Origin of the sequence: Bradyrhizobium sp. WSM1417, assembly GCF_000515415.1 — a bacterium.
GTDB lineage: Bacteria > Pseudomonadota > Alphaproteobacteria > Rhizobiales > Xanthobacteraceae > Bradyrhizobium.
The window spans coordinates 1060216-1106291 of record NZ_KI911783.1; the positions used below are offsets into that span (position 1 = coordinate 1060216).

General features: G+C 64.5%; 44 protein-coding genes and 2 tRNA genes (1 of these 46 running past the window's edge). 29 read left to right on the top strand and 17 right to left on the bottom strand.

All coding sequences use genetic code 11. The annotated features are described in order from the left end of the window. Positions 1–860, bottom strand: partial view of an NAD(P)H-dependent glycerol-3-phosphate dehydrogenase gene (locus tag BRA1417_RS0105155; protein WP_027514901.1) — the 5' portion only. Its footprint begins 121 nt before the window's first position; only the first 860 of its 981 coding nucleotides appear in the window; it begins with the start codon at positions 858–860; its stop codon lies beyond the left edge, outside the window. Positions 861–862: 2 nt separating this feature from the next. Then, positions 863–1936 carry a tRNA (adenosine(37)-N6)-threonylcarbamoyltransferase complex transferase subunit TsaD gene (tsaD, locus tag BRA1417_RS0105160; protein ID WP_027514902.1) on the bottom strand — a complete coding sequence of 358 codons (1074 nt, stop codon included), beginning with the start codon at positions 1934–1936 and terminating at the stop codon, positions 863–865. A 163-nt stretch (positions 1937–2099) separates the two neighbouring features. Here tsaD and BRA1417_RS0105165 point away from each other — a divergent pair, with 163 nt between their 5' ends. From BRA1417_RS0105165 to BRA1417_RS0105190, 6 genes are all read left to right on the top strand, one after another. Next, on the top strand, positions 2100–2846 hold the full coding sequence (locus BRA1417_RS0105165; RefSeq protein ID WP_027514903.1) for a uroporphyrinogen-III synthase: 747 nt from the start codon (positions 2100–2102) through the stop codon (positions 2844–2846). 69 nt (positions 2847–2915) lie between these two features. Further along, on the top strand, positions 2916–4172 hold the full coding sequence (locus BRA1417_RS0105170; protein ID WP_027514904.1) for a COG4223 family protein: 1257 nt from the start codon (positions 2916–2918) through the stop codon (positions 4170–4172). 36 nt (positions 4173–4208) lie between these two features. Further along, a complete protein-coding gene (locus BRA1417_RS0105175; protein WP_027514905.1) occupies positions 4209–6008 on the top strand; it encodes a heme biosynthesis HemY N-terminal domain-containing protein in 1800 nt (599 codons plus the stop codon). Positions 6009–6108: 100 nt separating this feature from the next. Further along, positions 6109–6184: transfer RNA gene (locus tag BRA1417_RS0105180), tRNA-Thr, on the top strand. A gap of 244 nt (positions 6185–6428) precedes the next feature. Further along, entirely contained in the window at positions 6429–8810 is a 2382-nt protein-coding gene (locus BRA1417_RS0105185; RefSeq protein WP_027514906.1) for a hypothetical protein, read from the top strand. A gap of 102 nt (positions 8811–8912) precedes the next feature. Next, positions 8913–9302, top strand: a complete 390-nt coding sequence (locus BRA1417_RS0105190; protein WP_027514907.1) for a hypothetical protein — start codon at positions 8913–8915, stop codon at positions 9300–9302. Positions 9303–9376: 74 nt separating this feature from the next. Here the strand turns inward: BRA1417_RS0105190 and BRA1417_RS0105195 are convergent, their stop codons facing one another. Continuing rightward, positions 9377–10423 (bottom strand): polysaccharide deacetylase family protein, encoded by a 1047-nt coding sequence (locus BRA1417_RS0105195; RefSeq protein ID WP_027514908.1) that lies wholly within the window; start codon positions 10421–10423, stop codon positions 9377–9379. A gap of 253 nt (positions 10424–10676) precedes the next feature. Here BRA1417_RS0105195 and BRA1417_RS0105200 point away from each other — a divergent pair, with 253 nt between their 5' ends. Both BRA1417_RS0105200 and BRA1417_RS0105205 read left to right on the top strand, forming a co-directional pair. Further along, a complete protein-coding gene (locus BRA1417_RS0105200) occupies positions 10677–11003 on the top strand; it encodes a hypothetical protein (protein WP_027514909.1) in 327 nt (108 codons plus the stop codon). Positions 11004–11183: 180 nt separating this feature from the next. Continuing rightward, on the top strand, positions 11184–11396 hold the full coding sequence (locus tag BRA1417_RS0105205; RefSeq protein ID WP_027514910.1) for a hypothetical protein: 213 nt from the start codon (positions 11184–11186) through the stop codon (positions 11394–11396). Positions 11397–11420: 24 nt separating this feature from the next. On the opposite strand, the gene BRA1417_RS0105210 is transcribed toward BRA1417_RS0105205, so the two are convergent. Beyond that, on the bottom strand, positions 11421–13109 hold the full coding sequence (locus BRA1417_RS0105210; protein ID WP_027514911.1) for an MFS transporter: 1689 nt from the start codon (positions 13107–13109) through the stop codon (positions 11421–11423). Between the two features lie 160 nt (positions 13110–13269). Here BRA1417_RS0105210 and BRA1417_RS0105215 point away from each other — a divergent pair, with 160 nt between their 5' ends. The 7 genes from BRA1417_RS0105215 to BRA1417_RS0105245 all read left to right on the top strand — a co-directional run bounded on the left by BRA1417_RS0105215 (position 13270) and on the right by BRA1417_RS0105245 (position 21111). Further along, positions 13270–14637, top strand: a complete 1368-nt coding sequence (locus BRA1417_RS0105215; protein ID WP_027514912.1) for a hydrolase — start codon at positions 13270–13272, stop codon at positions 14635–14637. 34 nt (positions 14638–14671) lie between these two features. Then, a complete protein-coding gene (locus BRA1417_RS0105220) occupies positions 14672–16039 on the top strand; it encodes a cytochrome P450 (protein ID WP_027514913.1) in 1368 nt (455 codons plus the stop codon). A 50-nt stretch (positions 16040–16089) separates the two neighbouring features. After that, a complete protein-coding gene (locus tag BRA1417_RS0105225) occupies positions 16090–17499 on the top strand; it encodes an adenylate/guanylate cyclase domain-containing protein (RefSeq protein ID WP_027514914.1) in 1410 nt (469 codons plus the stop codon). Between the two features lie 283 nt (positions 17500–17782). Further along, on the top strand, positions 17783–18271 hold the full coding sequence (locus BRA1417_RS0105230; RefSeq protein ID WP_027514915.1) for a TerB family tellurite resistance protein: 489 nt from the start codon (positions 17783–17785) through the stop codon (positions 18269–18271). Between the two features lie 229 nt (positions 18272–18500). Continuing rightward, on the top strand, positions 18501–19280 hold the full coding sequence (locus BRA1417_RS0105235) for an SDR family oxidoreductase (RefSeq protein WP_027514916.1): 780 nt from the start codon (positions 18501–18503) through the stop codon (positions 19278–19280). Between the two features lie 125 nt (positions 19281–19405). Beyond that, positions 19406–20200: a glutamine amidotransferase gene (locus tag BRA1417_RS0105240; protein ID WP_027514917.1), complete on the top strand. Its 795-nt coding sequence runs from the start codon at positions 19406–19408 to the stop codon at positions 20198–20200. Between the two features lie 98 nt (positions 20201–20298). Next, positions 20299–21111: an enoyl-CoA hydratase gene (locus BRA1417_RS0105245; RefSeq protein ID WP_027514918.1), complete on the top strand. Its 813-nt coding sequence runs from the start codon at positions 20299–20301 to the stop codon at positions 21109–21111. Positions 21112–21223: 112 nt separating this feature from the next. On the opposite strand, the gene BRA1417_RS0105250 is transcribed toward BRA1417_RS0105245, so the two are convergent. Further along, positions 21224–21299, bottom strand: a tRNA-Ala gene (locus BRA1417_RS0105250). Positions 21300–21502: 203 nt separating this feature from the next. Between BRA1417_RS0105250 and BRA1417_RS0105255 the strand changes: the two genes are divergently transcribed. Genes BRA1417_RS0105255 through folD form a run of 3 tightly spaced genes read left to right on the top strand, consistent with a single transcriptional unit; the run spans position 21503 to position 23053 of the window. Further along, positions 21503–21793: a YggT family protein gene (locus BRA1417_RS0105255; RefSeq protein WP_007598721.1), complete on the top strand. Its 291-nt coding sequence runs from the start codon at positions 21503–21505 to the stop codon at positions 21791–21793. A gap of 20 nt (positions 21794–21813) precedes the next feature. After that, positions 21814–22158: a DUF167 domain-containing protein gene (locus tag BRA1417_RS0105260; protein ID WP_027514919.1), complete on the top strand. Its 345-nt coding sequence runs from the start codon at positions 21814–21816 to the stop codon at positions 22156–22158. Between the two features lie 10 nt (positions 22159–22168). Continuing rightward, positions 22169–23053, top strand: a complete 885-nt coding sequence (gene folD, locus BRA1417_RS0105265) for a bifunctional methylenetetrahydrofolate dehydrogenase/methenyltetrahydrofolate cyclohydrolase FolD (protein WP_027514920.1) — start codon at positions 22169–22171, stop codon at positions 23051–23053. Between the two features lie 170 nt (positions 23054–23223). Here folD and ppa read toward each other — a convergent pair whose 3' ends face one another. Together ppa and BRA1417_RS0105275 are read right to left on the bottom strand one after the other, a co-directional pair. Then, complete coding sequence (gene ppa / locus BRA1417_RS0105270) at positions 23224–23760, bottom strand: inorganic diphosphatase (RefSeq protein ID WP_027514921.1); 537 nt, start codon at positions 23758–23760, stop codon at positions 23224–23226. 177 nt (positions 23761–23937) lie between these two features. Then, positions 23938–24447 carry a GNAT family N-acetyltransferase gene (locus BRA1417_RS0105275; RefSeq protein WP_027514922.1) on the bottom strand — a complete coding sequence of 170 codons (510 nt, stop codon included), beginning with the start codon at positions 24445–24447 and terminating at the stop codon, positions 23938–23940. A 263-nt stretch (positions 24448–24710) separates the two neighbouring features. Here BRA1417_RS0105275 and BRA1417_RS0105280 point away from each other — a divergent pair, with 263 nt between their 5' ends. Continuing rightward, the gene (locus BRA1417_RS0105280; protein ID WP_027514923.1) at positions 24711–25601 is read left to right on the top strand and encodes a dienelactone hydrolase family protein; all 891 of its coding nucleotides are present in this window, start codon (positions 24711–24713) and stop codon (positions 25599–25601) included. A 43-nt stretch (positions 25602–25644) separates the two neighbouring features. Further along, positions 25645–26052 (top strand): thiol-disulfide oxidoreductase DCC family protein, encoded by a 408-nt coding sequence (locus tag BRA1417_RS0105285; RefSeq protein WP_027514924.1) that lies wholly within the window; start codon positions 25645–25647, stop codon positions 26050–26052. Positions 26053–26180: 128 nt separating this feature from the next. Here the strand turns inward: BRA1417_RS0105285 and BRA1417_RS0105290 are convergent, their stop codons facing one another. From BRA1417_RS0105290 to BRA1417_RS0105315, 6 genes are all read right to left on the bottom strand, one after another. Beyond that, positions 26181–27428, bottom strand: a complete 1248-nt coding sequence (locus tag BRA1417_RS0105290; protein ID WP_027514925.1) for an NAD(P)/FAD-dependent oxidoreductase — start codon at positions 27426–27428, stop codon at positions 26181–26183. Positions 27429–27602: 174 nt separating this feature from the next. Further along, on the bottom strand, positions 27603–29429 hold the full coding sequence (gene typA, locus BRA1417_RS0105295) for a translational GTPase TypA (protein WP_007598731.1): 1827 nt from the start codon (positions 29427–29429) through the stop codon (positions 27603–27605). Between the two features lie 256 nt (positions 29430–29685). Then, on the bottom strand, positions 29686–29955 hold the full coding sequence (locus BRA1417_RS0105300; RefSeq protein WP_027514926.1) for a hypothetical protein: 270 nt from the start codon (positions 29953–29955) through the stop codon (positions 29686–29688). Further along, positions 29952–31382 carry a radical SAM protein gene (locus tag BRA1417_RS0105305; RefSeq protein WP_027514927.1) on the bottom strand — a complete coding sequence of 477 codons (1431 nt, stop codon included), beginning with the start codon at positions 31380–31382 and terminating at the stop codon, positions 29952–29954. Before BRA1417_RS0105305 ends, BRA1417_RS0105300 begins: the two co-directional genes overlap by 4 nt. Beyond that, positions 31363–32079: a prolipoprotein diacylglyceryl transferase family protein gene (locus BRA1417_RS0105310; protein ID WP_027514928.1), complete on the bottom strand. Its 717-nt coding sequence runs from the start codon at positions 32077–32079 to the stop codon at positions 31363–31365. Before BRA1417_RS0105310 ends, BRA1417_RS0105305 begins: the two co-directional genes overlap by 20 nt. A gap of 80 nt (positions 32080–32159) precedes the next feature. Next, entirely contained in the window at positions 32160–32924 is a 765-nt protein-coding gene (locus BRA1417_RS0105315; RefSeq protein WP_027514929.1) for a Crp/Fnr family transcriptional regulator, read from the bottom strand. Positions 32925–33081: 157 nt separating this feature from the next. Between BRA1417_RS0105315 and BRA1417_RS0105320 the strand changes: the two genes are divergently transcribed. Next, positions 33082–33483, top strand: a complete 402-nt coding sequence (locus BRA1417_RS0105320) for a response regulator (protein ID WP_027514930.1) — start codon at positions 33082–33084, stop codon at positions 33481–33483. A 9-nt stretch (positions 33484–33492) separates the two neighbouring features. Here the strand turns inward: BRA1417_RS0105320 and BRA1417_RS0105325 are convergent, their stop codons facing one another. Together BRA1417_RS0105325 and BRA1417_RS0105330 are read right to left on the bottom strand one after the other, a co-directional pair. Then, entirely contained in the window at positions 33493–35034 is a 1542-nt protein-coding gene (locus BRA1417_RS0105325; RefSeq protein ID WP_027514931.1) for an alkaline phosphatase, read from the bottom strand. Between the two features lie 105 nt (positions 35035–35139). Beyond that, complete coding sequence (locus BRA1417_RS0105330) at positions 35140–36585, bottom strand: TAXI family TRAP transporter solute-binding subunit (protein WP_027514932.1); 1446 nt, start codon at positions 36583–36585, stop codon at positions 35140–35142. A gap of 152 nt (positions 36586–36737) precedes the next feature. Here BRA1417_RS0105330 and BRA1417_RS0105335 point away from each other — a divergent pair, with 152 nt between their 5' ends. Together BRA1417_RS0105335 and BRA1417_RS0105340 are read left to right on the top strand one after the other, a co-directional pair. Further along, complete coding sequence (locus tag BRA1417_RS0105335; protein WP_027514933.1) at positions 36738–37040, top strand: 4a-hydroxytetrahydrobiopterin dehydratase; 303 nt, start codon at positions 36738–36740, stop codon at positions 37038–37040. Between the two features lie 104 nt (positions 37041–37144). Next, entirely contained in the window at positions 37145–37534 is a 390-nt protein-coding gene (locus BRA1417_RS0105340) for a YkvA family protein (protein WP_027514934.1), read from the top strand. A gap of 169 nt (positions 37535–37703) precedes the next feature. Here the strand turns inward: BRA1417_RS0105340 and BRA1417_RS0105345 are convergent, their stop codons facing one another. Next, positions 37704–38678 (bottom strand): NADPH:quinone oxidoreductase family protein, encoded by a 975-nt coding sequence (locus BRA1417_RS0105345; protein ID WP_027514935.1) that lies wholly within the window; start codon positions 38676–38678, stop codon positions 37704–37706. A gap of 227 nt (positions 38679–38905) precedes the next feature. On the opposite strand from BRA1417_RS0105345, the gene BRA1417_RS0105350 reads away from it, so the two are divergent. From BRA1417_RS0105350 to argG, 6 genes are all read left to right on the top strand, one after another. Next, positions 38906–39745, top strand: a complete 840-nt coding sequence (locus BRA1417_RS0105350) for an SDR family oxidoreductase (RefSeq protein ID WP_027514936.1) — start codon at positions 38906–38908, stop codon at positions 39743–39745. Between the two features lie 117 nt (positions 39746–39862). Beyond that, entirely contained in the window at positions 39863–40516 is a 654-nt protein-coding gene (locus BRA1417_RS0105360) for an invasion associated locus B family protein (protein WP_027514937.1), read from the top strand. Between the two features lie 168 nt (positions 40517–40684). Continuing rightward, complete coding sequence (gene rlmN / locus BRA1417_RS0105365) at positions 40685–41887, top strand: 23S rRNA (adenine(2503)-C(2))-methyltransferase RlmN (RefSeq protein WP_035968358.1); 1203 nt, start codon at positions 40685–40687, stop codon at positions 41885–41887. Positions 41888–42021: 134 nt separating this feature from the next. Further along, positions 42022–42516: a hypothetical protein gene (locus BRA1417_RS0105370; protein ID WP_027514939.1), complete on the top strand. Its 495-nt coding sequence runs from the start codon at positions 42022–42024 to the stop codon at positions 42514–42516. Positions 42517–42572: 56 nt separating this feature from the next. Further along, on the top strand, positions 42573–43349 hold the full coding sequence (locus tag BRA1417_RS0105375; RefSeq protein ID WP_027514940.1) for a phosphatase PAP2 family protein: 777 nt from the start codon (positions 42573–42575) through the stop codon (positions 43347–43349). Positions 43350–43442: 93 nt separating this feature from the next. Continuing rightward, positions 43443–44780 (top strand): argininosuccinate synthase, encoded by a 1338-nt coding sequence (argG, locus tag BRA1417_RS0105380; protein ID WP_027514941.1) that lies wholly within the window; start codon positions 43443–43445, stop codon positions 44778–44780. A 163-nt stretch (positions 44781–44943) separates the two neighbouring features. On the opposite strand, the gene BRA1417_RS0105385 is transcribed toward argG, so the two are convergent. Beyond that, positions 44944–46076, bottom strand: a 1133-nt coding sequence (locus BRA1417_RS0105385; RefSeq protein WP_245286142.1) for an OmpA family protein, incomplete at its 5' end; no start/stop codon positions are given.

The window sequence follows — 46076 nt, forward strand, 5'->3', positions numbered from 1 at the left end:
GCGAGCTCGATCAGTACCGGCGCGGTGAATTCGCCTTCGGCAAGCTTGCCGGCGGGCGGCTGCTCGCTGCGGCCAAGCGCCAGGCCGAGCGCGAAATTGCGCGATTGTGGGCTCGAGCAGGTCAGGATCAGATCGCCGAGGCCAGACAACCCCGTGAGTGTTTCGCTGCGTGCGCCGAGCGCGCGGCCGAGGCGTGTCAGCTCGGCAAAGGCGCGGGTGGTGAGTGCGGCTTGGGCGGAAGCGCCGAGCTTGCGCCCGACCGCGATGCCGACCGCGATCGCGAGCACGTTTTTGGCGGCGCCGCCGATCTCGACGCCGCGGACATCGGTGGAGTGATAGGGCCGGAACGTCGGCGAGCCCAGCGCCTGTACCAGGCTGTTGGCCAGCGCTTCCTCCCTCGCAGCCAGCGTGACCGCGGTCGGCAGGCCACGCGCGACATCGTCGGCAAAGCTCGGGCCCGACAGGATCGCCGGCTGCGCGTGAGGCGCGGCCTCGACGATCACGTCGGTCATGAATTTATGGGTGCCGTGCTCCATGCCCTTGGCGCAGGCAATGATCGGCACCGGCTTTTCCAGGTGCGAGGCGAGCATGTTGACAGCACCGCGCAGATGCTGCGCGGGCACGGCGATCAGCAGCATGTCCGCCTGCGCGGCGAGCGCCAGTTCGCTCGTCACGACGATCTCCGGAGCAAGCCGCACGCCGGGCAGCCGCGGATTGTCGCGGCTGGATGCGATCCGCGTCGCGTGCTCGGGATTGCGCGCCCACAGCGTCACGTTCCGTCCGGCCCGCGCCGCCACCATCGCCAGCGCCGTGCCCCAGGCGCCCGCGCCGATCACCGCAACAGATCGGAACGCGGTCATCGCTAGTATCCCGCGCGCGTCTTGCCGTATCCGGCGGGTGCCGTCGCGTTCGCATCGAGCAGCCAGCGCGCGCGGGGCTGTGCTTCCATCGTGTCGGTCATGCCGAGTGCGAGACGTTCGGCGCCGGCCCAGGCGATCATCGCACCGTTGTCGGTGCAGAGCGCCGGCGGCGGCATGATCAATTGTGTACCGGCTTTGCTCGCAACGTCATGCAGCGCGTCGCGGATCGCCTGATTGGCAGCGACACCGCCGGCCGCCACCAGCGCACGCGGCGCGCCGAACTGCTCGCGGAAGAGTTTGAGGCCGACGCTCAACCGGTCGGCGGTGGAGTCGAGCACGGCAGCCTGAAAGCTCGCGCAGAGATCGCTGACGTCCTGCGGCGTGATCTCGGCCAACCGGCTCGCTTCGTTGCGCACCGCCGTCTTCAATCCCGAGAGCGAGAAGTTGGCGTCGGGGCGTCCCTGCAGCGGCCGCGGAAACGCAAATCGCGCCGGATCGCCGTTGGCTGCCGCGCGCTCGACCTGCGGCCCGCCCGGATAGGGCAGGCCCAGCATCTTCGCGACCTTGTCGAAGGCTTCGCCGATCGCATCGTCGACGGTGGTGCCGAGCCGCACATACTGGCCGACGCCGGTGACGGCAACGATCTGGGTATGGCCGCCCGAGGCGAGAAACAGGCAATAGGGAAATTCGAGTGCGTCGGTCAGGCGCGGTGTCAGCGCATGCGCTTCCAGATGGTTCACCGCGACCAGCGGCGTGTCGTGCACCATCGCGATCGCCTTCGCGGTGGTGAGCCCGACGATGACGCCGCCGATCAGTCCCGGGCCTGCGGCGGCCGCGACACCGTCGAGCTGGGCGAAGTCGATGCCGGCCTCAGTCATGGCGCGGTCGATGATGCCGTCGAGCAGGTCGACATGGGCGCGGGCCGCGATCTCCGGTACCACGCCCCCGAAACGGGCATGCTCCTCGACCTGCGACCACACGATATTGGACAGGATCTTGCCGCTGCCGTCAGGCGCACGCTCGATTACCGCCGCGGCGGTCTCGTCGCAGGTGGTTTCGATGCCCAGTACCAGCATTGGCGAATTGCTATCCAATTTGCGCCTTCTCACGCCCCTTGCGCTCATCCGCAAAGCAGAGTTCTGGTACGTCCGGTAGCATTCCGGGGTCGGCCAACGCAATCGTCACGCGCGGCCGTCCCTCGTGAAAGCGCCACCGCCACGTGGTTCGGGAACACAAGCGATGTCCATTCTTGTCACACGGCCCCATCCCGACAATGAGGCGACGTCGGAAAATCTGCGGGCACGGGGGCATGTGGTGCTGCTGGCGCCGGTGCTCAAGTTCGAGCCGGTCGCCTTCCATCCCGAGAGTGAAACAAGCTACAGCGCCGTCATTGTCACATCGGCCAATGCGATCCGTGCCGTCGCGCCGCAATTGCGGGACCTTGGTCTGCTGGAGCTGCCGCTGTTCGCGGTCGGCGAGCACACGGCCGTCGCCGCGCGCGATGCCGGCTTTGCCGAGGTTGCCGTCGCCGGCGGCGATGCCGCGGCCTTGCGCGACAAGGTGATGCAGAGCGCGCGCGACAAGCGGCTGAAGAAAAAGAGCACGTTGCTCTATCTCGCGGGCGCGGATCTGTCGCGCGATCTCGGCGGTGAGCTGGGCGCCGAAGGCTTCAACGTCGTCACGCACACGACCTATCGCATGGCGCCGGTCAAACTGTTGCCGCGCGATGTCTGTGAGGGCTTTGCCGCCCATGGGATCGAGGCGGTGCTGCATTACTCCCGGCGCAGTGCGCGGGCTTTCCTGGAGGCCGCGCGGGGCGAAGGCGTCGAAATCTCGGCTCTGGCGATCCCGCAATGCTGCCTGTCCGAGACGGTCGCCGGCGTGCTGCGCGAGGCCGGTGCCTCGCAGGTTCTGGTGGCGGCGACGCCGGACGAAAATGCCTTATTTGACACCTTGGAGCGTGCTTTGCGCACCCGTTTGGCGTAAGAGGTCGGGCCGAATCCGACGCAATCGGATCCGTTCGTTCAGGGCATGTAAGTGTGAGGAACCGTCACGATGGCCGACGACAAGCCTGAAGACGCAGGATTGGCTCCCGAGTCCGGCCGCGCCAAGCGCATCCCGCCCACCATCGACCTCCAGGCAACCGAGGTCTCGACCCAGCCGCAGGAGGTGGCGGGCGAGCCTGAGGCAGCGACCGAACAGGCCGCGCATGAGCAAGCCAAATCCGAAGGGGGCAACTCTCAGGAGGAAAAGTCTCAAGAGGCAAAGTCTGGAGAAGCTCATGCCGAGCCGCAGCCCGAACCTGCCGAGGAAGAGTCATCCGTTGCGTCCGCATCGGTATCGCCGTCAATTTCACCCTGGGTTATCGCTCCGTTCTCCGGCGCCGTGGCAGCCGCCATTGTGATCGCGGTCGGCTGGATGCTGGGCTGGCCTGCGGTGCAGGCGCCCCCGGCTGCTCCGCAAGTGACGGGCGCAGCCGTCGAGGCGCTGAGCGGGCGCGTGGCCGCAGTCGAAGCCAAGGCGGGCAAGCCTGCCACCGATCCGGCCGTGGTGGCGCGACTCGATGCGCTGGAGAAATCCGCAACGAGCCTGCGCAGCGACATCGCCAGTCTGCGCGCGCAGTCCGACAAGACCGCGGGCGCCCTCAACGACACGAAATCGGCGCCATCTGCTGCCGCGCCAGATATTGCCGCCCTCAATGATCGCCTCGCGCAGCTCGAGCGTGCCAGCAAGACCGAACGTGCCGAACTCGCGCAGCAAAGCGAGAAGATCGCCGACGCAAAGACGATGGACGACAAACCGTTGCGCCATGTGGTGGCAGCGGCTCTGCTCGACGTCGCCGTTCGCCACGGCGATGCTTACGTATCGCAGCTCGCCGCCGCGCGGTCGCTGGCAGCAAAGCCGGATATGCTGAAGCCGCTCGACACCTTTGCATCGTCAGGCATTCCGACGCCAGTCGCGCTCAGTCGCGAGCTCCTCAGCATCGTGCCGAAATTGTCGCCGCCGGCGGAAGCCCCGGCCAGCGGCACCGGCATCGTCGAGCGTCTTCAGGCGGGGGCCTCGAAACTCGTCCGCATCGAGCGTACCGACGGGGTCGGCAACGACCGCGGCGCCATCGTCGCGCGGGTGACGGCGGCTGCGCTGCGCAACGATTTCGTCGAGGCACGGCGCGAGTTGAAGACGCTGCCCGAGGCCGATCGTGCACCGGCACAAGCCTGGCTCGACAAGGCCGATGCCCGTGACGCCGCGCTCGCCGCCTCACGCAAATTCGCCGACGCCGCCATGGCGGATCTCGTCAAGCCTGGTCAATAAAGGTTCGCGCAACAATCAGCGCGTATAGGGATCGTCATGCTTCGCATCGTCCTCTTCCTCGTCCTGATCGCGCTGGCGGCGGCCGGCGCGGCCTGGGTTGCCGACCAGCCCGGCGATCTCGTCCTGACCGCAGGCAGTTTCCGCGCCACAACGACGCTTCCCCGATTCGTGTTCTTGCTTGGCCTCTTTGCCGCGGCAGTCGTGCTGGTATGGAGCCTGCTGACGATGGTCTGGCGCGCCCCGGGGCGTCTGCGCCGCCGTCGTCACGAAAAGCGTCATGCGCGCGGCCGCCACGCCATCACCCACGGCCTGCTTGCGATCGGCCATGGCGATACCGCGCTTGCTCGTCGTCACGCTGATACCGCGCGGCGGCTGGCCGCAAACGATCCGCTCGCGCTTCTCTTGCATGCGCAATCCGCGCAGCTCGACGGCAATCGCGACGAGGCCCAGCGCGTCTTCCGTGCCATGGCCGAGCGCGAGGACACGCGCCTGCTCGGTCTGCGCGGCCTGTTCATCGAGGCGCAGCGCGCCGACGATGCGGTCGGCGCGGTGATGATCGCCGAGGAAGCGATCAAGCTGTCGCCGTCCTCGACCTGGGCCTCGCATGCGGTGCTCGGCTTCCGCTGCGCGCGCGGCGACTGGAGCGGCGCGCTCGCGATCCTCGATTCGAATCTGTCCGCGGGCCTGATCGACAAGCAAGCCTATCGCCGCCAGCGCGGCGTGCTGCTCGCCGCCCGCGCGCTGGAATTGGAAACGATGGACCGCGACGTCGCGCGCGAGAGCGTGATGCAGGCGGTCAAGCTCGCGCCGACCTTGGTTCCGGCCGCAGTGCTCGCTGCAAAATTCGAGAGCGAGGCGCATCAGGTGCGCCGCGCCATGAAGCTGGTGGAAACCGCCTGGCTCGCCAATCCGCATCCTGATCTCGCGGATGCCTATGCGCATGTGAAGCTCGGCGATTCCGCGCGGCAGCGCTTGCAGCGGGTCGAGACGCTTGCGGCCAAGATTCCTGCCGAAAAGGCTGGTTATATCGAGGGCCAACTGGCGATCGCGCGCGCCGCGATCGATGCGTCCGAGTTCGCCCGTGCGCGCGAGGTGCTGGCGCCTTACGTCAACGATCCGACCCAGCGCGTGGCACTGCTGATGGCGGAGATCGAGCGTACCGAGCATGGTGACGGCGGTCGGGCCCGCGCCTGGACCTTACGCGCGGTGCGCGCCCGCCATGATCCAGCCTGGACCGCGGACGGTTATGTCAGCGATCGCTGGCGTCCGGTGTCCCCGGTCACTGGCCGCCTCGACGCGTTCCAGTGGCAGACGCCGGTCGCCAGTCTTCCTTCCGACAGGGGCGCGATGATCGAATCCTCAGCCTTCGAGGAAGCCATGCTGGCGGCTCCGCCACCGAAGCGGGTGACGGCGGCCCCGAGCGAAAGCCCGGCGGAACCGGCTGTCATGGCGCCGGATCCGGTGCCTGCCGCGCAGGACAATTCGCCACCCCTTGAGGACAAGGAAATCTCAAAGGAAATCGCCGGGGAAACTGTCAAGGAAACAGCCAAGGAAGAGCCGGTCGTCACGCCCGCCGAGCCGGTCAAACCGGCCCCTGAGGTCGCCGAATCATCGCCGGCGGCGGCAACGCCAGTGTTCCGGACCCGCGCCGAACTCGGCAAACCTGCACCAGCACCTATTCCCGCCGTCATCCCGATCGTCCGCGCCCCTGATGATCCCGGGATCGACGACGAGGGTCCGAGCGATGAATTTGCGGAACAAATCGGCACGCCCCGGGACCACGCAAAGGCCCAGGCCGGCGGCTGGCGCGGATTCTGGTCTCGCTGGGGCGGGTGAGCGGCATTTCGGAGCCGGCTCCACCTTGCCAATTCGGGCCATGCCCGATATCAGGAGCGCGCGTAACGGGACCGGCCTCGCGCGGGCCCCGGCATGGTTCGCCGCAATAGCTCAGTTGGTAGAGCACGTCATTCGTAATGACGGGGTCGGGGGTTCGAATCCCTCTTGCGGCACCAGCGCCTTGATTGTCCGGCCCGAAGACATGGGTAAACGTACCTAAGACATGGGTGACAGCCTCGTGCCGAACGGGTTGTCGAGAGGTTGCAGGGTTTTCTGCTCCAGGTCGAAATATCCCAGATCATAGTGCATGAAGCTGACAATGCTTCGCGGCCCGCGTGCCGCGCGCTTTGGTCATTTGCCTTGGATTGACAGCGCGTCCGGACGGCCGAAACTAAAGGCAATGCGGCGGCGCGAGGCAGCATGCACGATATCCTGGTGGTTGGGCTCGTCGCGCTGACGTGCGGCGCCATTGGTCTTCCGTTCTCCCTGCTTCTGCCGTCTGACCGGTTTGCTGTGCGCTGGGCGCTCGCGCCGCCGCTTGGCTTCGGCCTTCTCGCCGCAGGAACCGCGGTCCTGTATCTCTCCGGCGTCGCTCCATGGGTGACGCTGCTTGCGATGGCAATCGCCGGTCTTGTCATTGCCGCCGCAATGCGCTTACCGGCGCTGCGTCGGCGGCCCGAGCCATCGTTCGGACGCCGGCTTGCGATGGCGATAGCGGTCGCGGCGATTGCGATGGTGTGTCTTGCTCCCGGCTGGACCGGAGGCGCGCGCTTCCGCGTTTTCCAGGCCAACGTCTACGATCACATGCTGTACGTGGGCTCCTCGGTTTCGTATCGGGTGCTCGACCACGCAACCCTGGCAGTCCAGGGCGCCGACGAGACGAACTCCAATCCAATTTCAGTGATGGCGCTGAAGTTTGTCGACTATCGCGGCGCCGTGTCGATGATCCATGCGGCAATCGCCGCCATCAGTCGCGGCGATGTCGTCGATTGCGCCTATCCGTATATGGTCGGCATGCAGCTCAACATGCTGTTTGCGGCGCTGTTCGTCTTTGTCAACGCGCTCTCGATGCGGCGCTGGCTGGGGTTTGCGTGCGCCGCCGCGCTTACGATCGGATTCTTCGAGCAGTACGTCTTCGATATCAACGCCTGGTCGCAGCTTGCGACGCAGCCGATCTTCCTGCTCCTGCTCGCATTCGTGGCTTTCGCCTTCGACCACAATCGCTTTGGGCAGATGCCCGGCTCGATCATACGGTTGGGAGCGGTCTTTGCGGCCTTGATGACAGGCGCGTTCTTTCTCTACCCGGAATCGCTGACGATCTACGGTCCCGCCGCGGCGGTTGCGGCCGCGATGGGCTGCTGGCATCGCGCCTCGCGCAAGGCCTTGCCCGTGGCTGCGTCAGGCTTGGCGGCGGGTGTGGGAATATCGCTGCTCGCGTGCATCCCGCTCTGGTCCGGCACGGTTGCCTATGTCGTCCGCCAGCTGAGTCATGCAGCGATCAACCCGCCCGACTGGTGGAAGTACTATCAGCGTTACCTGTTCGGCAGCGACGCGAACTTTCTCGATGTCATCGCCAGTCCCGACAGTCGTATCGGAGAACTGGCGAACGCCTGGTTCTCATTGCCCGTTGAATCCGCGCTTGCGGGTCTCGGCCTCTATGCGGTGCTGCCGTCGGCGGGTTGGCCCGCCGCGGTGGCGGTCGCGTGCAAATTGCTGCTCTATGGCTTTCTGTTCGTGCTGTTGAGGGGGATTGCAAGAACAGCGTGGACGATCTGGCGCGCCGAGCCGGACGGAAGCGCCGCGCGACTCCTGGCAGGCAGCCTTGCCGGATGCCTCGTGCCCATTGCCATCCTCGCCGCCGGACATGGCTGGGCCGCAGGCAAGGGCCTGGCGATGGCAACGCCGATGCTCTTCACTCTTGTCATTGCTCCCTTGGCTCCCTTGGCGCCCTTGGCTGCGAAGCGGCGGAATCCAGACGCCGTTGCCGCCGTTGCCGTCGTGGCTGTTCACCTCGGCCTTGGCATATTACGGCCGCTGCTAGTGATGCAAGCGGTGGGCGCGGGTCTTCCGGGTCTTCCGACCGCCGCCGCGCAGGTCAACGCGCAAAAGGCGACGTCTCTCGACTGGGACTACAATCGCCTGTCGGCGGACATCAAGAGCTGCAACGGACTCGTCATCGATGTTGCGAATCCGATGATGCACAATTTGTTGCGCCGGCTCGCAGCGGAGCTTCGTGTGCCTTGGGCGGCGCCGAGAATCATGTCCTGGCCCGACAGGGCGGGGCGGCCGTATTTTCCCGAAGGCTTTGAAAAGTTCGACTGTCTGGTGGCGTCCGGACGGCTCACGGCCAATCCGGGGCAGCGGCTGATATCCGTGGCCACAGACCGGTCTTCGCGCGAATTCATGGATGGGCAACGCAATGTGCTTGAGGTCGGCACGGAAGCCCCGCCGGGGATCGCAACGCGCGGCCTTTTCGGCAAGGAAATGATCCCTGGCGGTGCGCTGCAATGGGCATCGCCGAACGCGCGCCTCGAGATTCCGAACAAGCCTGTGATGCCGGCGCGCACGTTGAAGCTCGAATTGTGGCCCATGCCGATCTCCGGCAACGAATTCCTGGTCAAGATCAATGGGCGTGAAATCTACAAAGGCGTCGTGCCCGCAAGCCCGTTGTCATTTCCGTTGGATCGATTCGCAAGCGACGAGACGCTCGTGGTCGAATTGGACACTAATGCCGTCACGCATTTCCCGGGCGATCCCCGCGACCTTGGTTTTGCGATCCGGGAGCTCAGCGTTCGGCGGTAGCCAATGAAGATGCGAGGGATGCCGCCGGCGTGATTCGCATCACATTACCCCGAGCGCGGCTCCCCTAGTGTCCAGCTCACGCCAAACACGGGGAGATTTCATATGCGCAAGATCATTCTGGTGGCCGCCATGGTGCTGGTCTCGGCCTCTGCCCAGGCCGGAGGCCCGCGCAGCCTGTCGCTGTCCGCGGTGAGCGAGCCGGCTTCGGTTCAGCAAACGGCGCCGGCGCTTGCTGCCGCGCCGACGCAGGTGAGCGAAGCAGCGCCAGCCGCCGAAGCTCCGAAATATCTCGATCGCCCGCCAGCGGTTTCGCTCACTCCGCCTGCGGCGGCCGCCACACCAACACCGACGACCACCACGGCCTCAGCGCCCGCGACGACGACCCAACCCGCCGCGAAGACGACGGCCAAGGCAGACAAGCCGAAGCACAAGCGCAGCTGGACCGAAGGCCGCATCATCGGTGAGCTGCATCGCCACGGCATCTACTGGTAAGGTGCCTGCTCTCAAAAAGCATATGGCCGGGACAAGCCCGGCCATGACGCAAGAGTTTTGGATTTGATCGGCGCTTACTGCGAAACCGTCTGCACCACGCTCCCGATCGGACGCGCGCTCGAGGTCGGCACCTTCAGGTCCTTCAGCAGCGCCTCGTCATATTCCGGCAGTGTCTGGAAGGTCGTCTTGGCCTTCATCTGCACGATCTTGTAGCCGCCGGCCTTCAATCGCGCGAGCAGCGCCGGCATGGCTTCGCCGGTGTGCTTCTGGAAGTCGTGCATCAGGATGATGCCCTTGCCGAGCTTGTCGAGCCTGGTCATCACGGTCTCGATGATCTTCTCCGGCGTCGCGCCCTTCCTGAAGTCGAAGGAGTCGATGTCGGTCGAGAACATCGCGACGTTGCGAGTGCCGAAATAGCTCACGATCGCCGGATTGTGCTGAAGCTGCGGGAAGCGGAAGAACGGCGCGGGATTGGTGCCGAGCGCAAATCTCACTGCGCTAAAGCCCTTCTCGACCTCGTCCTTGGCCATTTGCTCCGTCATCTTCTTGCCGTTCAGATTGACGTGCGACCAGGTGTGCGCGCCGACCGTGTGGCCCTGCGCCAGCACCTGGCGCAGGATTTCCGGATGGTAGGTCGCATGCTTGCCGACCGAGAAGAACAGGCCCTTGGTGCATTCATCCGCGAGCGCCTTCAGCACGGCCGGCGTGTTGACCGGCCAGGGGCCGTCGTCGAACGTCAGCACGACCTCCTTGTCGGTGAGGAAGTCGAACTGCTTGAAATGATCGAAACCGAAGCCCGGACCGCCGGTGGTGTCGATCTCGACCACGCGGGAGACGCCGAGCGCGTTGGGGTTGGCGCAGGTCGATTTCTGCTGAACCGGCATCGGCGCGGGTGCGGGCGCCGGGGCGGCTGCCGCCGGCTTGGCCGCGATCGCCGCCGTGGTCGCGACGTCGTCCTTGGCGGCGAGCTTCGCCTGTGCCGGCAATGGATCGGCGGCACGGGCGGCAATTGTCTTGGGAGCGGCCTGGTCGGCGCGCGAGGAATAATAAAACCAACCGCCGGCGGCAATCACGACCGCCGCAACTACACTGGCCAGCATCAGGCCCAACGCATTACGCATCGCTATTCTTTCCAATTACGCAACCAAACCGGCGGAATTTCCCGCTCGACGAGCCATTAATGCGAAGGAACAGTTAACGTGACACCAACACGACAGCGGATCCGAAGGAATTTCAGCGATGTGCGCCAAAGTGACCGAAGTCACAGAGATGCCCCCTCCCGTGACCGTCATCACAGTCGAAACTGTTTTGCTGGAGCATGGTCAATCCCATCAACAACGGGCCCGCTTCCAGCGGTGCCAATGGGAGCTTCAAATGACCAAGTCGCTGAACACCAAGTCTCTGAACACCAAGTCCTTGAGTAGCAAGATCCGCGACACCAGCCTGGCTCTGGGCTTTGCCGCCATCGTCTCGATCGCCTCGACCGGCTCGAGCTTCGCCTTCTCGTCCGAAGCGCAGCAGCAGTGCACCGGCGACGCCTTCCGTCTGTGCTCATCGGAAATCCCGAACATCCCGAAGATCACGGCGTGCATGATGAAGCATCGTTCGGATCTGAGCGCCGGCTGCCGTGCGGTGATGGACAAGGACCTCGCCAAGGGTGGCGCGTCACGCAAGGTCGCTGACGCCCAGGACAGTCAGTAAGAGACGGTCAGTAACAGCAACGATCGCTCGTTGCGTCGGTTAGCTCCCCTCGCGATGTGCCCCGGCGTGAATGCCGGAGCCACGCGGCGGCGCAGGCCCGCCTGTCAATAAAGCCGTTGCGGCTTCGGGATCGTCGCTCTAGCTTCCCCCGCACATCTTCCGGGTAAGAGGCATTACGCGATGACCAGATTTCTTTTCATCATTCCATTGATCCTGTTTGCATCGGCTGCGTCAGCGCAGCAGCCCGGACACGACGCCTGCGCACGCGACGTGACGCGCTTCTGCCGCCCGGTGATGAACAATGGCGATCAGGCTGTGCTCGCCTGCCTCAAGGAGAACCGTACGCGGCTCACCAAAGGCTGCGACAAGGTGCTGACAGATCACGGGCAATAAGGCGTCGCTACGGACTCGCCAAACCTACGTGCTGCTTCCCGCCGCGGTGGCGACCACGGGCAGCACCTCACTTGCGGCCTGGTCCGGCGTCTCCTCTTTCCAGCGCACCGAGCCGAACGGACGCTCGAGCATGCGGCGGATCCGCACCGGGTCGGGGCCGATGTGGAAATCGATCGCCTCCTGATGCAGCGCGCGTTCGGACTGGGTCGAGCGGTTGCGCTGGCGCAGATAATCGAGCCAGGTCGGGCAATGATAGCGTTCGGTCCACAATTCGGGATCGGCGATATCGCGCGCGATCGACCAGCCATAGGCACCGTTGCGCTGGCGGGAGAGCTGCACGTCCTGCATCACGTTGTGAAAGGCGCGGGCGTTCTCTTGGGCGACGCGGTATTCGATCTCGACCACCAGCGGCCCGCTGCGTGCCGTGAGCGACAGCTTGACTTCAGGATCGGCCAGCACATCGGCGTCTTCGTTGCGGGCGCCGACGCGCGGCATCGCGAGCCAGATCCCCAGCACCGGCGAGATCAGCATCAGCCCGGCGGCCGTCAGCAGCGCGACCTCGACGCCGGCATAGTCCGTGAGATGGCCCCAGCCCCAGGCGCCGATCGCGATGCCCCCGGAAATCGAGGCCTGGAACGCCGCGAGCGAGCGGCCCGCGACCCAGCGCGGCGCCGAAAGCTGCACGCCGATATTGAACAGCGCGATGGCGGCCATCCAGACCGCGCCGGCGAGCACCAGCGCAGCCGCGGTCAGGACCGGCTCGGTGCTCACGGCGAGCGCGGCCATCGCAAACGCCATCGAGATGGTGCAGGCGCGGATCGCAGCTTCGCCGCTCATGCGCTTGCGCAATTCGTGGATGTTGAGCGCACCGACCACGGCGCCCATCCCGAAAGCGCCGAGCATGATGCCGTAGGTCTGCGCGCCGCCATGCAGCAGATCGCGCGCGACCAGCGGCATCAGCGCCATGATGGCACCGCCGATCAGGCCCATGACTAGCGTGCGCAACAGCACGATCTTGATCGGCGGCGAATTGGTGATGTAGCGGAAGCCCGACACCATGGCGCGGTTGAGCTTCTCCCGCGGCAGGCGCGAGGGTTCGGTGTTGCGGCGCCAGAGCAGCAGCACCACCAGCAACGGCAAATAGAGGATCGCATTGCACGCAAACGCCGCCACCGCACCGAGCGCGGCGACGATGACACCGCCGACCGCGGGGCCGAAGCTGCGCGCGATGTTGTAGCTGATGCCGTTCAGCGCGACAGCCGACGGCAGGGCATCGGGCGGCACCTGCTCGCTGACCGAGGACTGCCAGGCCGGACCGAACAGCGCGTTGCCGCTGCCGACCACGAAGCAGAAAACGAGCAGCGTTTCCGGGGAAATGTAGTTGAGCCAGGCCAGGACCGTGAGCGCGGTCGCGCCAGTCAGCGCGATCATGAGCGCGATCAGGGTCACGATACGGCGGTCATACATGTCGGCGATGGCGCCAGCCGGCATCGAGATCAGCATGATCGGCAGCATCAAAGCGGTCTGCACCAGCGCCACCTTGTCCGCCGAGGCCGCCATCTGCGTCATCGCCCAGGCGGCGCCCACGCCCTGGATCAGCAGGCCGAGATTGGAGAGCAGGCTGGCGAGCCAGATGCGCCGGAACACGGTGTACCGCAGCGGCGCCATGATACCGTCGGCCGCAATTTTCTGGCGGTTCGTCTGCTCGGTCATATCCCCTTCCAAATGGGCTGGCAGAAGTGGTCTTGACGTTGTCTTGGAGTGGTCTTTGGGCGATTCCGGCAAGTTCAGTGATGCCCGCGAAAGTCCTTCGCTGTCCAGTGGTTAGGCCGGTATAAGCGGTGCACAGAGATGTTTTGCGGGGGAGGAACAGATGAAGCTGTCACGACGGATGATCTTGCAAGGGGCCGGCAGCTTGCCCTTCGCAGTTGCGAGCTTGCGGACGGGCGCGCTGGCCCAAACGGCATCCGCCCCGCCGAGCGAGGTGCCTCCGATCCTGTTCGTCCACGGCAATGGTGATTACGACGCGCTCTGGATGACCACCATGTGGCGGATGGAATCCAACGGCATCGCGCGCGACCGCATGGCGGCGATCAATTTCACCGATCCCAATGCACGAAGTGACGACCAGGTCGAACAGGCGGGCCGCTCCTCGACCGAGGACCAGCGCCGCGAGCTCGCCGCCGCCATAGCCGAACTGAAGCGCCGCACCGGCGCGGCCCGCGTGGCACTGGTCGGCAGCTCGCGCGGCGGCTATGCCATCCGCAACGTGATCAAAAACGGCGGTTCCGGCGATGTCAGCCATGCCGTGCTGTGCGGCACGCCCAATCACGGCGTGTTCGCGACCGACGACCAGCCCAACAGCGAGTTCAACGGCCGCGGCGCGTTCCTGCGCGGCCTCAATGAGGGCGAGAGCGAGGTGACACCAGGGGTTGCCTTCCTGACCTTGCGCAGCGACGGCATGGACAAATACGCGCAGGCCGATGGCCGCTTCATCGGCAAGCCCGGTACGCCAACGGGCGTCAGCGTCGAAGGTCCGGAGTTGAAGGGGGCCACCAACCTCGTGCTCGGCGCCCTCGATCATCGCGAGGTGGCGTTTCACCCTCGGGCCTTCCGCGAGATCTATAAGTTCATCGCCGGCCGCGAGCCCGCGCGCATCGCGATTGTGCCGGAGCAGGGCGTGAAGTTGAGCGGCCTGGTTACCGGCACGCCCGGCGGCGTGTCGACCAATCGCCCGGTGGCGGGTGCAACCGTCGAGATATTCCGCGTCGATCCTGATACCGGGGAGCGCAAGGGTAGCGCCGTGTACAGCGCGAAGACCGGCGCCGACGGCCGCTGGGGACCGGCGCAGGTCGAGCCTTCCTGGTCGCTCGAATTTGCCCTCGCATCGCCGGATGCGCCGACGACGCACATCTACCGCTCGCCCTTCCCGCGCTCGTCCGACGTCGTTCACCTGCGCGCCGCGCGTCCGCTCGGGCCCGCGGACAAGGACGCCGGGGCCGTCGTGATCATGTCGCGTCCGCGCGGTTATTTCGGCCTGCCGCGGGATGTGGTGCTGCTCGACGGCAAGGAGCCGGCGGACGTCAAATCGGGTGTGCCCACGGATTCGACAGCAACACTGCGCCTTCCGGCCGGCGAGGTCGGGCGTAACATCGTGGCCCAATTTGGCGAAGAACGAATTGTGGCACGCGCCTGGCCTGCCTCCGAGAACAGGATTGCGATTGCCGAGCTCACTTACTAGCTAATTGCCTGCGTTACCTCTGCGGGAGAGAGCCATGAACATCGCCAGTGTGCGTCGGCCCATCGTCCCTCCGACGCCGCCGCGTGCGCCCGACGACATGTCGTTCCTCGGCCGGCTTGCCGTGATCAAGCGGAACATGATCGCGACCTGGGGGCAGCGCGCCTACGAGGAAGACGTTATCGAGGGCCGCTTCTTCTTCCGCAACAGTTTCATCCTGAACCGGCCGGATGCGATCCGGCATGTCCTGCTCAGCAATTACGAAAATTATTCGCGCACTCCGGCGGGCATCCGCATGCTTCGTCCCGTGCTCGGCGACGGTCTTCTGATTGCGGAGGGTCATTCGTGGACGTTTCAGCGCCGCACCCTCGCGCCGGCGTTCACGCCGCGGGCGACGGCAAATCTCGTTCCGCACATGACGGCGGTGCTCGACGAGACTATCGCGAAGCTCGACTTGCAAACGAGCGAGCCGGTCGATCTGCGCGAGATCATGCAGCGGATGACGCTGGAGATCGCCGGACGCACCATGTTCTCGTTCGGCATGGACCGTCATGGTCCGACCTTGCGCAACTTTGTCATGGAGTATGGAGCCCGACTCGGACGGCCGTACTTACTCGATATGGTGCTGCCGCTGTCCTGGCCAAGCCCGATGGATTTTGCCCGCGCCCGTTTCCGCAAGCGCTGGACCGAATTCGTCGCGATGCTGATCGCCGAGCGGCGTGAGATGGGCAAGAAGGACGGCGCGCCGCCGCGCGATCTGTTCGATCTCATGGACGAGGCGCGCGACCCTGAAACCGGCAAAGGCTTTTCGGACGAGCAACTGGTCGACGAAGTCGCGACCATGATCCTCGCGGGTCACGAGACCACGGCGACCGCGCTGTTCTGGGCGCTCTATCTGCTCGCGCTCGATCCCGATACGCAGGAGGAGATCGCCTCCGAGACGCGTGGCGAACACCTCGACAGCATGGCCGACATCGATCGTCAGAAGTTCACCCGCGCCGCGATCGAGGAGACCATGCGGCTTTATCCGCCGGCCTTCCTGATCGCCCGGGCCGCGCGCGAGAAGGATAACGCGGCCGGCGTCGCCATCGGCAAGGGCGACATCATCATGATCGCGCCGTGGCTGCTGCACCGGCACGAGAAGCTGTGGGATCAGCCGAACGCGTTCATTCCAAAACGCTTCATGTCGACGGAAGCGCCCGATCGGTTTGCCTATCTGCCTTTTGGCGCGGGTCCGCGGGTCTGCGTCGGCGCCCCCTTCGCGCAAGCTGAATCCGTGCTGGCACTGGGCCGGCTGATCGGCGCGTTCCGTGTCGAGCTTGCCGATACCAGCCCTGTCATCCCGCTCGGCGTCGTCACGACCCAGCCGGACCGTTCGCCCCTGTTCCGGATCACGCGTCGGTGACAGGCGTTCGCCTGGCCGACGGCGTGATCCACATCAGATAGAGTTACGCCATGAGCGACGTCCAGGCCCAGTTTTCCGTTCTGAAGCAGACCGCCGATGCGAAAGTGGTCGATGCCATCACGCGCCTCATCGAGGATGGCGAGGATCACGAACTCAACCGCGTCAATGTCCTCGATTTCGCGAGGCAGCACGGTCTCGATGAAGAGCACGCGATCTCGGCATTCCTGCATTCGGCACGTCTTGGCTTGTTCGATCTGGGCTGGAATGTGCTGTGCCCGGGCTGCGGCGGCGTGTTGGGGGCGCACTCCACCCTGAAGGCGCTCAAACCCGACGATTATCATTGTGCGCTGTGCGCCTGCGGCTACAAGGCCTCCGTCGACGATCAGGTCGAGGTCTCCTTCACCGTCAATTCACGTGTCCGGCGCATTGCGGCGCATGATCCTGATACGCTTCCGGTCTGGGAGTACTTCAAGCAGGTGTTCTGGAGTTCCGGCGTCGACTTCAACAAGGAATCGTTTGCGACGCTCGCCAATGAGGTGACGCTGGATACGATGGAGCTGCCGGCGGGCGAGAAGGCGACCATGTCGCTGCAACTGCCGAACGATTTCATCATCATCTTCGAACCGGTGACGCACGCCGCCCATTTCATCGACGTGCAGGGCGAGCCGACCAAGGACCGTCAGCAGCTCGCCATCATGTACAACAGGGTGCAGGCGCCGACGGGAACCACGACCATGCGGCCGGGCCCGCTGCGGCTGTCGCTGGAAAACCAGGCCGGCGTGCGCGTGCTGCCGTCGGTGTTCATCGCGGCCGAGGCGCTCCATCACCTCATCGGCAAGCGCAAACCGTTCCTGACCGCCAAGCGGATGCTGTCGAACCAGACGTTTCGTGATGTGTTCAAGGCGGACAATCTCAGTCTCGACCAGCGGCTCCAGATCACCTCGCTGACCTTCCTGTTCACCGATCTGAAGGGCTCGACCGCGCTCTATGAGCGCGTCGGCGACCTCGCCGCCTTCGACCTCGTGCGCGCGCATTTCCACGCGCTGCTCGAGATCATCTCGTCGGAGAAGGGCGCGGTGGTGAAGACCATCGGCGATGCCGTGATGGCGACCTTCGTCCGTCCCGAGCATGCGATCGCAGCGGGTTTGCGGATGCGCGCGGCGATGGACGAGCTCAACAAAAAGCGCGGCACTGCCGATCTCATCGTCAAGATCGGCATCCACGAGGGTCCGTGTCTCGCGGTGATGCTGAACGAGCGGCAGGATTATTTCGGCCAGACCGTCAACATCGCCGCCCGCGTGCAGAGCCTCTCGACCGCGCAGGAGATCCACATCACCGGCCCGGTGCTGGATGCACCGGCGGTCGCCGAAGTCCTCAAGCAGCGCGAAATCAGGCCAATCCAGAAGCAGGCCGCACTGCGCGGCATCGCCGACAAGATGGTGGTGTACGAGATACCGTGAGGGACGACGGTCCCTACGGTCTCCGTCATTGCGAGGAGCACTTGCGACGAAGCAATCCAGACTGTCATCGCGGAAAGATTCTGGATTGCTTCGCTGCGCTCGCAATGACGTTGTGGAGGCAGGTTCGCGCCAAACCTTCGCCGTCAGCCCGGCAACGGCGAAGAGATTGCCGAAACGTAATGCAGCGCGCGGAACTGACGCACGTTGCGCCGGTTGAGTTTCCTGCTCATATAATGCTGGTAGCGGCCGCGCTCCGCGGCTTCATCGATTTCGGTAGGACCTTATGCTCGACGGCCTGCGCCAATTCATCGCCGACATTGTTGCTCCCCATGCCCAGGACCGCGCATTCGGTGATAGTGACTACCGGCTGGCGGCGACCGCGCTGCTGGTTCATGTGATATCGCTGGACGGCCAGCCGACGGCTGCCGAGCAGCGCAAGTTGCACAGTCTGATCGAAAGCCATTTCGGGCTCGATCGCGGCACCGCGGATCGTCTGATCGCGGATGCGACGGAGGTCGAGGGCGAGGCGGTCGACCTCTACCACTTCACCAGCGTCATGATGCGCTCGCTCGACGAAGAAGGCCGCAAGCGGGTCGTCCAGATGATGTGGGAGCTGGTCTACGCCGACGGCCAGGTCACCGAGTTCGAGGACAATGTGGTCTGGCGCGCCTCCGACCTGCTCGGGATCGCCCAACGCGACCGGATCGACCTGAAGCACGCGGTCGCAGACCGCGCCGGCGGCCAGGTCAAGGACGACGCGGTCGGGGGGTGATCCCTTGCCGACTCCGCCAATTGACGGTTGTGCAGATCACATGACGAAACTTTAATGTAGCCTCTGGGCTGCCTGGGGTTCCGAATTTCCGCTGTAAATCCGTGGTTTCCTGCTCCCCCGTTTCCCGCTCAAGTGGCTATGCGGCGGACGCCGCTTGCCTGCCGCGCTCGGCCTATGCTCTCGTTCCAGCATTGCGGGGCCAAAAAACTTACATCAAGAGACTTCAATCGTGACTGAGCGGGTAACGTTGATCACCGGTGCCTCGGCGGGCATCGGCACGGAGCTGGCGCGTGTGTTCGCCGAGAACGGGCACCGTCTTGCGCTGACGGCGCGACGCGTGGACCGGCTCGAGGCGCTCGCGAACGAGCTCGCCGCCAAGGGCGGCAAGAAGCCGATCGTGATCGCCTGCGATCTCGAGGACGCGGAGGCCGGCGAGAAGATCGCCGCCGCACTCGCTGCCGAAGGCGTGGAGCTCGACAATCTCGTCAACAATGCCGGCTTCGGCGTATTCGGTGACGCAATCGAGCGCGACCGCGTCGAGCAGCTCGGCATCGTCGATGTCAATGTCCGGGCCCTGACGGATCTGTCGCTGCGCTTTGCCGATCAGCTGATCAGGAACAAGGGTGGCCTTCTCAACGTCGGATCGGTCGCGGGCTATCTGCCCGGCCCCGGCATGGCGGTCTATTACGCGTCCAAGGCCTATGTCATTTCCTTCACCGAGGCCTTGCGGGCAGAGCTTGCACCGCACGGCGTTCGCGTCACCGTCCTTTGCCCGGGCCCGGTGCCCACCGAATTCCAGGCGCGCGCCGGCGTTGGGTCCGGACATGATACGGCCCTTCTCAATGTTCCTGCCGCCGATGTCGCACGGCAGGCCTATCGCGGCCTGATGGCCAACAAGCGGGCAGTGCTCCCCGGTCTGGGCATCAAGATTGTGCCATTCGCACTGCGCTTCTTCCCGCGCGGCTTCATCCTGTCGGCTACCAGCCGGTTTCAGAGGCAAAGACGGTAAAGAGAGCTCTCGGTCCGTCGTGGCCCGGAGCTTGCTTTCTATCGGGTGTGTGTGCGCAAACTCACACGAAATTAACGATCGCTTAGTTATGCTGGCGGTCTGAACCGATAGCACTCGCAAAGACCATGTCGTTCCGGACGAACAGGTTTGGTGGCGCAGAAGTGGTGCCCTTCCCTAGAAGGACGCCTGATGTCGCCGCCTCCGAAACCCGGTTGCCGGTTCTGATCATCCTGCATCAGGAATCCTCGACGCCCGGCCGCGTCGGCAATGCGCTGCGCGCGCTCGGCCATCGCCTCGACATCCGCCGTCCCCGCTTCGGCGATCCGCTGCCCGAGACCCTCGACCAGCATGCCGGCGCCGTGGTCTTCGGCGGTCCCATGAGCGCCAACGATCCGGACGACTACATCCGCCGCGAGATCGACTGGATCGAAATTCCGCTCCGCGAACAGCGGCCGTTCCTCGGCATCTGCCTCGGCGCGCAGATGCTGGCGAAGCAGTTAGGAGCTCGCGTCGCGCCGCATGCCGATGCGCTGACCCAGATCGGCTACTACCCGATCCGCCCGACAGAAGCGGGACACCGGCTCTGCCCGAATTGGCCGGCGCGGGTCTATCACTGGCATCGCGAAGGTTTCGAGCTGCCGGTCGGCACTGAACTGCTTGCCGAAGGCGATGATTTTCCAGTGCAGGCGTTCCGCACCGGCAACGCTTTCGGCGTGCAGTTTCATCCTGACGTGACCTACGCGATGATGCATCGCTGGACCACGCGCGGCTATGACGGCCTCAGCGCGCCCGGCGCGCGGCAGCTGCATCATCATTTCGCGGATCGTGCCGTCCACGACGCCGCCGAACGCGCCTGGCTCGATCACTTCATCGATGGCTGGCTGACGCGCCGACCGGTTCTGGCGCAAGCCGCCGAGTGATCGCGCCTTAGCGCAAGCGCTTGCCTCTTCCCTTGATATGCTAGGCTCGCTGAAATGAGCGCGCGCAAACGCGTGCCGGCAAACAAAGGGAGAGCGCCGTGGCCTACGAGCACATTCTGTATGACGTCAGCGACAAGGTCGCGACCATCACGCTCAACCGTCCCGACCGCATGAATGCGTGGACGCCCATCATGGAGCGCGACGTGCGCCATGCAATGGAAGCATCGAGCGCCGATGACAATGTCCGCGTCATCGTCATCACCGGCGCGGGCCGCGCCTTTTGCGCCGGTGCCGACATGGACGCATTGAAGGGGCTCGACCCCGACGATGTCAGGCGCGCGTCGAACCTTCCGCCCTTCGACATGAACCGGCGGCCCGACTGGCAGACGCGCTATGGCTTCTATCCGTCGATCGGAAAGCCCGTCATCGCCATGCTCAACGGCGCGACCGCCGGCATCGGCCTCGTCCACGCGCTCTATTGCGACCTGCGCTTTGCCGCCGACAACACGGTGTTCACGACCGCCTTCGCGCGGCGCGGATTGATCGCAGAGCACGGCATCAGCTGGATGCTGCCGCGAATCGTCGGCCACGCCAACGCGATGGATCTGTTGCTCTCGGCGCGGCGCGTTTCGAGTGACGAGGCGTTGCGGATCGGGCTGGTCAACCGGCTCTGCTCGCCGGAAAAACTCCGCGAGGAGACCTATGCCTATGCGCGCGACCTCGCCGATTTCGTCTCGCCGAGCGCGATGGCCGTGATCAAGCGGCAGCTCTACGAGGTGCCATTCCAGACGCTGGCGGAGGCGACGATCGCGGCCAACCGGGACATGATGGTGGCGCTGAACGGCAGCGATTTCCGGGAGGGGGTCGCAAGCTTCATGGAGAAGCGGCCGCCCAGGTTTACGGGGAAGTAGGGGAGGGATTCGGATGGAGCCCGGCTTCGCCCTTCGGGCTACGCCGCGGCAGCCTTCGCTCGTTTCGCTACGAGGGACTGTCCGGGCTTGCCGAGCCGTAGCTCGCGAAGGCTGGTGGAGCCAGGCGGGATCGAACCGCCGACCTCGTCATTGCGAACGACGCGCTCTCCCAGCTGAGCTATGGCCCCTTTTGTAAGCCGCTCTGGTCAATGCGGCCGACAACCGGGCGCCATTTAAGTCCCCGCCAAGGTCAAGTCAAGGACGGCTGTAACCCGGTTTTAGCCATCCGGGCACCGACTTCCCTTGTTTGGACCGGGGGGAACCGATATCTAGCAAAAGACGTCAATCCCGACCGAAGCCAGACTATTCAAAAGCCAGAGTTTCAAAAGCCATGCGTGCCGTTCTCGACATCGTCATCATCGTGCTCGACCTCTACGTCTGGCTGCTGATCGCGTCCGCGATCCTGTCCTGGCTGATCGCCTTCAACGTCGTGAACACCCGCAACCAGTTCGTGTCGGCGGTGGCGGAGTTCCTGTACCGAATCACGGAGCCGGTCCTGGCGCCGATTCGCAATTTCCTGCCCAGCCTCGGCGGCCTCGACATCTCGCCGATCATCCTGATCCTGCTCATCATGTTCATCGAGCGGGTGATCCTGTATTACATTTACCCGAACGTGATCTAGGCAGGCTGGAGCGCCCTGGGTTGCCAAAGAACCTTGTCATCAAGGAACCTTGGCGTTACGGGGCCGCAGGAATCAGCATCGCGCTGCGGGTAACGCCGCGCGGCGGCCGCGACGACATCGACGGGATCGAGCAACTGGCCGATGGCCGCAGCGTGCTCAAGGTGCGTGTGCGCGCCATCGCCGATGGCGGCGAGGCCAACAAGGCCGTTCTGGTGCTGCTGGCGAAATCGCTGGGCGTGCCCAAGGCCAGCGTCAAACTCCTGTCGGGAGCGACCTCGCGGCTGAAGCAGATCGCGGTCGACGGCGATCCGGCGCGGCTCGGCGAAGCCCTGCGCCAGCTCGCATCAGCCAAATCGACAGACTGAGGGAATTGACATGACCGCCAAGATCATCGACGGAAAAGTCATCGCCGCGGAACTTCGCGCCCGCGTCGCGGACGAGGTCGCACGCGTCAAACGCGAGTACAATCTGGTACCGGGCCTCGCGGTGGTCTTGGTCGGAAGCGACCCGGCGAGCGAGGTCTATGTCCGCTCGAAACACACCCAGACCCAGGCCGCCGGCATGGCCTCGTTCGAGCACAAGCTGCCGGCCGACGTCTCGCAAGCAGATCTCCTGGCGCTGGTCGCAAAACTCAACCGCGATCCCGCCGTGCACGGTATTCTGGTGCAATTGCCGCTGCCCAAGGGCCTCAACACCGAGGCCGTCGTCAATGCCATCGACCCCGCCAAGGATGTCGACGGGCTGCATCCGAACAATGCCGGCCGCCTCGCCGGCGGTTTGGAGGCGCTGTCGCCCTGCACGCCGCTCGGCTGCATCATTTTGACCAAGAGCGTGCATGCTTCGCTCGAAGGCATGAACGCCATCGTCATCGGCCGCTCCAACCTCGTCGGCCGCCCGCTGGTGCAGCTGTTGCTGAACGAGAACGCCACGGTGACCATCGCGCATTCGCGCTCGCGCGACCTGCCCGGGCTCGTCAAGCGCGCAGACCTCGTCTACGCCGCGGTCGGAAAGTCCGAGATGGTGCGCGGCGACTGGCTGAAGCCGGGGGCGACCGTGATCGACGTCGGCATCAACCGGATCCCGAAGGACGACGGCAAGACGCGTCTCGTCGGCGACGTTGCCTATCAGGAAGCGCTCGCAGTGGCTGGCGCCATCACGCCGGTGCCGGGCGGCGTCGGTCAGATGACAGTCGCCTGCCTGCTGGTGAACACGTTGCGCGCGGCCTGCGCGATTGCAGGGCTGCCGAAGCCGGCGGTGTAGGTTTTCTTCACCTCGCCCCGCTTGCGGGGAGAGGTCGATCGCGAAGCGATCGGGTGAGGGGGCTCTCCGCGAGTCCGACTGTTGCCGTTTATGCGGCAGCAGCCCCTCACCCCAACCCTCTCCCCGTAAGAACGGGGCGAGGGAGCACACCATCGCTCGACGCGGTAGCTTTACGCCTTCTTCTTCTTCTCGCGATCGATGCCTTCGAGGATCAGCTTGTGTGCATCCTCCGGGCCGCCCCAGCGCAGGATCTTCACCCACTTGCCGGGCTCGAGATCCTTGTAGTGCTCGAAGAAATGCTGGATCTGCTGGAGCGTGATGTCCGGCAGGTCGGAATACGATTTCACCTTGTCGTAGCGCTGGGTGAGCTTGGACGAGGGCACCGCCAGGATCTTCTCGTCGCCACCGGCCTCGTCTTCCATGAACAGAACGCCGACCGGGCGCACGCTCATGACCGCGCCTGGGATGATGGCGCGGGTGTTAATGATGAGGACGTCGCAGGGATCGCCGTCATCGGACAGCGTGTGCGGGATGAAGCCGTAGTTACCGGGGTAACGCATCGGAGTGTAGAGGAAGCGGTCGACTACCAGCGTGCCGGCTTCCTTGTCCATCTCGTATTTGATCGGTTCGCCGCCCACGGGGACTTCGATGATGACGTTGATGTCGTGGGGGACGTTTTTCCCGATCGAGATCGCATCGATACGCATTCAAGGCTCCGTTGTTGCCGAGGTTAAATCGCACCCGGCAGCGATTTTGGCGCTGTCATACGCGGGCTTGGCCCGCCGATCCATCGCGTTTTTGTGAAATAATGAATCCAGCGATCACCGGCTCAAGCGGCAACGGTATCGACGGAAGGGAAACGCTGCCGGGTGGACTTCAGCAGCTCAATTGGTCCAAGCGAAGGCAACCTTGTCGAGCGACTTCGGCCCGAAACGCTCCGAGGAGCGTGCCACCATGCGGCCGCCCAAGGCACGGTAGAACTCGGTGGCCGGCTCGTTGTCCGAGAGCGCCCACACCACCATGCTCTTCAGGCCGCTCTGCATCAGGTCGCGGCGGGCTGCGGTGAACAGCCGGCGGCCAAAGCCCAGGCCCTGGAATTCGGGACGCAGATAGAGCTCGTAGACCTCGCCGTCGAAATGCAGGCTGCGGGCGCGGTTGCGGCCGTAATTGGCATAGCCTGCGATCTTGTCGCCGAACACCAGCACGCTGACGCGGCTGCCCTTGCGGATCGCGCTGTCCCACCATTGCGGACCGCGGCGATTGATCAGCTTTTCCAGTTCGGCGCCGGGAATGATGCCCTGATAGGCGGAGCGCCAGGCTTCGTCATGGGTGGACGCCACCGCAGTTGCATCTGCGGCTTTGGCCGGCCGGACCTCGATCAGGGTTGTGCTCATGGACGTGATCAAACCAAGTCGCCGCGCCGGCGGCAAGACCTATCCTTAATTATCGGTTAACCTGTGGACTTTCTGCATCAGTATTTGAACCATGTTGTACCGAAAAAAGACAAGACGCCGATTCGAACGGCACCGGGGTGCTCTGCGCCGGTGCGAAACTGCTTTGCGGCAACGAATGAACGGCAATGGCAACGCAGAAAGTCCGCCGATATTGATTCGTTCCTACTAGTGTGACCGTCGCAGTTTCTCGCCTCCGGCCATTCATGCGGCTCCCCAACATTCTCGTGCTCCTGGCTCTGCTGGCCTTGCTGACTGCGCCGCCTGTGTGCGCTCAGGTCATTTTTGGTTCGTCGGGAGCGGAGGGCGATCCGTTTCGCCGTCAGCAATGGCGCGTGCCGTCGCCGGATACCGACATCGCCGCTCATGCCCTGCTGTTTCGTCCGCCGGGTGCCGGCCCGTTCCGGCTTGCGGTGATCGCGCATGCTTCGACGCAAAATGGGTTGCGGCGCGCGCAAATGTCTCAGCCGGAATACCGCGCACTCGCTGCGTTCCTCGTCGCGCGCGGGTTCGCCGTGCTGGTGCCGGAACGGCTCGGCCATGGTGTAACAGGCGGCCGCTATGTCGAGGACCAGGGTGGCTGCGACGAGGCGGACTATGTGCGCTCGGGCCGCGCAACGGCCGACGAAATCGCGCTCGCGCTGGAGGATGTGCGAAAGCAGGATTTTATCCGCAAGGACGCCGCGATCGTGATCGGCCATTCCGCCGGCGGTTGGGGCGCGCTGGCGCTCGCGAATGCCGATCCGAAGGCGATCTCCGCCATCATCGCCATTGCGCCGGGGCGCGGCGGCCATGCCAATGACGAGCCGAACCGGATCTGCGCGCCGCATACGCTTCTCGCCGCGGCGGCTGAATTTGGCAAGGCCGCGCGCATCCCCGTCACATGGCTTGTTGCCGCCAATGACAGCTACTTTGCACCGGCATTTTCGCTTGCGTTGGTCGATGCGTTTCGCGGCGGCGGTGGCAAGGTCGAGTTTCGTGCGCTGCCGGCCGTGGGCAGCGAGGGGCACTGGATGATCGAAACCGAGGCCGGTGTCAAAGCCGCGAGCGGCGACCTTGCGCGTGGGTTGAAGCCGGCGGCTGGCAAAAAGCCATGACGCTGTATTCCCTGGTCGCGCCCCTCATGCTGGACAATCGCTGATGCCCAAATGGCCTGACGACGACGTGATCCTGTTCGACGGCGTCTGCATCTTCTGCTCGCGCTGGGTCCGCTTCGTCGCCAAACGGGACGCAGCGAAGCGATTTCGCTTCACGCCGATTCAATCTGACTATGGCGCCCAACTCGCGCGCACGTTCGGCATCGATCCCGCTGATCCCGACACCAATGCCGTGATTCACGGCGGCGAGGTGTTCATGAAGTCGGACGCTGCGCTGACGGTGCTGTCGCAGCTCCCCGGCTGGAGCTGGGTGCGCGCGTTGTTCACCGTGCCCAAAGCGTTGCGCGACCCGGTCTACAGCCTCATTGCGCGCAACCGCTACCGCATTTTTGGGAAGTATGATTCGTGTTTTGTGCCTGATGCCGATTTAAGGGCACGGGTGATCGAGTAATTCGTCATTGCGAGCCACCGGGTCCGCGCGAAGCGCGGCCCCATGACAGGCTCCTCGAAGCAATCCAGGCTGCCGCGGCGGAAAGATTCTGGATTGCTTCGCTGCGCTCGCAATGACGGCGTGTGTGGTTACGGTTTGCCCAGAACCCCCAGCACTTCCTGCGCCGCCCGCTCCCCTGAGTCCCTTGCCCCGTGCGCCGTCGAGAAAAAGTTCGGCGACGTCGCTTCTCCCGCAAAAAACAGCCGTCCGTCCACCGGCGCCGCCAGCACGGCGCGGTCACCGGCGTGGCCCGGCAGCGCGTGCGAGTAGGAGCCTCTCGCGAACGGCTCGTGCGCCCAGCGCGACTCGCAGAGCGGCTTCAGCTTTCGCCTGATGTCGTTGCCGAGCAAGCCTGCGATCTCGTCGATGCTTTGCGCGGCAAGAGCGCCTTCGCCGGCGTCCTCCAGTTCGCGCGCAAAGCTGCCGCCGAAAAAGCCTTCGATGCAGGGCTGGCCGAACGGGCGGATATGATAGGTGCCCATGTCGGTGCGCATCGTGGCGCCGCGCAAATTACCTTCCTTCGGGAAGGCCTCGGCATCCTCGAGCGCCAGCGTCACCTTGTCATCGACGCCGAGCGGCAGGCCGGCTGCGGCATCGACCTTGGCGGGGAGAGGTGGCGAGAAGCGGATGGCCTCATTGGCGATAAGATTGGTCGGCACGGTGACGATCACCTTGTCCGCGGTCAGTGTGCCCTGCGATGTCTCGATGCGGATACGCTGGCCGCAATGATCGATCAGCGTGACGTTGCAGTTCAGCGCAATCGGGCAGGGCGCGCCATAGGCCGCGATCAGAGCGCCGTAGCCGCGGCGGACGCGCCAGTTGAGGTCGCTGTCCTCATAGGCGTCCCAGTCCAGCGTCGACATGTCCTTCAGTTCGCAGCCGTTGATGTAGGTCGAGATCGCGTCGATCATGGGATTCCAGCGATTGCCGGGCTCCAGGCTCAAGCTCGCGGGGACGTCCTTGCCATTCTGGGCGGCCTTCCACAGCCGCTGATAGAAGGCGTCCATTGCGCGCATGAAATCGTCGCGCTCGGCTTTCGGAAACGCATTGCCATAGGCGCGCTCGCGCCAGGGCGGGAGGTCCTTGTTGACCTCGAAATCGAGCTGCTTTGCAACCGCGACAAAGGAGTTGTTGTCCGCCGAATGCAGCCAGCCGCAGCCGACATCGAAGGTGACTTCGGGCGAGGCCTGCACCGTCCAGGCCCGGCCGCCGAGCCTGTTACGCGCCTCCAGCACGATCACGGAGAGGCCGGAGCCCGCCAGCGCATGCGCTGCGCCGAGGCCGGCGGCGCCCGCACCGATGATCGCGACGTCAACGGAAGAGGGAAGGGAGCTCATGGGCGGGCTCTAGCACGTTCGCAAAGAGTGCTGAAGCCGCCGCAAGCACAGCTGTCATCACCCGCGCAGGCGGGTGATCCAGTATTCCAGAGACATTTGTGATCGAACCGATAAGCCGCGGCGTACTGGATGCCCCGGTCGAGCCGGGGCATGACAGTGTTGAGAGCAGTGGCCTTAAGCCACCGCTTCCTTGGACTTTTCCGCGCGCTTGCGCTCGTTCGGGTCGAGGTGGCGCTTGCGCAGGCGGATCGACTTCGGCGTGATCTCCACCAGCTCGTCGTCCTCGATATACGCCAGCGCCTTTTCCAGCGTCATGCGGATCGGTGGGGTCAGGCGCACCGCTTCATCCTTCGACGTGGTGCGGATGTTGGTGAGCTGCTTGCCCTTGAGCACGTTGATCTCGAGGTCGTTGTCGCGAGTATGCTCGCCCACAATCATGCCCTTGTAGACCTTCCAGCCCGGCTCGATCATCATCGGGCCGCGATCTTCCAGCTTGAACATGGCGTAAGCGACGGCTTCGCCCTGGTCGTTGGAGATCAGCACGCCGTTGCGTCGGCCCTGGATCTCGCCCTTGTAGGGCGCGTAGCCGTGGAACAGGCGGTTCATGATCGCGGTGCCGCGGGTGTCGGTGAGCAACTCGCCCTGGTAGCCGATCAGGCCGCGGGTCGGCGCGTAGAACACCAGGCGCAGACGGTTGCCGCCGGACGGCTTCATCTCGATCAGCTCGGATTTGCGCTCGCTCATCTTCTGCACGACGACGCCGGAATGCTCCTCGTCGACGTCGATGACGACTTCCTCGATCGGCTCCAGGGTGGCGCCGGTGGCCTCATCCTTCTGCAGCACGACGCGCGGACGCGACACCGAAAGCTCGAAGCCTTCGCGGCGCATGGTCTCGATCAGGATCGCGAGCTGCAATTCGCCGCGGCCCGAGACTTCCATCGCGTCCTTGTCCGAGGCTTCGACCACCCGCAGCGCGACGTTTCCTTCGGACTCGCGCAACAGGCGGTCGCGGATCATGCGGCTGGTCACCTTGTCGCCTTCGGTGCCGGCGAGCGGCGAGTTGTTGACGATGAAGGACATCGACACGGTCGGCGGGTCGATCGGCTGCGCCACGAGCGGGGTGTCGACCGACGGGTCGCAGAAGGTGTCGGCGACGGTGCCCTTGGTCAGGCCGGCGATCGCGACGATGTCGCCTGCCTCGGCTTCGTCGAGCGGGGTGCGCTCGATACCGCGGAAGGCGAGAATCTTGGTGATGCGGCCGGTCTCGATCGTCTTGCCGTCGGCGCCCAGCACCTTCACGGCCTGGTTCGGCTTGATCGAACCGGAAGAGATACGGCCGGTGATGATGCGGCCGAGATAGGGGTTGGCTTCGAGAATGGTGCCGATCATGCGGAACGGGCCTTCCTCGACGGTCGGCGGCGCGACATGGCGCACGATCAGGTCGAACAGCGGCTGCATGCCGGCTTCGTGCGACCCGTCCGGGCTCTCGGCCATCCAGCCCTGCTTGGCCGACCCGTAGAGGATCGGGAAGTCGAGCTGCTCCTCGCTGGCGTCGAGCGCCGCGAACAGGTCGAACACCTCGTTGATGACTTCGGTCGCCCGCGCGTCGGGACGGTCAACCTTGTTGATCACGACGATCGGCTTCAAACCGACCTTGAGCGCCTTGGAGACCACGAATTTGGTCTGGGGCAGCGGGCCTTCGGCGGCGTCGACCAGCACCAGCGCGCCGTCCACCATGTTGAGGATGCGCTCGACCTCACCTCCGAAATCGGCGTGGCCGGGGGTGTCGACGATGTTGATGCGAGTGTCCTTCCACTGCACCGAGGCCGCCTTGGCCAGAATGGTGATGCCGCGCTCGCGCTCCAGATCGTTGGAGTCCATGGCGCGCTCGGTCACCTTCTGGTTCTCGCGATAGGTGCCGGATTGCTGGAGGAGGCGGTCGACCAGAGTCGTCTTGCCGTGGTCGACGTGGGCGATGATGGCGATGTTGCGAAGGTTCATGAGTGGGCTTCTTTGCGGTCGGACAATGGGTTAAGCGCGATCTCGCCGGTCAGACCGGGACCTCTTCTCGAAACAACGCTTGAAGACTGGAAACGGGGCGCTTTCCGCCCAAAAGGGAAAGCCCGGCATATCGACCGGGCACCCTACGCGTTGCGGCGCAATATAGGCAAAAACGACCAAAAAACAATGTGTTCTTTGGCCGTTGGTTGATTGAATTTTGTCCGGGGATTCCCGGGGGTTAGGCGAAAAGCCCGGCTCAGCCGCGCCGGCCCTTGATGGCGGCCCAGATCAGAGCGACCCCGCCCAGCCCCACGACCAGGCCCAGGAACACCAAGGGCGCGACGTCGGAATCGATCCGGCCTCGGTCGGATATGGAGATTCCGCCGAACAGGAGTGCACAGGCGCCGGGCAGCAGCAGGATGATCCCGAAGATCGCCATGAGCGCGGTCAGGCAACCGCTGCGCTTGTTCGGCGGGGCAGGAGGCGGTCCCGGCGGGGCTGGTGAAGGCGTGTCGCTGATGCTCATGCCTGCAGGGCTCCTTCGGTTGACTGCGCCGCCAGTTCGGCGCGGATGCCGTCGATCTTTCCGTTCCGGTAGAACAGATTGTAGGTGTCGAACGGGATGATCGCGCCGTTCTCGGTGACGAAATGAATACAGCTGCGCTTGACGTTGCCGACGCAAAAATTGAAGCGGTCGAGAAACTGCACGATGGTGACGCGGAATACGTTCTCGTAAGTGATGCCCTGCGGGACCTCGAAGCTCGGCAGGCAGCACAACAATTCGCAGACGCGCTCGCTCGTGTTCAGCGGTCCCGAGGACAGCGAAAACAGATCGATGAATTTCTCCCTCAGCGCCGGATGCTTCTCCGGGCTTATCGTATTGGGCAGCAATGCGACGAGCTGCTCCTGCGGGATCAGCGAGGTCAGCGGCAGCACTTTGTCGCCGTTGCGCAGGCCGTAACCGATCGAGATGCTTTCGGGGTTGCAGGGCAGCGGGATCATGTCCTTGTCGCCGAACACGCCGGTTTCGACCACGCGCTTGCGGATCTCCGACAGCATGATGCGGTCGGTGTTCTTGTCGAAATTCTCGTTGCGGCCGGCATCCTGCACCGGCTGCAGCGTGACGCCGCGCACGCATTTCCAGGTCAGCGCGTGGCGAACGATGTCGCCGATCTCGGCATCGTTGACGCCGCGCTTGATGGTCGCGACCAGCGTGGTCGACACGCCGTAATGCTCGAGATTTTCCAGCGCCTGCTGGCGGATCTTGCGCAAATCCGCGCCGCGCAGATTGATCAAAGCGTCGCGTTCGAGCGAGTCGAACTGGAGATAGACCTCGAGCCCGCGCTTGTTCTCGGCGAGCCGCGCCACGAACTCCTTTTCGCGGGCGATACGCAGGCCGTTGGTGTTGATCATGACATGGCGGATCGGGCGGGCGCGCACGGCGTCGAGGATCGCGAAGAAATTTGGATGCAGCGTCGGCTCGCCGCCGGAGATCTGCACGAGGTCAGGCTCGCCCTCGCTCGCGACCAGCGCGTCCAGCATTCGCTCGATCTTGGCCAGCGGCGTGAAGCTGGTCCGCGCCGGCGAGGAATCGGCAAAGCACACCGGGCAGGTCAGATTGCAATGCTCGGTGATCTCGATCAGCGCCAGGCAGGAATGCTGCTCGTGGTCGGGGCACAGGCCGCAATCGTAGGGGCAGCCGAATTCGGTGTGCCGTTGAAAGGCGAGCGGCCGGTCGCCGGGCTTGATGAAATCCTTGCACAGGCGCCAATAGGCTGCGTCCGTCGACACAAGCGTGGACTGGACGCCATGCTCCTTGCAGCGCTTCTCGTACCAGACCTCGTTGTCGAGGATCTGGATCTTGGCCGGCACCAGCTTCAGGCAGGTCTCGCAGAGAGATTGGGTCTGGCCCCAGAAAATATAGGGGCGCGACTTACGCAACGGCGCGTTCATGCATGGGTCTCGCTTTGGGCGCCGTCGCCAGCATGACGACGGCGTAGAGCAGGATGGACAGCGACAGCAGGTGAAACAGCGTGAAGGGGCCGATCAGTGTGCCGTAGGGTTTGAGGAATTCCCACAGGAAGCGCTGTGCGCCATAGTAGACGAGGACGAGGTAGAACCCATTGGTGATCACAAATGCGCTCCGGTTCAAGACCGCCAGCACGTAGAGCAGCGCGAATACCCCCATCGCGGCGCTTTCGTAGAGCTGCACGGGATGCCGAAGGATGCCGTCGCCGAAATCATGGCCCCAGGGCCATGCCGTCGGCGTGCCGTAGGTGAAATCGTCGAGGCCCGCGAAATAGCAGCCGAGCCGGCCGATCGCGATGCCGAGCGCCAGCGGCAGCGTAAAACGGGCGCCGGTTCGTACCGTGATCCCTGCGGACCATTTGTAGAGCTCGATCGCCGCGATGCCCCCGGCGAGCGCCCCCTCGACCGAGCGCGCAATGCCGCTCTGGTCCGACAGCCACAGATTGGCGGAGCCGAACAGATAGGCGCCGAGCCCCGCACCGAAGACCAAAGCGGCAAGGTAGGACCGCTCGAAGGATTGCGCCGGAAACCGCAAGCCCTGTCGCGACAGCCAGTACAGCGCCATGGCCGCCGCCAGCCACGCTGCGATGTCGAAGAGAGTGTGGAGGAAAGCCCCGCTCATGCGGGGGACATTAGCCCAGGTTCCCACCCGGCTGGATAGTGCGGCCGCTTCTTATCCCCGAAGAGGAGCGAGGCGGGCGGCTAGCCGGCTTGCCGCTCTTCGGTCGGATAGACGCCGCGCAGCACCTCCTCGAAGTGCAACTTCACGGCCTCGTTGCACAGGCAGGCGCGCAGGCGCAGGCCCTCGCGGTTGCGGACCAGGATCGATCCGCGGCGCGTGTCGAGCACGCCTTCCGCCTTGAACGACTGGAGCACGCGGCTGGCATAGCTGCGGCCGACGCCGAGCAGCGTTGCGAGCTGTTCGTGGGTCAGCGGCACGCTGCTCTCGTCGCCGGTCCGCTCCATCGCCGCCAGCATCCATTTGGCGGTGCGCTGCTCGATGGAGTGAATGGCGTTGCAGGCGGTGGACTGGAAGATCTGCGCCAGCATGCAGTCGGCGTAGCGAGCGAAGACATGGCGCAACGAGGACGAGCGCTGCTTGGCGGCCTCCAGCTTGCTGACGTGAATGCGCGCAAACGGCCCGCCGAATTTCACGCAGATCCGCGTGTAGGCCGGCAGATAACCCTCGCTGACGATGCCGCCCACCGCGCCTTCGCGGCCGACCAGGATGGTCTCGACATCACGACCGTCCTCGTTGGGAACGAGGAAGGTTGCAAGCGACGGGCCGCAGGGGAAATGGACGACCTGGACGTCGTCGCCGGGGTTATAGAGCAATTCATTCGCCGCGGCGCTTTCGAGCATGACATGCGGTGCAAGCAGGGCGAAGTCGGCCGCGCTCAAGCGCCGCAGCAGATTGTTGGTAGGCCGGCTATCGATCTCGGTGGCGTTGCTGGTCCGCGCGTCCATCTTAAACTCCCATCCGCCTCCACACTAGCGAGTTCCGACGAGGTCCTGTGTGCACAAGTAGACAGACCTGACAACTGTGATGTGATGGTTTCGTTCCGGGAACCCTCCGCGCTGGGTACAGGCGTCGTGACCCGGTATCCCAATCAGAGAAAACCTCATGCTCCAAGTTACGATGATGGCACCCGCTGTTTCCGATGGTTCAAACTGTCCCGCCGATGTCCTCATCGTCGAGGACGATCCGATCATCGCGATCGACTTCGAGGATCGCCTGCTCGGATTTGGCGTGAAGAGCGTGCGCACAGTAGGTTCAGTCGCGCAGGCGCTGACCGCAATCGCGGCGCGCGCCCCCGAATTCGCCATGCTCGACGTGGGATTAAGTCGCGAGAACAGCTTTGCGGTTGCCGAACGGCTCGCGGCCCTGAGAATTCCGTTCGTCTTCGTCACCGGCTACGGCGCTGACGCGCGCATCCCTCCGGAATTCGCCAGCCAGCCGCGCCTGCAGAAGCCGTGTTCGACCGACGCGCTGGAGGCGGCGCTGCAGGTACGCGCGGCGGACTAGCGATACGCGTCAGGCCGGCTTCGGATCGAGCGTGGTCGACCACAGCGCGACGTCAGCGCGGTCGCGCAAGGTCACCGTCATCTGGCCGGAAGCGCCGTCGATCTTGACGTGACCGAAGAACTGCATGCCGGCGGACGGCGGCAGGTTCTGGTTGTCGTTCCCCGGCGCCTTGACGAAACGCACCTCCGGCCCAAACGTATTGTCGAGCGCGTTCGGACCGAACGTGCCCGCGTGAAGCGGGCCCGACACGAACTCCCAGAACGGCTCGAAATCCTGGAATTGCGCCTTGTTCGGATCGTAATAGTGCGCGGCGGCGTAATGCACGTCCGCCGTCAGCCATACGGTGTTGCTGACCGGCGCCATCTTGATGAAGCGCAGGATGTCGGCGATCTCGAACTCGCGGCCGCGCACCGGGCCGTCGCCCTGCGCAATGGCTTCCGATCCACCCTTTGCCGTATCTGACACGACGAGGCTGAGCGGCATGTCGGAGGCGATCACCTTCCAGGTCGCACGCGAATTCAACAGGCCGCGCTTGAGCCAGGCGATCTGGTCCGGGCCGAGGAAATAGCTGGCCGGGCCGTAAGCGGTTTCGAGGTCGGCGCCGTTCGGGCCGCGATAGCTACGCTCGTCGAGCACGAACACGTCCAGATGCGGACCGTAGGATATCTGGCGATAGACGCGGCCGGGCTCGACGATGCTCTCGCGCATCGGATACATCTCGTGGAAGGCACGGCCTGCGCGGGCCGCGAGCAGCGCGATGTCGCGCTCCTTGTAGGTCGCCGGCAGCTCCTTCGAGAGCGACCAGTTGTTGGTCACCTCATGGTCGTCCCACTGCACGAAGATCGGCACTTCGGCATTGAAGGCGCGAAGATTGTCGTCCGTGAAATTGTATTTGTGCGCGGCGCGGTACTCGTCCAGCGTCTCGGCGACCTTGGCCTTCTCAGGGATCGTGACGTTCTTCCAAATCTTGCCGTCGGCGAGCTTCACCTCGGACGGGATAGGTCCGTCGGCATAGATGGTGTCGCCGGAGTGCAGGAAGAAATCCGGACGGTGCTTGCGCATCGCCGAGAAGGTGAACATGCCGCCGTCATCGGAGTTGATGCCCCAGCCTTGTCCTGCGACATCGCCGCCCCAGACGAAGCTGACGTCGCGGCGGTCGGCGGGCGCGGTGCGGAAGCGGCCGGTCACCGGCTCGCCCTCCACCGCGGTGTGCGACAGATCGCGAAAGCGGACGCGGTAAAAGATGTCCTGTCCGCCCGGCAGGTTTTCGATCAGCATCTTTGCGGTGAAGTCGCTCTCGGGCAGCGCCGCGATCGGCGGCAGTGCGCGGGCATCCCTGAACGAGTCCGTCGTCGCCACCTCGACCAGCATCTGTGCGGGCCGGTCGGTGCGCGCCCAGACCACGCCGCTGTCGATGGTGACGTCGCCCGACTGCACGCCATGGGTCACCGCCGGCCGGTCGGCCGCGCGGGAGAGATGGGGCATGGCGACCGTGCCGAGCGCGCCGGCACTGGTCGTTAGGAAACGGCGGCGGGAGAATTTGATGTTCATGAAGACGGTCTCGATATCGCGTGAGGCGATCGCCCAGGGCGGCCGCCACGGTGAAGCCCGACGCTATATTGAGACAATGTGACGCAGCGATTACGCGCGAAGCGCTTACGCGTTGCCGGCGGCCCGGAATTGCGCGCCGGTGCGCTGCAGGTTCTGCGGCAGCCTGAACAGCACCGCCTTGCGGTCGGCAACCGCCGCATGGAACTGGTCGAGCGCGATGTTGAAGGCGGTGAGCGCACCTTCCTCGATCGCGCCGTGGTCGTAGCAGCGCAGCGTGTCGCGCAGGATCTCGTCGGCTTCGGTCTGCATCTGATCGAGATCTTCGGTCATCTCGCTCTTTCGTGCGGCGGTGATCATGTCGAGCAGCCGCTCGCGCAGATGGCTGTTGTTGTCGCGCTCGTCCTTCTTCAGATAGCCCGCAAACCAGGCGCCGATCGAGCCCATGGCCGAGAGCGCCATCAGGGTCCACCAGATGTAGTCACTGTATCTGTCGAGGAAGGTCTTTTCTTCGCCGTCGACGAAAGCGGCGGCGCCGGGATGCACGGGAATCACCGCATCCTTGTCGGTGTCGGGCGTTTCGATCTTCGCCGCCAGCGGGAATTCCGTCACCAATTGCTGGCGTACGGAGAAAAGCTGACGCGTGAACGCCGCGATGGTGGTTTCGGACACAGCCTTGCGCGCTACGATGTGGTGCGAGAAGCTGATGGTCTTGACCTCGTCATCGGGACGATCGGGCGAGCCGCCGTAAGTGCCCGCGGGAATCTCGGCCGCTTCATAGACCGGATGATTTTGCGCAATCGCATCGGCAGAATCGATCGCGAGGAAAGTCGGCGTGCCGAACTCCTTGGCGGAAGTGGCGATCGCGTCCGAAGTGATCTTGCTGTTGACGGGACCGGCCGCGAGATAGGCATCGACCTTCTGCGACTTGATCGCCTCGGCAACTTCATTGGCCGGGAATTGCACGATCTCGACCTTGGCGGGATCGACGCCGTATTGCTGCAGGATCACCTTGAGCAAATTGACGTTGGCCTGGGTGCGGCCGACCACGCCGACCCGATGTCCGGCGAGCTGCGCGACCTTGGTGATCTTCGCGCCCTTCTTCTTGCCCTTGCGGGACGGGGACCACAGCACCACGACGTTCTTGCGCAGGGTCGCAACCGCTTGCGCGTTCTTCGGTACGTCGACGTCGCCGCGAACGATGGCGAGGTCGGCCTTGCCTTCCGCGAGCAGATTGGCGCTGGCGGTGGCGCCGTCGGTCTGGATCGGGCGCAACCGCACGGAGCTCTTGTGCTGTGCGAAGGCCTGGGTCAGTGCCTGCACGACCTTGACGTCATCGCTGTTGGCCGGGCCGACCGCGATCTTCAGCGTCACCGGTCGCATGGCAAAGTAGTAGCCGCCGGCGAGGGCGCCAACGATCGCGAGCACCAGCGCGAGAGTCACGAGCGCCGTCTTCCGCGCCGATGATCGCGGCGAGGGCGGGGTGGGCGCTTCGGCCAGGTCCAATCCCCCGGTCATCGATCTCCCGAACAGTCGCTTGAGGCTCAGTTTCATCTTGGCCGGCGATTTACGCCCGCAAGTGTAGCAAATTTCTTGTCCGGCAGGGTTACATCTCCGTCATGGTTAGCGGATGGGGTCTAATCCCCTGTGAACCCGGGCGTCAGTGCGGGGTTAGGGTAAAGTTCCCCTGAAGGACGGAGGCGACGATGGCAGAACGGCTCTCGGCGGAGGCGCGCAGGCAGGCGCTGGGCGGACTGCCTGATTGGACCGAGGTTCAAGGAGGCGACGCGATCGGGAAAACCTTTGTCTTCAAGGATTTCAACGAGGCCTTCGGCTTCATGACCCGCGCGGCGCTGGTCGCCGAGAAGATGGATCACCACCCCGAATGGCGCAATGTCTACAAGACGGTGGAGGTGGTGCTGTCGACCCATGACGCCGGCGGCCTCAGCGCGCTCGACATCGAGCTCGCCAGAGCGATGAACGCCATCGCCAAGCTGACACCAGGCTGACGTCTTGCAGGGGCCGGCCGGGTCCCCATCTTGTGATCAGCACGGGATGCGGCGATCTGCCACCCCTGATGCCGCCCTTGGCTGGAACGGGGAGTTTGTCGAACATGGCTGCCGAACACAGCGTCGGTTTCGAGCCGGCCGACCGGCTAGCGGAAGATCGTGAGAGCGTTCGGCACCGCTTCTGGCGCAAGCTGAAGCGTGTCGCCGCTCATCTGCCGTTCGCAGAGGATCTGCTCGCGGCTTATTACTGCGCGTTCGACCGGCAGACGCCGCGCCATGTCCAGGCCTCGCTGCTCGGCGCGATTGCCTATTTCATCCTGCCGTTCGACTTCGTTCCCGACGTGATGCCAATCCTCGGCTTCACCGATGACGCCGCCGTGCTCGCCACCGCGATCCGCATGGTCGCCAGCCACATCACGAATGAGCATCGCGAAGCCGCCCGCGCCGCGCTGAAGCGCGGGGTGGATGAGGTGGACGTGGAAGCGCCGCAGTAGCTGTCGCCGCATCCTCCGCCGTCATTCCCCGCGAAGGCGGGAAATCCAGTACGCTGCGGCTTATCGATTGAACCACGACCGTCTCGGAGTACTGGATCGCCCGGTCAAGCCGGGCGACGACAGCTGAGTGTGTGGTGACGATGTCGCGACACACTACGCGCCGACACCCTCACGGATGCAGGATCACCTTGCCCATGGCCTGACGTCCCGCGAGCACCTTCAGCGCATCCGCGGTCTGTGCCAGCGGGAAGACGCGGTCGACATGCGATGAAATCTTTCCTTCCGCCGTCCACTTCACGAGCTTCTCGAGATTGGCGCGGTTCTTTTCCGGATTGAGGCGCGTCCAGGCGCCCCAGAACACGCCGCGGATGTCGCAGCCCTTCAGCAGCGCGAGATTCAGCGGCATCTTCGGAATGTCGCCGGCGGCAAAGCCGATCACGAGGAAGCGGCCTTCCCAGGCAATCGAGCGCAGCGCCTGCTCGGCATAGGTGCCGCCCACGGGATCGAAGATGATGTCGACGCCCTTGCCGCCGGTGAGTTTTCGCAAGCCCTCCTTCAAGTCTTCCTTGCCGTAATTGAGCGTGAGTTCTGCGCCATGCGCCTTCGCGAATTCGAGCTTCTCGTCCGACGAGGCGCAGGCGATCACCTTCAGGCCCATCAGCTTGCCGAGCTCGCACGCGGCAAGTCCGGTGCCGCCGGCGGCGCCGAGTACCGCGAGCGTCTCGCCCGGCTTCGGGCTGGCGCGATCTTCCAGCGCATGCAGCGCTGTGCCGTAGATGATGATAATGCCGGCCGCGCGGTCATAATCGAGATTGTCGGGGATCTTCACGATCGATGCCGCCGGCAGCGCGATCTTTTCGCGCGCGCCGTTGTGACCGCAGGAAGCGACGACTCGATCGCCGACCTTCAGGTCGGTCACGCCGGGACCGATGCTTTCGATCATGCCCGCGACTTCGGCGGCCGGCGAGAACGGGAACGGCGGCTTGATCTGGTACTTGCCTTGAATCATCAGGATATCGAAGAAGTTCAGCGCCGCCGCCTTGATCGCGATCACGGCTTCGCCGGGACCGGCCACCGGATCCGGCACATCAGCCAGAACGAGATCGTCGGGCTGGCAATATTGCGAGCAAAGGATGGCTTTCATGGCGGCACCTTCTTGAGAGCACTTGGCGTTTCGAGGCAGATTTATAGTTGGGCTGGTTCTGCCGGATTTAGGGACGCCCGACAATCCGCTTTCTTTGTCTGAATCGTATCCAGGCCTATCCTCGTCGTTGCGAGCGAAGCGAAGCAATCCAGACTATTTCCGCGGTACGGTTTCTAGATTGCTTCGCTTCGCTCGCAACGACGAACCAAGAACAAAGGATTCAAACCATGTTTGAAACAGGCCTGCTCAAGGACAAGCGCATCCTCGTCACCGGCGGCGGTTCGGGTCTCGGTGCTGCGATGGCGCACCGCTTCCTCGCGCTCGGCGCCGAGCTCGTGATCTGCGGCCGCAAGCTCGATCGGCTCGATGCGGCGGCGAGCGAAATGCGCGAAGAGACCGGCGGCAAGGTCACGACGGTCGCCTGCGATATCCGCGATGGCGCCGCCGTCGAGAGCATGATGGACGCCATCTGGCGCGAGGCGCCGCTCGATATTCTCGTCAACAATGCGGCTGCGACCTTCATCGCGCAGAGCGAACATCTCTCGTTCCGCGCCGCGGATGCGATCCTCGCGCCGACGCTGCATGGTGCGATGTATTGCACGCTTGCCGCGGGTAAGCGCTGGATCGACGGCAAGCGTGGCGGCGTCGTGCTCTCGATCCTCTCGACCTCAACCATCACCGGTCGCGCCTTCACCGTGCCGTCGGCGATGGCGAAGTCCGCGGTGCTGGCGATGACCAAAAGTCTCGCCGTGGAATGGGGCCCGAAGCGCATCCGCACCGTCGCGATCGCGCCGGGACCATTCCCGACCGCCGGCGCCTCGGGCCAGCTCCGTCCCGAGGGGCGCGACGAAGGATGGGCCGCGCGCAACCCGATGGGACGCGCCGGCGAGCACAGCGAGCTTGCCGACCTCGCCAGCTTCCTGGTCTCCGACCGTGCCGGCTACATCAACGGCGAGATGGTGGTGATCGACGGTGGCGCGCATTTGCGCAGCTCGGGCGCCGAGGATTTGTTGCGCTGGACCGATGCGCAATGGGCGGAGCAGCGCGCGGCGCGATCCAGGGCTTAGTCGCCGCGATCTTCGCTAACTGCCTTCCCAAATTGGACTTTCCCGGCTATCCCTGCCTCGGGGACAACGCGCGGCCGGGCCATCTTCCAGTCACAATATTGAGGGAACCACTCCAGCATGTGGCGGGTGCTGATTTTAGCTTTGATGACGGGCGTGGCGGCCTGTGGAATCACCGATTCCGCGCGGGCGCAGCCTGCGCCCAAAACTGCACCGAAAGAGGCCGCGCCGAAATCGGCTGCGCCGGCGACCAATACGACCGGCAAGACGGCTGCAAAGCCCGAGAGCAAGCCGGTGGCCCCGCACGCGGCGGTTGCGGGCGGCGCCGAGCCGACCCTGATCGGTCAGTTCGGCACCTGGGGCGCTTATTCGGCCGCGCCCAACGGAAAAAAAGTCTGCTTCGCGCTGGCCAAGCCGTCGTCGTCGAAGACCAACCCGCCGAATCGGCCGCGCGATCCTGCCTATGCCTTCGTCTCCACCCGCCCGGCGGAGAAGGTCAACAACGAAGTCTCGGTCATGATCGGCTACGCGCTCAAGCCGGGCTCTGAATCCTCGGTCGAGGTCGGCGGCGCCGCTTTCGCCATGTACTCGCAGGGCGATGGTCTCTGGATCAAGAACGCGGCCGAGGAAGAGCGGATGGTCGAGGCCATGCGCAAATCCGCCGATCTCGTGGTCAAGGGCGTCTCGTCCAAGGGGACCGAGACGACCGACACCTTTTCGCTGAAGGGCCTTGCCCAGGCGCTCGACAAGATCGCGCAGGATTGCAGGCGTTAAGCCTGCGGTCGATAAGGTCGCAATCGGCAGGTCTGGTTGCTATATAGGGGCGGTTCCAGATTTTCTCCCGTCATTCCGGGGCGATGCGTAGCATCGAATCCGGAATCTCGAGGTTCCGGGTCTGGTCCTTTGGACCATCCCGGAACGACCACCTAATCAGGCCATTCCATGCAACCGATGACCGAGCCGCACAACGCAATACTGGTGGAGAAGACTCCGCTTGAAACCTATGTGCCGCCGGCGAGGCCCTCGCTGATCGGCCTGTCGCGTACCGAGCTTGCCGATCGCCTCGGCGAGATCGGCGTTGCAACGGCGCAGCGCAAGATGCGCGTGCAGCAGCTGTGGCATTGGATGTATTTCCGTGGCGCCCAGAATTTCGACGAGATGACGTCGGTCTCGAAGGGCATTCGCGCCGAGCTCGCGCAACATTTCACCGTCGACCGGCCCGAAGTCGTGGCCGAGCAGATCTCCAACGACGGCACCCGCAAATGGCTGCTGCGGCTGCCGAGCGGCGACAATGTCGAGCGGGCACATGAAGTCGAGTGCGTCTACATCCCGGAAACCGATCGCGGCACGCTGTGCGTCTCCTCCCAGGTCGGCTGCACCTTGAACTGCTCCTTCTGTCACACCGGCACCCAGCGCCTGGTGCGCAACCTCACTGCCGGCGAGATCGTCGGACAGGTGATGGTCGCGCGGGATCGTCTGAACGACTGGGCCGATCGCGAAGACGGTACGCGTCGTGTCACCAACATCGTGATGATGGGCATGGGCGAGCCGCTCTACAATTTCGACGCGGTGCGCGATGCGCTGCTGATCGTCGGCGACAACGAAGGCATCGGCATCTCCCGCCGCCGCATCACGCTGTCGACCTCGGGCGTGGTCCCGAATATCGTGCGCGCGGGCGAGGAGATTGGCGTGATGCTCGCGATCTCGCTGCATGCGGTGCGCGACGAGCTGCGTAACGAGCTGGTGCCGCTCAACCGCAAATATCCGATCAAGGAATTGCTGCAGGCCTGCCGCGATTATCCCGGCGCCTCGAACGCGCGCCGCATCACCTTCGAATATGTGATGCTCAAGGGCGTCAACGACTCGCTCGATGATGCCAAGCTGCTGGTGAAGATGCTCAAGGGCATTCACGCCAAGATCAATCTGATCCCGTTCAACCCCTGGCCCGGCACCGCCTATGAATGCTCGGACTGGGACCAGATCGAAAAATTCTCCGAATACGTCTTCAACGCCGGCTATTCATCGCCGGTGCGCACCCCGCGTGGCCGCGACATCCTGGCGGCCTGCGGCCAGCTCAAGTCGGAGACGGAAAAGCTTTCCGCCAGGGAACGCCAGACGCTGCGGGCTATGGCGATGACGGATTAGCTTGGTAGGTGCACTGTGTTGCTTCCCCGTCATTGCGAGGAGCGCAGCGACGAAGCAATCCAGACTGCCTCCGCGGACGCATCTCTGGATTGCTTCGCTTCGCTCGCAATGACGGTAACGTTGGCATCCTCTGCATGTCCCTGATCGGCCGCCTCATCGTCATCTTCATCGGCTTTCTCGCCGCCTGCTTCATCGGCGGCATGATCGTCGTCGTCGCGCTGTTGTTTCCGGAGTTCGCCGATCTCGGCGCAGGTCCCGTCGATCAGGGCACGATCGATATCGTGCTCGGGTTCGGCTTCATCTTCGTCTCCGGCTTTGCGCTGGTGCCGGCGGCGGTGATCGTCGCGATCACCGAGGCGCTCTACATCCGCAGCGCACTCGCCTATGCCGTGGGCGGAGGCGTCGTGGGGCTCGCCTGCTATCTCGGGCTCGTCCCGTTTCATTCCGACACGCTGCAATTCGAAGGCATCGTGCGGCGGCATCTGGAGATCATGACCGGCGCCGGCATCGTCGCCGGTGTCGTCTACTGGCTGATCGCCGGCCGCAATGCCGGCGCCTGGCGCAATCCGCCACTGCCGCGCAAGCCGCCTCCGCCGCTGCCGTCGAATTCAAGACCGGACGTGCGGTGAGTTTCTGACTTGCCACGGGGTTTTCATCCCCTTCCCACTCGGCTAAACCCCGCGCCATGAACCGGACTGGACTCTTCATCGCCCTGGCGCTGTGGCTCGTGATCGGCGTCGTTTTCGGCCTCTATCCCGAGCTTGATCTCAAGCTCGCAGCGCTGTTCTTCGACCCTGATACGAAGTCGTTTCCGCTCAAGCTGAAGGATTGGGCCGGCTTCGCGCGCGATGCCGCGATGTGGGTCGCCTGGGCGTTCGTGCTGCCTGCGCTGATCGCGCTCGTGGTCAAGATGTTCAGGCCAGACCGCCCGCTGATGGTATCCGGGCGCGCGATCGTCTTCCTGCTGGTCACGATCATCCTGTCAGCCGGCATCCTCACCAATCTCGCCTTCAAGTCCTATTGGGGCCGGCCGCGCCCGGTGGTGGTGACGCAGTTTACCGGCGACCAGCAATTCGTGCCGTGGTGGGATCCGCGCGGCGGCTGCGCGCGCAACTGCTCGTTCTTCTCGGGCGAGGGCGCGACCGCATTCTGGACGCTGGCGCCCGCCGCACTGGCGCCGCCGCCGTGGCGGCCGCTCGCTTATGCCGGAGCCGTGGTGTTCGGCCTCGTGACCAGCGGGCTGCGGATGGCCTTTGGCGGTCACTTCTTCACCGACGTGTCGATCGCCGGCCTCGTCACCTTCGTCGTGATCTGGTTTGCCTACGCGCTGATCTACCGCTGGCCGCGGACCCGGTTTTCGGACGAGGCGGTCGATGCCGCCCTGACCCGGCTGAACATGCCCGCCTACCGGCTGCGCCAGCGCCTGTTCGGCCGCAAGTCGAGTGCCGAGCCGTCAGTTTGAGCCATTAAAGGGGTGCCGAGCCCCGCGAAATTTGATATTCGCGCGGTCAACCCGTGAAACGACACCCGCCCTTCGAGACCGATTGGAAGCCTCATGACCACGATCCTGAAAAGCCTGCCCAAGGGTGAGAAAGTAGGCATCGCTTTTTCGGGCGGCCTCGACACGTCGGCGGCGCTGCTCTGGATGAAGCAGAAGGGCGCGCGCTGCTACGCCTATACCGCCAATCTCGGCCAGCCCGACGAGGCCGATTACAACGAGATCCCACGCAAGGCGATGGAGTTCGGCGCGGAGAAAGCGCTGCTGGTCGATTGCCGCACGCAGCTCGTCCATGAAGGCATCGCCGCGATCCAGTCCGGCGCCTTCCATATCTCCACCGGCGGCATCACCTATTTCAACACCACGCCATTGGGGCGCGCGGTCACCGGCACGATGCTGGTCGCGGCGATGAAGGAGGACGGCGTCAACATCTGGGGCGACGGCTCGACCTTCAAGGGCAACGACATCGAGCGCTTCTATCGCTACGGCCTGCTGACCAATCCGGGCCTGCGCATCTACAAGCCCTGGCTCGACCAGCAGTTCATCGACGAACTCGGTGGTCGCGCGGAGATGTCGGCGTTCATGACGGCGCAGGGCTTTGCCTACAAGATGAGCGCCGAGAAGGCATATTCGACCGACAGCAATCTGCTCGGCGCCACGCATGAAGCCAAGGATCTCGAGAGCCTCGACAGCGGCATCAAGATCGTCAACCCGATCATGGGCGTGCCGTTCTGGCGTGACGACTGCAGCGTCAAGGCCGAGAAGGTCGTGGTGCGTTTCGAGGAAGGCCAGCCGGTCGCGCTGAACGGCCAGACCTTCTCTGATCCGGTCGCGCTGTTCCTCGAAGCCAACGCGATCGGCGGCCGCCACGGCCTCGGCATGAGCGACCAGATCGAGAACCGCATCATCGAGGCCAAGAGCCGCGGCATCTATGAAGCGCCTGGCATGGCGCTGCTGCACATCGCCTATGAGCGCCTCGTCACCGGCATCCACAACGAGGACACCATCGAACAATACCGCATCAGCGGCATGCGTCTGGGCCGTCTGCTCTATCAGGGCCGCTGGTTCGATTCGCAGGCCTTGATGCTGCGCGAGACCGCGCAGCGCTGGGTCGCCCGGGCGGTTACCGGCGAGGTCACGCTGGAGCTGCGTCGCGGCAACGACTACTCGATCCTCAACACGGAAAGCCCGAACCTGACCTATGCGCCGGAGCGGCTCAGCATGGAGAAGGTCGAGGACGCGGCGTTCACGCCGGCCGATCGCATCGGTCAGCTCACCATGCGCAACCTCGACATCAACGACACCCGCGCCAAGCTGAAGCTCTATAGCGACACGGGCCTGTTGTCGGGCAGCGAAGGCTCGCAGATTTTCCGGCTGGAGAGCGACAAGGGCTGACGTTCCCGGAGATTGTTGCCTCATTCGTCATTGCGAGCGAAGCGAAGCAATCCAGGATCTTTCCGCAGCGGCAGTCTGGATTGGTTCGTCGCTTCGCTCCTCGCAATGACAGAAACAAAAATGGCCGGGATTGCTCCCGGCCATTTTGCGTTTGCGCGTGCCGTTACCGCGGCGGCGCGGTGCCGGGCGGGGGCGGCGGCAGCGAGGCCTGGCCGCCGTTGAGCAACGGCGTGATGTTGCGGACGGTGACCCGCCGGTTGATCGCGCTCGGCCCTTGCGTCTGCTCCTTGAGATACTGCTCGCCATAGCCCTGCGAGGTCAGGTTCTCAGCCGGCACACTGAATTGCTGTGTCAGCAATTCGGCCGCGGACTGTGCACGACGGTCCGACAATGACAAATTGTCGACGTCGTTGCCGACCGCGTCGGTGTGTCCCTCGATCAGGAACACCGAGCGCGGGTTGGCCTGGATCGCCTGATTGAGACCGTCGGCGATCACTTGCAGCTTGGCCGCCTGATCCGGTGGGATCGTCCACGAACCCGTCTCGAACGTGATCGAGTTGACGTCCACGCTCGGCATCTGCATGCGAACATTGGGGCTGTAGCGGATTTCGTCGAGCGTATAACGCCGATCGATCCGCTGCACCGGCGGTGCCCGCATGGTCTGGTAGATCACGTCCGGCGAGGCCTCCTGGGCATCGACGATATAGCGGTCGTAGGGAATGTTCACGACCGGCGGCGGCGCGTCGACATAGAAGCCGCCGACCGACTGCGGATCGCGATAGCTGTTGTCGATGATGATGAGCTCGCGCCCGCGGGAATCCCTGCGGATGCGTCGCAGCAGCCGACCGTCCGGACCGACAACAGTAATGATCTCGCTGCCATCGGGACGGATCACCACGGTGCGGGTATCGGCGCCGACAGTCTCGGTGCGGATGTCGCGGGCGCCGTAGCGGAAGCGATAGAGATCGTTGCCGCGGACGTATGTCTGCCCACCGGGATCGCGGATGATGATGCGGTCCGGCTCGGTGTAGACGGTGCGACCGCCTTCGACGGATTCGCGCCGCTGATTGTGGAGGTCGGCGATGGTAGCTCCGATCACGGCGCCGGCAACCACACCTGCACCGATCGCGAGCGGCGTGAGGTCACGCTGCGGCGGACGCGGTGCTGGCGGCAGCGGTGCTGCGACCGTCGGCGCGGTTCGGAAAGCCGGCGCAACCGTCGGCGGCGCGTATTGCGCCCTGTTGGGCGGAGGCGTTGCGGCCGCGGAGCCCGGGACGGTGCTCGGTGCCGCAGCGC

Coding starts and splice junctions, on each gene's coding strand:
- tsaD (WP_027514902.1), bottom strand. CDS start 1,936: ATGCTGGTACTGGGCATCGAAACCACCTGCGACGAGACCGCCGCGGCG.
- BRA1417_RS0105165 (WP_027514903.1), top strand. CDS start 2,100: ATGTCCATTCTTGTCACACGGCCCCATCCCGACAATGAGGCGACGTCG.
- BRA1417_RS0105170 (WP_027514904.1), top strand. CDS start 2,916: ATGGCCGACGACAAGCCTGAAGACGCAGGATTGGCTCCCGAGTCCGGC.
- BRA1417_RS0105175 (WP_027514905.1), top strand. CDS start 4,209: ATGCTTCGCATCGTCCTCTTCCTCGTCCTGATCGCGCTGGCGGCGGCC.
- BRA1417_RS0105185 (WP_027514906.1), top strand. CDS start 6,429: ATGCACGATATCCTGGTGGTTGGGCTCGTCGCGCTGACGTGCGGCGCC.
- BRA1417_RS0105190 (WP_027514907.1), top strand. CDS start 8,913: ATGCGCAAGATCATTCTGGTGGCCGCCATGGTGCTGGTCTCGGCCTCT.
- BRA1417_RS0105195 (WP_027514908.1), bottom strand. CDS start 10,423: ATGCGTAATGCGTTGGGCCTGATGCTGGCCAGTGTAGTTGCGGCGGTC.
- BRA1417_RS0105200 (WP_027514909.1), top strand. CDS start 10,677: ATGACCAAGTCGCTGAACACCAAGTCTCTGAACACCAAGTCCTTGAGT.
- BRA1417_RS0105205 (WP_027514910.1), top strand. CDS start 11,184: ATGACCAGATTTCTTTTCATCATTCCATTGATCCTGTTTGCATCGGCT.
- BRA1417_RS0105210 (WP_027514911.1), bottom strand. CDS start 13,109: ATGACCGAGCAGACGAACCGCCAGAAAATTGCGGCCGACGGTATCATG.
- BRA1417_RS0105215 (WP_027514912.1), top strand. CDS start 13,270: ATGAAGCTGTCACGACGGATGATCTTGCAAGGGGCCGGCAGCTTGCCC.
- BRA1417_RS0105220 (WP_027514913.1), top strand. CDS start 14,672: ATGAACATCGCCAGTGTGCGTCGGCCCATCGTCCCTCCGACGCCGCCG.
- BRA1417_RS0105225 (WP_027514914.1), top strand. CDS start 16,090: ATGAGCGACGTCCAGGCCCAGTTTTCCGTTCTGAAGCAGACCGCCGAT.
- BRA1417_RS0105230 (WP_027514915.1), top strand. CDS start 17,783: ATGCTCGACGGCCTGCGCCAATTCATCGCCGACATTGTTGCTCCCCAT.
- BRA1417_RS0105240 (WP_027514917.1), top strand. CDS start 19,406: ATGTCGTTCCGGACGAACAGGTTTGGTGGCGCAGAAGTGGTGCCCTTC.
- BRA1417_RS0105255 (WP_007598721.1), top strand. CDS start 21,503: ATGCGTGCCGTTCTCGACATCGTCATCATCGTGCTCGACCTCTACGTC.
- folD (WP_027514920.1), top strand. CDS start 22,169: ATGACCGCCAAGATCATCGACGGAAAAGTCATCGCCGCGGAACTTCGC.
- ppa (WP_027514921.1), bottom strand. CDS start 23,760: ATGCGTATCGATGCGATCTCGATCGGGAAAAACGTCCCCCACGACATC.
- BRA1417_RS0105275 (WP_027514922.1), bottom strand. CDS start 24,447: ATGAGCACAACCCTGATCGAGGTCCGGCCGGCCAAAGCCGCAGATGCA.
- BRA1417_RS0105280 (WP_027514923.1), top strand. CDS start 24,711: ATGCGGCTCCCCAACATTCTCGTGCTCCTGGCTCTGCTGGCCTTGCTG.
- BRA1417_RS0105285 (WP_027514924.1), top strand. CDS start 25,645: ATGCCCAAATGGCCTGACGACGACGTGATCCTGTTCGACGGCGTCTGC.
- BRA1417_RS0105290 (WP_027514925.1), bottom strand. CDS start 27,428: ATGAGCTCCCTTCCCTCTTCCGTTGACGTCGCGATCATCGGTGCGGGC.
- typA (WP_007598731.1), bottom strand. CDS start 29,429: ATGAACCTTCGCAACATCGCCATCATCGCCCACGTCGACCACGGCAAG.
- BRA1417_RS0105300 (WP_027514926.1), bottom strand. CDS start 29,955: ATGAGCATCAGCGACACGCCTTCACCAGCCCCGCCGGGACCGCCTCCT.
- BRA1417_RS0105305 (WP_027514927.1), bottom strand. CDS start 31,382: ATGAACGCGCCGTTGCGTAAGTCGCGCCCCTATATTTTCTGGGGCCAG.
- BRA1417_RS0105310 (WP_027514928.1), bottom strand. CDS start 32,079: ATGAGCGGGGCTTTCCTCCACACTCTCTTCGACATCGCAGCGTGGCTG.
- BRA1417_RS0105315 (WP_027514929.1), bottom strand. CDS start 32,924: ATGGACGCGCGGACCAGCAACGCCACCGAGATCGATAGCCGGCCTACC.
- BRA1417_RS0105320 (WP_027514930.1), top strand. CDS start 33,082: ATGCTCCAAGTTACGATGATGGCACCCGCTGTTTCCGATGGTTCAAAC.
- BRA1417_RS0105325 (WP_027514931.1), bottom strand. CDS start 35,034: ATGAACATCAAATTCTCCCGCCGCCGTTTCCTAACGACCAGTGCCGGC.
- BRA1417_RS0105330 (WP_027514932.1), bottom strand. CDS start 36,585: ATGAAACTGAGCCTCAAGCGACTGTTCGGGAGATCGATGACCGGGGGA.
- BRA1417_RS0105335 (WP_027514933.1), top strand. CDS start 36,738: ATGGCAGAACGGCTCTCGGCGGAGGCGCGCAGGCAGGCGCTGGGCGGA.
- BRA1417_RS0105340 (WP_027514934.1), top strand. CDS start 37,145: ATGGCTGCCGAACACAGCGTCGGTTTCGAGCCGGCCGACCGGCTAGCG.
- BRA1417_RS0105345 (WP_027514935.1), bottom strand. CDS start 38,678: ATGAAAGCCATCCTTTGCTCGCAATATTGCCAGCCCGACGATCTCGTT.
- BRA1417_RS0105350 (WP_027514936.1), top strand. CDS start 38,906: ATGTTTGAAACAGGCCTGCTCAAGGACAAGCGCATCCTCGTCACCGGC.
- BRA1417_RS0105360 (WP_027514937.1), top strand. CDS start 39,863: ATGTGGCGGGTGCTGATTTTAGCTTTGATGACGGGCGTGGCGGCCTGT.
- rlmN (WP_035968358.1), top strand. CDS start 40,685: ATGCAACCGATGACCGAGCCGCACAACGCAATACTGGTGGAGAAGACT.
- BRA1417_RS0105370 (WP_027514939.1), top strand. CDS start 42,022: ATGTCCCTGATCGGCCGCCTCATCGTCATCTTCATCGGCTTTCTCGCC.
- BRA1417_RS0105375 (WP_027514940.1), top strand. CDS start 42,573: ATGAACCGGACTGGACTCTTCATCGCCCTGGCGCTGTGGCTCGTGATC.
- argG (WP_027514941.1), top strand. CDS start 43,443: ATGACCACGATCCTGAAAAGCCTGCCCAAGGGTGAGAAAGTAGGCATC.